We start from the raw sequence: 54,453 nt of genomic DNA on the forward strand, positions 1-54,453 counted from the left end.
CGTTCGGTTCCCTCGGAGGTAGGTGTTTAACCGTTTTCGCATTTATCGTGAAACGCTTTCGCGTTTTCGTGCGCCGCTTCACTCACGATCCAGCACATGCTGCTGATGATGGTCGTCCCGCCGCTGCTGGTCCTCGGCGGACCGGTACTTCCTGGCGCTGCGCGTCCTGCCCGTGCGGGGCGACGGTGGCAGAGGGCTGCGGGAAGTGGGTCCTCGCGCTGGTGCACTCCCGCTACCTGCCTGCGCGTCCTCTCCTCCGCCCCGGTCGCCGCTGTGCTGTTCGCGGGGAGCCTCGTGGCCTTCTGCTACACGGGCTGGTTCGAGTGGGCGATGTTCTTCCGCCGGGGCCAGCATGTGCTCGCTGACCGTGCACTTCCTGGCCACCGGCTACCTCTTCTTCTGGGTCCTGATCGGAGTCGACCCCGGGCCCGCGCGGCCGGGCCACGTCCTCCGGCTCCCTGGTGATGCTCGCGACACGCTCGCCTTCCGCGCCTTCTTCGGCCTGGCGATCATGTCCCAGACCACGGTCCTGGGCGAGGACTGGTGGACGGCGATGGACTACACTGGGCACCACCGCGCTCCTCCGCCGGCCAGGGCGTCGGCGGAGGCATCGCCTGGAGCGCCGGCGAGCTGCCGATGGTCCTCATCGCCCTCGTGGTCCTCACCCAGTGGATGCGCTCCGACGAGCGCGCAGCGCGCCGCTACGACCGCCGCGCCGACCGGGACGGCGAGGCCGAGCTTCTCGCAGTACAGCAGACCGAGCTCGGCGTCGCGGAGGCACGGAACACGGGCTCGCAGCGGCCGAGCGTGCCGGCAGCCTCCCGCCGGACCGCCCAGCGCACCGTCCCCGACGGACCCGGAGGTCCGCGCCATGAAGGCTGCGCGCTCCGTCCTCCCCCTCATCAGCACGCCCCACCAGCAGAGGCTCTCTCATGAGCACCCGTACGAAGATCGTCCTCGCCGCCTCGTCCGGCCCTTCTCGCCGTCGTCGCACTCGTCGTCGCACTCGCAGTCCTGCGCCCGTTCTCGCCGTCGAGCGAGGCACCGACGATCGCCCTCGCCCCGAACAGCCACGTCCTGGATGACGGCGACCGGGAGCAGGTCGGTCACCCTCGTCGAGTTCCTCGACTTCGAGGAAGTCACCGTCACCTGCGCGGCCCTGCACCCCGGCATCGCGGAGCTCCGGGAGGACTACGCGGGTCGCGTCACGTTCGCCGTGCGCTACTGCCCGCTCCCGTCGCACGCGAGCGGCGAGGCCTCCACGCGGTCGCCGTCGAGGCGGCCGCACGCCAGCACCGGTTCGAGGACTTCTACCGGCTGATGTTCGACACCCACCCCGAGTGGGCCGGCAGCAGCGAACCGCAGGCCGCGCTCTTCCGCGGGCTCGCCCGGGGATCGGCCTCGACTTGGATCAGTACGACGCCGACGTGGCCCGACCCGTCGACCCTCGAGCGGGTCCGCTACGACTTCGACGCCGAAGTCGCGAACTCGGCGTACGGGGCACGCCGTCGATCCTCGTCGACGGCGAGCTGCTCGACGTCCATCGTGTGGAGGACATCCGCGACGCACTCGATGCGGCATTGCGCCGCTGATACCGGGCGCATCGGGAGGAGCCTGCTACGCTGAGGAAGCCGGCCTCCCTCAGAAGGCGGACCGACGTCGCGCAGCCGCCCCGGTATCGACCGAGGGTGCAGGCCGAGCACCGAGGACGTTCTTCGACGATTCCCCAGCAGCGGGGCGACGACGCCGGCGTCGTGGTGGAGTCACGGGATGCCACCCCAGGTCCTGGCGCAGTGATGCCACCTGACACGGGTGAACGGGCCCTGCCTCACCGGACGTCGCGACGCCGCCCCGCAACGCCACGGCGTCCGTCACCGCATGATCAACTGCTCAGGCGTCGATGTCCTGCAGCCACTGCTCCACCGTGCGCGGCGAGAGTCCCAGCAGGACCTGCGCGCTGCGCGCCTCCTCGATCCAGTTCGTCCGTCTGCGTGGCGCGCCAGCGGTACGAGTCGATCACGGGAGCCATCCCCTGCTCACCGAACAAGGGGATCGTCATCGCGCCGAACTCATCGGGGGTCTGCGCGTGGAAGGTCACGTCCTTCCAGAAGTAGCGGGTGAAAGCCGGCGGCGAGATCCTCGCCGAGGAGTCCGGGCAGGGCGCCGACGGCGATCGACGCCGGCCACGTCGGTCCGCTCGAACAGGCGCACGGCAGCGTCGGCGACGTCGAGGTGCCGGGCTCCAGGACACGCGGAAGTCCTCCCGGATCGAGGTACGGGAGGACGGCCTGCTCACGGACAGGAGGCGATCACCGGCGGGGAGGAGGAGGTTCTCCAGGTAGAGGCGAGGCGCGAGGACCGCGGTCGGGATGCCCGTCGCGGCGAGCCCACGCGCGGGGACCCCGTGCGGGCTGTCGTCCGTCTCGCCAGAGCGGGTAGCCGCGCTGGTCGAGAAGACCACTCGCGCGGGGCGGGCCCGGTCGACGGCCGCGGCGATCACGACCGAGCGTGCTCGAGCTGCTGCACGTCGGAGGTCCAGAGCCAGATGGATGAAGACGCCCTCGGCACCGCTGTAGGCCGCGACGAGGCTGTCGACGTCCGGAGGCGTCGACAGCGACGGCAGGTCCAGCAGTGAAGGCACCGGGGGTGCGGACGGCTGCGGTGACGGTCTTGCCGGAGCGGAGGAGTGCGGCGGCGATCGGGAGCGCCCCTGCGCGCCGGTCGCTCCGTGAACGATGTAGGTCATGAGAGCATTACTGCGGACGTTGCACCGGTTACGTCAACTGCAGTAATGATGAGAGGGCCGATTCGATGTCGTTCTCCGCTGATCAGTGGCCCGAGTGCGGGATAGCGCGCTTCCTCACCCTCCTGGACGGCCCCTGGGCGACGCTCGTCGTCCGCGAGCTCCTGAACGGCCCGATGCGGTTCGGCGACCTGATGAAGGCGCTGCCGGGAGTGAGCGCGCACACCCTGACCAACCGGTTGCGGCGCTTCGAGACGTACGGGCTGGTCACGCGCACCGCCTACGCGGAGATCCCTCCGCGGGTCGAGTACGAGCTGACTCCGGTCGGTCACGGTCTGCGGCCCGTGCTCGACGCGATGAACGACTGGGCCGGAACCGTGCCCCGCATCGACAGCGACGACGCGGTCCCCGTGCCGGCATCGTGCAAGGGCGCCGGTCTCTCCGATCGACGACCGAGTGAGTCGGCACCGTTCCTGGACGTGAACCGGCGCCGTCGATGCTCGCCTCCAACGCGAGGGGTGCGGCGGGGAACAAGGCTCACTTCGCAGACGCGATCCGACTCGACCTGTTCAAGAAGGAGCAGGACCGCATCCGTGGCGAACGGGCGATCGACGAGCGGGACGAAGCGAGCCCGACGCAGGACGTTGCCGATGTCGATGATGCGATCCGGCTCGCCCTCGATGTGACCGCGGAATGCGCCAGCACTTCAGGCTGGGCGCCCGACCACGTGAAGGGCCGCGATGCAAGTCTTCCTCGCGCGTGTTCTCCGTTCCGCGGACGAGACGATCACGGCGAGTCGAACGGAGCCGTTGGCCGCGATCGCCTCGACCGCCGTCCAGCTCGCAGCACACGAAAAAAGCACCACTCGGAAGAGTGGTGCTCGAGACCTCACCAGCTTCCTGGAGACCGGGATCGGCGCCGACCCGGCGTTCTTCTCCGGCAAGGGTTGTCGTGACGACACTTCGGTGCCCCTGGAGGGACTCGAACCCCCAACCTGCTCCTTAGGACGGAGTCGCTCTTCCATTGAGCTACAGAGGGCTGGCCGAGCCAGTGTACCCGCCGCCCACCCTTCCCCCGAAGCCGCGGTTGACAGCGGAGCCGCGACCTGCTTGGTTGGTTACTGCGCCAACTAACCACGCAACCAACGACCAGCGATCAGCAGGAAGGGGCACCCATGGACGACTCACGGCCGATCTTCCTGCAGATCGCCGAGCAGATCGAGAACGACATCATCGCGGGGGCGCTCCCCGAAGAGACCCAGGTCCCCTCCACCAACGAGTTCGCCGCGTTCCACCGCATCAACCCGGCCACCGCCGGGAAGGGCGTGAACCTGCTCGTCGACGACGGGGTCCTCTACAAGAAGAGGGGGATCGGCATGTTCGTCGCCGAGGGCGCCCGCGACCGGCTGGTCGAGAAGCGCCGCACGCAGTTCCGCGACCAGTTCGTCGCTCCGCTGCTCGCCGAGGCCGCCAAGCTCGGCCTCACCCGCGAGGAGCTCGCCACCATGATCAGCGAAGGGGGATCGCGATGAGCGCGGTCATCGAGGTCTCCGGCCTCAACAAGCACTACGGCAGCACTCACGCGATCCGCGACATGGGCTTCGCGCTCGACGAGAACCGGATCCACGGCCTCCTCGGCCGCAACGGCGCCGGCAAGACGACGCTCATGTCCCTCCCTCACCGGTCAGGAGTTCGCGAGCACGGGCGACATCCGCGTCTTCGGGGCGGCGCCCGTCGAGAACGCCGCCGTCCTCTCCCGCACCTGCTTCATCAAGGAGAGCCAGAAGTACCCCGAGGACTTCCGGGTGAAGCACGTCCCTGCGCAGCGCCGAGTGGTTCTTCGAGGGCTGGGACGACGCCTTCGCGCACGAGCTCGCGAGCGACTTCCGACTGCCGCTGAACCGCCGGGTCAAGAAGCTCTCGCGAGGGCAGCTCTCGGCCGTCGGGGTGATCGTCGGCCTCGCCTCGCGCCCGCTCACCTTCTTCGACGAGCCGTACCTGGGTCTGGACGCCGTCGCCCGCCAGCTCTTCTACGACCGCCTGCTCGCCGACTTCGCCGAGCGCCCCCGCACCGTCGTGCTCTCGACGCACCTGATCGACGAGGTCGGCAGCCTCCTCGAGGCTGCGTGCCTCGTCCTCGACGAGGGTCGGCCTCGTCGTCGGCAGCGATGCGGAGGAGCTGCGCTGGCTCGGCCGCCACCGTGGTCGGCACGCGCAGCGCGGTCGGCGCGTTCGCATCCGGTCGCGAGGTGCTCTCGCGCAGCGGCGTCGGCGGACTCGCCTCCGCGACCCTCCCCCGCCTCGACCACGCGGACCGGGCCCAGGCCGCAGCCGCAGGGCTCGAGCTCGAGCCCGATCTCCCTCCAGCAGCTCGTCGTGCAGCTCACGGGCACCGCCTCCGGGAAGGACGCGCTCATGACCACCACCGCCCCCGCACGGAGCCTCGGCACCTGGGACCGAACTGCTCCGTATCGTCCGCCTGCTACTTCGCCAACCCCGCGACGCTGCTCTACACGCCGCTCGGGATCCTCGCCGCGATCTTCCTCGGCAGCCTCGCGATCTTCTGGGTCGTCCTGCGCACTGATCGGCGCCGACAGCGCCGGCGGCGAAGTCCGGCGTCCAGGTCTCCGGACCCGGCGCGTTCATCTTCATCTACATGCTCGTCGTCGCGATCCAGGCGGTGAACATCACCTTCGGTCTGGCGCTGGGCTACGGCTCCACGCGGCGCGGCTTCTACTGGGGCAGCGCTCTCACCTTCCTCCTCCTCTCCGCCCTCTGGACGGTGCTCTACACCGTCATGGCCGCGATCGAAGTCGGCGACGAGCGGCTGAGGGCATGGGTGGCATCCTGTTCCGGGTCGTCGGCTTCGGCGGCATCTCCTGGGTCGAGCAGGCCTTCGGCGTCTTCGTGCTGTTCCTGTTCTTCTTCTTCGTCCGGAGCCGCGACCGCCTCCGTCTACGTCCGCTGGCGGGCGGTCGGCATGACGGTCTTCTGGATCGGGCTGGCCGCGGTGGCCGTCGCCGTCGTCGCGCTGATCAGCCTCACGGGCGCGACAGGACTCCGTCTGGCTCACCCTCGAAGCGGTCGGCCCGACCGGCGGGTTCGCGCTGCTGCTCGTCCCCACCGCGATCGCCGCTCTCAGCGGCTGGCTGATCCTCCGCCGCGCCACTCCCCGCGGCTGAGCTCCCCGCAGGCGGCGCGCCGCATCCGACCGCCCCGAGCGCGAGCGCCGCAAGGCCCTGCCGCGCCGGGCGGTCCGGATGCGCGCGTGGCGTCGCCGGCCGCATCCATGATCACCGCGCTCCCCTCCGCCTCCGAGCACACCTGGGCCGCCCGCGACGCGGACGCCCCGCTGGCGCTGGGGACCCTCGAGACCGTCGACGCCTGGTGGCGCGCCGCCAACTACTTGGCGGTCGGCCAGATCTACCTGCTCGCGAATCCCCTGCTGACGGAGCCGCTCACCCGCGACCACATCAAGCCGCGCCTGCTCGGCCACTGGGGCACGACTCCCGGCCTGAACCTCATCTACGCGCACCTCAACCGCGCGATCCGCGAGCGCCGCCAGTCGACCCTCTACATCACCGGACCCGGCCACGGCGGCCCGGGCATGGTCGCCAACGCCTACCTCGACGGCACCTACAGCGAGATCTACTCGCACATCGACGAGACCGAGGACGGCCTGCGCCGCCTCTTCCGCCAGTTCAGCTTCCCCGGCGGCATCCCCAGCCACGCCGCTCCCGAGACCCCGGGCAGCATCCACGAGGGCGGCGAGCTCGGCTACGCGCTGAGCCACGCTTACGGAGCCGCCTTCGACAACCCCGATCTGCTCGTCGCCGCGGTCGTCGGCGACGGCGAGGCCGAGACCGGCCCGCTCGCACCGGCTGGCACTCCAGCAAGTTCGTGAACCCCGCGACCGACGGAGTGGTCCTGCCGATCCTGCACCTCAACGGCTACAAGATCGCGAACCCCGATCCTCGCCCGCATCCCGTACGAGGAGCTCGAGGCCTGCTCCGCGGCTACGGGCACGAGCCCTTCCTCGTCGAGGGCGGCTTCGACGGCGAGGACCCGATGCGCGTGCACGAGCGCTTCGCCGAGGTCCTCGACACGGTCCTCGACCGCATCGCCGCCATCAAGGAGCGCGCCGCGGCCGGAACCTGACGCGGCCGGCCTGGCCGATGATCGTCCTGAAGACCCCGAAGGGCTGGACGTGCCCGCCGAGATCGACGGAGTCCAGGTCGAGGGCACGTATCGCGCCCACCAGGTGCCGCTCGCCAACGCGCGGGACACCGAGGAGCACACCCGCCTCCTCGAGGACTGGCTCCGCTCCTACCGCCCCGAGGAGCTCTTCACCGAGAGCGGCGGCATCGCCGAGCGCGTGCGCTCGCTCGCTCCCGAGGGCGAGCTGCGGATGAGCGCCACGCCGCACGCGAACGGCGGCCTCCTGCGCCAGTCGCTCCACCTGCCCGACTTCCGCCGCTACGAGGTCGTCGTCGAGTCCCCGGCGGCACGGTCGCCGAGGCGACGAAGGTGCTCGGCGAGTGGCTCGCCGACGTCATCCGCGAAATCCGACCAACTTCCGGATCTTCGGACCCGACGAGGTCGCGAGCAACCGCCTGCAGAGCGTCTACGCCGCACCGACAAGCAGTGGGAGGGCGAGCTCAGCCCGCTCGACGACCACCTCGCCCGCGCGGGCCGGGTCATGGAGGTGCTCTCGGAGCACCAGTGCCAGGGCTGGCTGGAGGAGTACCCTGCTCACGGTCGGCACGGGCTCTTCACCTGCTACGAGGCCTTCATCCACATCATCGACTCGATGTTCAACCAGCACGCGAAGTGGCTGAACGGCACGCGCGAGATCGAGTGGCGCCGCCCCATCGCGAGCCTGAACTACCTGCTCTCGAGCCACGTCTGGCGCCAGGACCACAACGGCTTCCAGCCACGAGGACCCGGGCTTCATCGACGCACGTCGTCAACGAAGCCGGAGGAGTGGTGCGCGTTCTCCACTTCCCCTTCGACGCCAACACGCTGCTCTCGGTCTACGACCACTGCCTCCCGCAGCGTCGACTACGTCAACACGGTGACCGATCGTCGCGCAAGGGCGAGCAGCCCGCCCCCGCGTGGCCTCACGATGGACGAGGCCGTCGCGCACTGCTCGCGCGGCCTGGGCATCCTCGAGTGGGCCAGCGGCGGGCGGCAGGGCGAGTCCCCGGATGTCGTGCTCGCCTGCGCGGGCGACGTCCCGACCCTCCGAGACCCTCGCCGCTGTGAGCATCCTGCGCGAGAAGCTTGCCGGACCTCGCGATCCGCGCCGTCAGCGTCGTCGACCTCATGCGCCTGATGTCCGAGTCCGAGCACCCGCACGGCCTCTCGGACCGCGAGTTCGACGCGGTCTTCCTCCCGACCGCCCCGTCGTCTTCGCGTACCACGGCTACCCGTGGCTGATTCACCGCCTGACCTACAAGCGGACCGGCCACCAGAACCTGCACGTGCGCGGCTACAAGGAGAACGGCACCACCACGACTCCGTTCCGACATGGTGATGCTGAACGACCTCGACCGCTACTCACTCGTTATCGACGTCATCGACCGCACCCCCGGCCTCGGCTCCCGCGGCGCCGGCCTCCGCCAGGAGATGCAGGACGCCCGCCGCCGCGCCCGCGCCTACACCCGCGAGTTCGGCGAGGACCTCCCCGAGGTCGCGAACTGGACCTGGTCCGGCGAGCGCTCCGGCAAGCGCCAGCACCGCGACGGGAGGCGACAACGAATAGGAGGCCGTCCCCTCCTTCTTCTGACGGGGCGAGGGTGCTTCGATCGCAAGGCGGAGGAGGAAGGCGACCGCCGGCGGTATCGCGCCCGACGACAACGCCGCGAGCGGAGTGCCCTCGCCCCGTCGGGCTACCGGAGCCGGGTAGCCGTTCCACTCCGGGTTCCATGCGCTCCGCCGCCGCGCACGAGCCAGGATCCGGCCCGCGGCACGCGGGGCTGCCGTCCGCAGGTGCCAGCCCATCTCGGCCGGCGTGCGGTCGCTCTTGGTGTTGTTGCGGCGGTGGCAGCAGGGCGACCGAGGTTCTCCGTGTCGCGCCCGCCGCGCGACTCGGCTGGATGTGGTCGATCGTGTTCGCGTGCGTCCCGCAGTAGCCGCAGCGGTGGTTGTCCCGGCGCAGCACGCCACGGCGCGACACGGGCACCGTCCGCGAGCTCGGGATCCGCACGTAGCGCGTGAGCAGGATCACGGAGGGCCGCACGTAGTCGCCGGTCGCTCCGTGCACCGGATTGTCCTCGTCGGCCTCGATGACGGTGGCCTTCTCGGTCATCAGCAGGACCAGTGCCCGCTTGAACGAGACGACCGCGAGAGGCTCGTAGCCGGCGTTGAGAACCAGGGTGCGCATCAGTGACCTCCGACCGTGCCTCGGTCGTCGCCGCGCGGCATCGCCCAGAACGCGAAGAAGGGCGCCGTCGGTGATGACGGCGCCCTTCGGAAGCCCGCGGCAGATCGCCGCGTCGAGTCGTGGTGACGTATCCGCGTGTCGGAGGAGTGCACCGACGCGGAGAGGATCCCCGCCCGGATCGAGTCGGTCCGCCGCACGCGCGAACGCAGCCCCACAGCGTGGTGCCCGTTCCGCTCGGCCATCCCGGCACTCCGTCCCTCGACGACGACCGCTCCGCCGTTCGAGCGGAGTGGGGTTCAGAGTATTCCTTCCCCGCGAAACACCAGAGGTTCGCCGGAATTCGTCATCCGCATTTCACATCGATGACGCCGGGAACGCGGACGAGCCCGCCCCCGGGAGGAGGGCGGGCTCGTCCAGTGCGACCGGCGGTCAGCCGGCGATGCGCACGATGTAGTAGTCCGACGTCCAGATCGGCTTGCACCCGGACGCTCGCACCGGCGTAGGGCGCGTGCAGGATGTTGCCGTTCCCTGCGTAGAAGCCGTCGTGGCCGGGCATGATCACCAGGTCGCCGGGCTGCGCCTCGGACTCCGGGATGCGGGTGCCCATCGCGGCCTGGCCTGCGGCCGAGTGCGGCATCGAGATGCCGTACTGCGCGAACACGTACATGACCAGACCGGAGCAGTCGAAGCCGCTCGGGTCCGCGCCGCCGAAGACGTAGGGCACGCCCTGGTACTGCATCGCGGTGTTGAACACGGCCGACAGGCTGTACCCGGTGGTCGGAGCCGACGCGGCGAGCTCCGCGGCGGAAGGCGCCGTCGTAGGAGTTGAACTCCTCCGCCGTCTCGGCGCGGGCCTCCTCGACGTCGTCCGTCTCCACGACGGGCTCGACCACGGGCTCCGGCTCGGGGGGCGGCGAGGGCGGAGGAGCGGCCTCGGCCGAGAACGCGTCGCGTGCGATCGCGTTCTGCACGACGCTGCCGGCGACCGCGACGGTCTGCGCGTCGCCCTGTCGGAGGAGGTCGGCCTGCGAGGCGGCGAAGGGGCTGTCGGTCTCGGTGCCCGGCGAGAAGGCGTAGGCGAGCAGGGCCATGGTGGCGACCAGCGCGCCGGCGAAGCCGACGATCGCGACCTTGCCGAGCTTCCGGCCCGGTGCTTGCGCGGGGTGCCGGCCGGCGACGGCGCGAAGTCGGTCACGTCGCGCTGCCGCGCCGGAGCGTCGGGACGGCACGACGGGCGACCGGCGCCTCGGAGTGGATCGAGCGCGCACGACGGGCGGCTGGTTCTCGAAGGTGGCGGTGCTGCGGGGGCTGTTCGGGTGGGTGGAGCGGTACCGGTCGGGGTTCAGGGGTGTCGTTCTCGGCCGAGGGATTGGACCTCCGCGTCCCGTCAGCCCGAGCAGCTGTCCCGTCTCATGCACGAAGCATCGATGTTCACGGTGGTCCGAGACGGGCAGGGGGACGTCGGATTCCGCGCCCTGGAACCGAGGTTCGGATGCAGGGCTCCCAGAGCGTAAGCGACCGTTACCGGTTTGTCACCATTCGACGGCACCGGATCCTGGGGACAGCCGACAGCGGGACCCGGGATGCGCTAGAGTCCGTCCAGCGTCCGGTCAGGAACCCCGCGATCCGGAACCGGTCAGACGACGAGGAAGATGTGCGCCGCGACCTCGGTGGGGAGTTCGATGCCCGCCTCCGCGCCGTCGATGCGCACCAGGACGTAGCCGTTCAGCGCCGAGAACTCGCCCTCGGCGCCCGGCATCACGCCCGCCTGCTTGAGCTGCAGCAGCAGCTCCGGGTCGACCTGCGCCGGCTCGCCGAGGCGTCGGACGACTCGCGCCAGGCTCGGCGGGCCCGCGACGAAGCGCGGCAGGCTGATCACGCCGTCCGCGAAGCGCGAGGCGGGGCTGTCGCCCAGCTCGTCGAGGCCGGGGATCGGGTTGCCGTAGGAGCGACTCCGTCCGGGTGGTCGAGCATCTCGAGGAGACGGCGCTCGACCTGCTCGCTCATGACGTGCTCCCAGCGGCAGGCCTCCTCGTGCACGAACTCCCAGTCGAGCTTGATGACGTCGTGGAGGAGGCGCTCGGCGAGGCGGTGCTTGCGCATGACGTGGATCGCCTTGCGGCGGCCGTCGGTGGTGAGCTCGAGGTGGCGGTCGCCCGAGACGACGACGAGGCCGTCGCGCTCCATGCGCCCGACGGTCTGCGAGACGGTCGGTCCCGAGATGGCTCAGACGCTCCGAGATGCGAGCACGGAGGGGGATGATGTTCTCCTCCTCCAGCTCCAGAATAGTCCGCAGGTACATCTCGGTCGTGTCGATCAGATCCGTCATCTCAGCCTTCCCGTCTCGGCGCGCTCAACCTTACTGGGCACCGTGTCGCAACATCCGCGAGGCGTACGGCACCGGGCCTTCGTCACTCGAGAGGAGGGGCGAGCCGGGAACCCTAGTATTAACGCATGCCGGACGTCACCATTCCTCGCGAGCTCCTCCCCCACGACGGACGATTCGGCTGCGGCCCGTCCAAGGTGCGGCACGACCAGCTCGCGCATCTCGCGACCGAGGGCGCGCACCTCCTCGGCACGTCCCACCGGCAGGCCCCGGTCAAGAACCTCGTGGGCCGGGTGCGCGAGCACCTCTCGACGCTGTTCCGCGTGCCCGAGGGCTACGAGGTCCTCCTCGGCAACGGCGGCTCGACCGCCTTCTGGGACTCGGCCGCCTTCTCGCTCATCGAGCGCCGCGCCGAGAACCTCACCTTCGGCGAGTTCGGCCAGAAGTTCGCGAAGGCCGCCTCCGCGCCGTTCCTCGAAGCCCGCGCACGTGATCTCGGCGCCCGCCGGCTCGCGCAGCGAGGTCGAGGTGCTGGAGGGCGTCGACGTCTACGCCTGGCCCCACAACGAGACCTCGACCGGAGTCATGGCGCCCGTGACGCGGGTCCACGGCGACGAGGGCGCGCTGACCGTCATCGACGCGACGAGCGCCGCCGGAGGCATCGACTTCGACGCCTCGCAGGCCGACGTGTACTACTTCGCCCCGCAGAAGAACTTCGCGAGCGACGGGGGCCTCTGGTTCGGCCTCTTCTCTCCCGCCGCCATCGAGCGCGTCGAGCGCATCGCCGCGAGCGGCCGCTACATCCCCGAGTTCCTGAGCCTGAAGAACGCGGTCGACAACTCGCGCCTGAACCAGACGCTGAACACGCCGGCCCTCGCGACCCTCCTGCTGATGGAGTCGCAGCTCGACTGGATGAACGGCAACGGCGGCCTCGCCTGGGCCTCGGCGCGCACCGCCGAGTCCTCCTCCGCCATCTACGACTGGGCCGCGGCCTCGTCGGTCGCGACCCCGTTCGTCGAGGTCCCCGAGCACCGCTCGCAGGTCGTCGCCACCATCGACTTCGACGCCTCGATCGACGCGGCGCTCATCGCGAAGATCCTCCGGGCGAACGGCATCGTCGACACGGAGCCCTACCGCAAGCTCGGGCGCAACCAGCTCCGCATCGCGACCTTCACCGCCATCGAGCCGGACGACGTCCGGTCGCTGCTGAACTGCATCGACCACGTCATCGAGCGCCTGGCCGACTGAGCGGGTGCGGAGGATGAGGCTGTGGCTCCGCGAGGAGGAGCGCCGACCGAGTCCTCCGCCCTACCCGAGCGACGTCGCCCGGGCGCTGCTCGTCGGCTGCCTGATCTGGCTGGCGGCGCTGATCGGCGTGCTCGTGGCGTCCGCGATCGGAGGAGACGTCCCTCCCCTGGTGCTGTCGACCGTCGTCATCGGCTTCGTGCTCGGCACGATCGGCCTCTTCTACAGCCGCAACCGCCGCTGACGGGTCAGGCGGCGTCCGTCTCCATCGTGAGCGTCGCCTCGATCGGATCGATCGCGAGCTCCACGGTGACGCTCCCGAGTTCCGACAGCCGGGCCACGTGCGTCCGCCGCCGCACGGGATCGACGCCTCACCGGCGGGCAGATCGCACCGCCAGGTGCGCCGTGCGCTCAGGCTCGCGTCGTCCCTCTCGATCCGCACGTCCGCGTCGCTGCCGATCCACTCGGCGAGCAGCTCGTCGACCCGCTCCGTCAGCTCGGGCAGCGCCTCCTGGAGTCGGGCGGTGTCGAAGCCGCTGCGCCGCAGCGACTTGCCCAGCCGGTAGACGTCCGTCGATCCGGCCGGCCGGATGAGGGACGTCGTGATCGCCGCCTGATCGAAGTCGGGGCTGCCGAGCGAGTCGGTGCGGACCGGCTTGCTCCAGAAGCCGGCGAGGGCGGCGTTGAGCGCGAGAGACGCCAGGTGGCACGCGGTGTGACCCCGCGACAGCGAGCGCCGCTCGGCGGGGTCGATCTCGACGCGGACCCGCTGACCCTCGGCGAGCGCCGACGCGTCGGCGACGAGGTGCGCGACGACGAAGCTCCAGCCCTCGGTCCCGAGGCGCACGGGAAGGCGGTCGCCGAGGTGCAGCGCACTGCCGTCCCACGCCGCGATCCGGCAGTCGAGGAGCCGGTAGCGCAGGCCCTCCGCCACGAGGGCGCCGACATCGGCACCCTGGTCCGGCCAGGTGGGATCGACCGGATGCGCGGCCGTCTCGTCGAGGACGACGACCCAGCGGCCGTCCTCGCGCACCTCCAGGTGCAGGATCGCCCCCTCGGAGGCGGTGGCTCCGTCGGGGTAGGAGACGAGCGTGTCGGAGTTGATCACGCCGGCCCCTCCCTCGCGGCGCGCGGCCGAGACGCCGACTCAGCGGTCGTCGTCGTCCCGGTCGTCGTCATCGTCGTCTTCGGAGTCCTCGTCCTCGGACTCGTCGCCTTCGGAGTCGTCGTCGTCATCATCGTCCGAGTCGTCGTCTTCGGAGTCGTCATCGTCATCATCGTCCGAGTCGTCCTCGTCGTCGTCGAGCACGACCTGGTCGTCGAACTCGTCCTCGGAATCGGCGTCCTCCTCGTCCGAGTCCTCGTCGTCCGCGTCCTCGTCCTCCGCGTCCTCGAGCTCCTCGCCGGCGGTGTCCTGCGCAGCGCGGTAATCGGCGAGGCGGTCGGTCCACGGCACCCAGTCGGGAGCCAGGACGGCGCCCTCACCGGGCAGCAGCTCGACCTCGAGCACGTTGACGTCCTCGGTCTCGTCGATGCGCGAGAGCGTCGCGGTCCAAAGCCATCCGGGATAACCGCGCATGAGGTTGGCGAACTGGAGCGAGACGACGTGCTCGCCCTGAGCGAGCGTCGCCACCAGCGGCCCGATCGTGTCCGCGGGAGTGATGTCGGCGAGCGCCTCGCGGGCCCGGTCCTCCGACGCCGCGAGCACCGGATCGAGCTCGTACACGGGCTCGGGGGCGAGGTCGTCCGCGGCCTCGTCCGCCGAGGCGTCCGGCTCCGGCTCCTCGGAGGCGTCCTCCTCGCCGGCCGTCGCGGTCAGCTCGGTCTCCTCCGACTCCGGTGCCTCGGTCTGCTGAGACACCTCATCCGACTCCAGTGCCACGACCTCCTGGGGCGCCTCCGCGGGACCGTTCTCCGAGCCGGCGTCGTCCACCGGCACCTCGGTCCGCTCCGCAGCCGGAGCGGCAGTGTCGACGGAGCCCTCGAGACCCTCGCCTTCACCATCTTCCGACGCGGGCACCCCTGCCGGGTCCGAATCGGAGCCCACAGGAAGGAGGAGGGACTCCTGCCCCTCCTGCGGCGCGAGGTCGCCGGTCGTCTCGTCGGCGTCAGGCATCCAGCTCGTCCGCGACCTTGCGCAGCAGGGCCGCGATCTTGCGTCCGTGCGCCTTGTCGGGGTAGCGACCGCGCTTGAGGCCCGTGCCGATCCCGTCGAGCAGCTTGACGGTGTCCTCGACGATCACCGACATGTCGTCCGCCGACTTGCGGTTCATCTTGACCATGCTGACGGGGGCTTCGAGGATGCGGGCCGACAGGGCCTGCGCTCCGCGCTTGCCGTCGGCGATGCCGAACTCGAGTCGCGTGCCGGGCTTCACCGCGGTCCCCGAGGGCAGCGCGGACGCGTGCAGAAAGACCTCCTGGCCGTCATCAGTGCTGATGAAGCCGAAGCCCTTCTCCTCGTCGTAGAACTTGACCTTGCCGGTAGGCATGCAGAACCCCTCCTGGAATCGAAGCAGCCACCAGTTTAGAGGCTCCCCGGCTCGGCCTTCTATCCTTGACGCGTGAAGCCACAGCCGCCCGCGGGCATCGGACGCGCCGAGCGCACCCTCGCCTACATGTTCATCGCGATCATCGTCGTGACCGTGCTGGCGTTCCTCGCCATCCTGATCGCGCCCGCTACAGGGCTGCGCGAGTACGAGGGCCCGCTGTGGCAGTTCGTCTTCGCGATCCCCCTCGTGGGCCTGCCGATCGCGTTCCTCGTGATGATCGCGATGCTCGTCGTCGGAGTGCGGCGCCGCCGCGCCTCTGGAGCGCGCGGGCGCGAGGACGACGCCGAGCGATCCACCACTTCGCTCCCAGACTCCGTTCAGCCAACGCGCAGAAGATGTGTTCATGGACGGACCCCGAATTCTCATCGTCGACGACGAGCCCAACATCAGAGACCTGCTCACCACGAGCCTCCGCTTCGCCGGCTTCGCCGTGCGCGCGGTGGGGAACGGCGCTCAGGCCATCTCGGCCGTCCTCGAGGAGGAGCCCGATCTGATCATCCTCGACGTCATGCTCCCGGACATGAACGGGTTCGGCGTCACGAAGCGACTGCGCTCCGCCGGCTACACCTCACCCATCCTCTTCCTCACGGCGAAGGACGACACCGAGGACAAGATCACCGGCCTCACCGTCGGCGGCGACGACTACGTCACCAAGCCGTTCAGCCTCGACGAGATCGTCGCTCGCATCAAGGCGATCCTCCGCCGCACGATGCACGCGGAGGAGGACGCCGTCATCCGCGCCGGCGAGCTCACCATGGACCAGGACACCCACGAGGTCCTCGTCGGCGACGAGCCCGTCGAGCTCAGCCCGACCGAGTTCAAGCTCCTGCGCTACCTGATGCTCAACCCCAACCGGGTGCTCAGCAAGGCGCAGATCCTGGACCATGTCTGGGAGTACGACTTCAACGGCGATGCGGGCATCGTCGAGTCCTACATCTCGTACCTCCGACGTAAGCTCGACACGCATTCCGAGGAATCGCTCATCCAGACCAAGCGAGGATTCGGATACATGCTGAAGGTCGCGAAGGCCTAGCCTCCCGTCCGATCCACGTCGCGGAGCCCGAGGCTCCGCAGCCCGGCGGCCGTCCTTCGAGGGGCAGCCGCCGTTCCGCCATCGAGGAGTCCCACCGCCATGCACCAGACCCTGGCCGAGCGGTGGAACTCCATTCGCTGCGCACGAAGATCACCGCGGTGACCGTGCTGCTGCTGACCCTCGGACTCCTGGTCTCGGGCATCGGCACCATGACGATGCTCAAGCCGCAGCTCATCTCGCAGCTCGACCGCAATCTCGACTCTCAAGGCGCAGGCCGTCGCCGACTCGCTGAGCGCGATCGGCGAGGCGGGACCTCGACGACGACGACGCGGACTACGTCGGCGCCGTCTACGACGCGCTCGGCAACCGCGAGGGGCACGACGGCCGCCGGTCCGACCGACCCCGTCTTCCCCGAGACGTTCACCATCGAGCAGGGCGCTCAAGATGACGGACAAGGTCCAGCACGTCCTGAGCGAGAACGGCAAGATCGAGTACCACTTCGTCGCGACGACGTACTCGCAGGGCAACCAGATCGAGACGCTGCTCCTGGCGACGTCCACGCGGAACGTCGACTACATCATGACGCTGTACCTGACGATCTTCCTCGGCTTCGGAGTCGCGATCGTCGTCATCGGGGCGCTGCTCACGCGCCTGCTCGTGACCACCACCTTCGCCCCGCTGCGCGAGGTCGAGCGCACCGCCGCGGCGATCGCCGACGGCGACTTCAGCCAGCGCCTGGACGGCACCACCCCGAACACCGAGGTCGGGCGCTGGAACCGCTCCTCAACGCGATGCTCGGGCGCATCGACACCGCGTTCCGCGATCGGGCGCGCACCATCGACCAGATGCGGCGCTTCGTCGGCGACGCGAGCCATGAGCTGCGCCTCCCTCGTCTCGGTCCGCGGCTACGCCGAGCTGTACCGGATGGGCGCACTGCAGACGCCCGAGGCCGTCGGCCAGGCCATGGAGCGCATCGAGAAGGAGGCGATCCGCATGGGCGGACTCGTGGAGGACCTCCCGAGCTCGCCCGTCTGGACGAGACCAAGCCGCTCGCCCTGCGCGCCCGTCGACCTCATGCCGCTCGCCCGCGACGCCGCCATGGACGCCATGGCCTCGTGGCCCGATCGCGACTTCGGCGTCGAGACCCGGGACGACACTCCGATCGAGACCCCCGCCCTCGACGAGGACGAGCCCGCCGACGGGGCGACCCAGCCGATGCAGACCGCTGCAGCGGGCCTCACCGGTCCGATCGCGGCCGCGAGCGCACGGCTCGCTCGTCTGCGACGCCGCCCCCGCCGTGTCGTCAAGGCGGAGGAGATCGCAGCGGGCACCGCCGAGACCGCCCCGAGGAGGCGGGCGTCCCCGCGCTCGTGATGGCGGAGGAGAACAAGATCCGCCAGGTGCTCACCAACCTCATCGGCAACGCGGTGCGGTACACGCCCGACGACACTCCGATCGAGATCGGCGTCGCCGTCGACCGCTCCCGCCGCGTGGTGTTCCTCGAGGTCATCGACCACGGCGAGGGCATCCCGCCGCAGATCCGCGAGAAGATCTTCCAGCGCTTCTGGCGCGCCGACACGTCGCGCACCCGTGAGACCGGAGGCAGCGGGCTGGGCCTCGCGATCGTGTCCTCCATCGTCAGCGCCCACAAGGGCCGCGTCGACGTCGTCGAGACGCCGGGCGGCGGCGCGACGTTCGCGTCGCCCTGCCTCTCCTCACCGTCGGCCCGAACGGCGAATCCTCCCCAGCCTCGGTCTGACCGCCTCCGCGGTCCCCGCCCTCGGACCTACCGTTCTCGCACGCGCCGACCGGCGCCGACCGGAACGAGAGGACTCCCCCATGACCCGCTACCAGACCGACATCGACGCGCTGACCACCGCTGACCGGCACCGCACACGGCTACATGGACCGCATCCAGACGGAGGTCTCGGGACTGCTCGCCCAGCTGACCGGCCTGGAGGCCTCGTGGCAGGGCCGGGCGTCGAGCGCGTTCCAGGGGTGGTCGGCGTCTGGCAGGCGACGCAGGCCCAGGTCGACGAGGGGCTCTCGACCATCACCCTCGCCCTCGGCACCGCCGCGCAGCAGTACGAGGACACCGAGCAGGCGAACGCGCGGCTCTTCGGCTCGTGAGCGCGGCGCCGGAGGGTCGCACCGTTCTGCGTGAGCGGAGCGCCCCTCCGGCCGGTGGGCACCTGCGTTCGGCACCGGGCCGGAACGCGGAGAAGGCGGCTCCCCCGGAGAAGGGCCGCCTTCAGCGCGTGGTGCTGGTCGGACTAGAAGTCCATGCCGCCCGTGGGGTCGCCGGCCGGGACCGGGTTCTTCTCGGGCTTGTCGGCGACGACGACCTCGGTGGTGAGGAAGAGGCCGGCGATGGACGCCGCGTTCTGCAGAGCGGAGCGGGTGACCTTGACCGGGTCGATGATGCCGGCGGCGATCAGGTCGACGTACTCGCCGGTCGCGGCGTTGAGGCCGTGTCCGGTGGGCAGCTCGCGGACCTTGGCGGCGACGACACCGGGCTCGAGACCGGCGTTCAGCGCGATCTGCTTGAGCAGGGCCTCGATGGCGACCTTGACGATGTTCGCGCCGGTCGCCTCGTCTCCGGTGAGCTCGAGCTTGTCGAAGGCGAGCTTGCCGGCCTGGATGAGGGCGACGCCACCACCGGCGACGATGCCCTCCTCGACGGCGGCCTTCGCGTTGCGGACGGCGTCCTCGATGCGGTGCTTGCGCTCCTTGAGCTCGACCTCGGTCGCCGCTCCGGCCTTGATGACCGCGACACCGCCGGCGAGCTTCGCGAGGCGCTCCTGGGGCTTCTCGCGGTCGTAGTCGCTGTCGGTGTTCTCGATCTCGGCGCGGATCTGCGCGACACGACCGGCGATGGCCTCGGCGTCGCCGGAGCCCTCGACGATGGTGGTCTCGTCCTTGGTGATGACGACCTTGCGGGCCGAGCCGAGCAGGTCGAGGGTGACGTTCTCCGAGCTTGAGGCCGACCTCCTCGGAGATGACCTGGCCGCCCGTGAGGATCGCGATGTCCTGGAGCTGCGCCTTGCGACGGGTCTCCGAAGCCCGGGGCCTTGACGGCGACGGACTTGAAGATGCCGCGGATCTTGTTGACGACCAGGGTCGCCAGCGCCTCTCGTCGACGTCCTCGGCGATGATCAGGAGCTGCTTGCCGGCCTGGATCACCTTGTCGACGACGGGCAGGAGGTCCTTGATGTTCGAGACCTTGGAGTTGACGATGAGGATGTAGGGGTCCTCGAACACCGCCTCCTGGCGGTCGGGGTCCGTCACGAAGTACTGCGACAGGTAGCCCTTGTCGAAGCGCATGCCCTCGGTCAGCTCGGGCTCGGTGCCGAAGGTGTTCGACTCCTCGACGGTGACGACGCCCTCCTTGCCGACCTTGTCGATCGCCTCGGCGATGATCGCGCCGATCTCGGGGTCCGCAGCCGAGATGGACGCGGTCGCCGCGATCTCGTCCTTGGTCTCGATGGCCTTCGCGCCGGCGATGAGCTCGGCGGTGACGGCCTTGACGGCCTTCTCGATGCCCTTCTTCAGGGTGATCGGGTCGGCACCGGCCGCGACGTTGCGCAGGCCTTCGCGCACGAGCGCCTGAGCGAGCACGGTCGCGGTGGTGGTTCCGTCGCCGGCGACGTCGTCGGTCTTCTTGGCGACCTCCTTGACGAGCTCGGCGCCGATCTTCTCGTACGGCTCGTCGAGCTCGATCTCCTTGGCGATCGAGACGCCGTCGTTCGTGATGGTGGGGGCGCCCCACTTCTTCTCGAGCACGACGTTGCGGCCGCGCGGGCCGAGGGTCACCTTGACCGCGTCGGCCAGAGTGTTGAGTCCACGCTCGAGGCCGCGGCGGGCTTCTTCGTCAGCTAATGATCTTGGCCATGTGTGTTTTCGTCCCTCCCGGACGTCAAGAAAGTTCATTCCTGGCACTCGGATCAACCGAGTGCCAAGAGCGATTCTGGCACTCACGGGTGACGAGTGCAAGCGACGCTGATTGGGCGGAACGACAGGAGCCGCCGTCCGCTCGAGGCGGGCGACGGCTCCTGCGACAGGCGCGCGGATCAGACCACGCGCACCGATTCCGCCTGGGGTCCGCTCGATCCGCTGCCGACCTCGAAGGCGACGTGCTGGCCTCCTCGAGGACCTTGTAGCCCGACATGTCGATCGCGGAGTAGTGGACGAACACGTCCTGTCCGCCCTCGTCGACCGTGATGAAGCCGTAGCCCTTCTCAGCGTTGAACCACTTGACGGTTCCGTTCGCCATTTCCACTCCCAAAGTGCTGTGCTGCCCTCGACACCAGCGATGCGCTAGTGCCTCCGAGTCGAGATACTAATCCGCGAATGACGCCGGAAACGGCGGAACGGGCGTTCGGGAAAGAGTTGTCCGCGATTCAACACGGATTAAACGTGCCGGAAACAGAACACCCCCTCCAACGCGAGGATGAATCGGCTCCCGGGCTCCGGAGGCCTCAGTCGACCGGGTAGTCCGCACCGAGGACGACGACCAGATCGCCGGTCTCGACGAACTCGTCGCCCTGCACGATCTCACCGGCGCCGAGCGACTCGACGAGGCCCAGGTGCCGCACCCTCGAGGGCGGCGTCGCTGTAGTAGACGGTCGTCACGGCCTGATCCTCGGAGTTCGCGTTCGCGACCGTCGGCACCGTCCAGCCGGCCGTCGTCAGCTGATCGCCCGCACTCGCGGCGAGCCCCGCGGTCGCCGTCCGTTCAGCACGGCGATCTGCAGCGCCGGATCGAGGGTCGGCGTCGCGGAGGGCGACGCCGACGCGTCCGCGATGCCCGTGGGGGCGGTGAAGACGTCGTTGAACTGGACGCGGTTGTCGATCACGAGGAGGCCGATGAATCCCAGCAGCACGATGACGCCCGTGGCCAGCGCCGCCCAGGCGAAGGCCACGAGGCGCGCGTGCGGGGCAGGAGGCCGACGGTGGCTCCGACGCGCCCCTCCGTCGCCGGGATCTCGTCGAAGCGGTCCTTGGGGTGCGTGTTCGACATCGGGTCGGGCCGGCCTTCCGTTGCGGTGTGCTCGAGCAGCGGTCTACTCGGGGCGCCCGAGGCGTCGTGCCGCGCGGGCACCGGAGCGTCCGTCGCGGATGCGCAGGAGGCGGTTGACGAGCATCGGGTCGTGAGCGAGGGCCGCCGGAGAGGCGAGGACCGCGCCGAGGACCTGATAGTAGCGGGCGACCGAGAGGCCGAACCTGGACCGGATCGCGTCCTCCTTGTCGCCCGAGCGCGAGGTCCACTCGCGCTCGAAGGCGAGGACCTCGCGGTCCCGGTCCGAGAGGGTCGCGCCCGCGCCCCGCGTCGTTCCCGTCGTCCCGCTCATCGCTCCAGCGTAGGCACGCCGTCCGCCCGCGCCGGGGAGGCGCTCCGGTACATGCTCACGTGGGCGATGCCCGCCTCCCGGCACTCGTCGCCGAACGCCGCGAACCCCGAGCGCGCGTAGAGCCCCGCGACGTACGACTGCGCGTGCAGGAGCATCGCCTCCTGCCCGTAGCGCTCGATCACCGCCCGCACCAGGGCGTGGGCGAGTCCATGACCGCGCCGGTCCGCGCGCGTCACGACGCGTCCGATGATGCGGTGCGCATCGGCGTGCTCCGGCTCGTCGTCGCGGAGGGTGCGCAGGTACGCCGCGGCCCCGCGCTCGTCCGCGATCCACCAGTGGCGCGTGGTCGGCTCGAGATCACGCGCGTCGAGCTCCTCGTCGTCCACTTTCTGCTCCCGGAGGAACACGTCGGTCCGCACCCTCGCGAACGAGTGGACCTCCTCGATCGTGAGTTCGCTCCACGCCTTCGAGATCACGGAATTCGCCTGCACGGCTGGGAGTTTACGAGAGAGGAGGGGAGCACCCCTCCCCCGTAAACTGGCGAGGAATCCTAGGGAGACCCATGTCGTCGTATTCCGTGAACAAGACCGACGCCCAGTGGCGCGAGGAGCTCGACCGCGAGCAGTACGCGGTCCTGCGCGAAGCCGCCACCGAGCGTCCGTGGACGGGCGAGCTGCTCGACGAGCACCGCTCCGGCCTGTACACCTGTGCCGCCTGCCACGCGGAGCTCTTCCAGAGCGGCACCAAGTTCGACTCCGGCTGCGGCTGGCCCAGCTTCTACGAGTCCGTGAACCCGGACGCGGTCCAGCTGATCGAGGACAGCACCCTCGGCATGGTGCGCACCGAGGTGCGCTGCGCCAACTGCGGCTCGCACCTCGGCCACGTGTTCCCGGACGGCTTCGGCACTCCGACCGGCGACCGCTACTGCATGAACTCGATCGCACTCGAGTTCCAGGCCGAGAGCGAGTGACGGTGCCCGCTCCCGGTGCTCGACGCCGTCCTCGCGAGACGCTCGCGGTCGAAGGTGACGGCGGAGGCGCCGGGGCACGACGAGATCGCGACGTACGTCCAGGCGGCGTCGCGCCTCGCCGACCACAGCTCGCTGCGCCCCTGGCGGGTCATCGAGATCCGCGGAGCAGCGCGCGACCGCATCGGCCGCGCCTTCGCGGCGGCGTCCGGGTCGAAGAAGGACCCGCGCAAGTACATCGAGAAGACGCACCGCGCCTCGCTCCTGCTCGCCGTCGTGGTGAGCACGAAGAAGTCCAGCGTGCCGGACTGGGAGCAGGAGGCCGTCGCCTCGGGCGTCGCGCACCTCCTGAGCCTGCTGCTCGACGAGGCGGGCTGGGGCGTGTTCTGGCGCACCGGCTCGTACACGCGCGCCAAGGCGGTCCGCAAGGCGCACCGTCTCGGAGAAGGGCGAGGAGCTCCTGGGCTGGCTGTACGTCGGGCGCCCCGGCGGCAAGATCGGCGGGCCCAAGCGGCCGACGCCGGCCGAGAAGCACCTCAGCGTCCTCGCGCCCTGACGCCCGCGGGCGCCCCGCCACTCCGGCGCGGCGCCCGCGATAGTGTGTCCGGGTGCCTCCGGGCACCTGCCGACGTGGCGCAATTGGTAGCGCACCCGACTTGTAATCGGGCGGTTACGAGTTCAAGTCTCGTCGTCGGCTCAAAATATGCCGGTCAGGCCCCGTTTCGGCGGGGCCGACCGAGCGCTGAACTTGCTGCAGTCACGATCTGGTCATGATTGCCTCAAGGACAACGCCTTTCTGCGGGCTTGCTCGACTGCCTTAGTGACCTCGTCGAGCGATTCGGCCAGAGATGCGTGTAGGTCGCGAACGTCTCGCGAACGTCCTCGTGCCCGAGCATGCTGGCGATCAAGAGCGGGTCAGCGCCGGCCGCAATCGCCATGCTCGCAGCAGTGTGCCGCAGCTTGTGAGGCGTCAGCCCGGGGACGTCCAGACCTGATCCGAGCATCGCCTTCACCCAGACGCGATTGCGCCAGTTCGCATCGTGGATCGATGTGCCAGTCGGGGTCGCGAACAGCCAATCACCTGGCTTCCGCTCACCGATGAGAGCCGCAAGCTCGTCACAGAGGAACACCGGCACCGGCACCACCCGACGCTCGGAAGTCTTCGGCAGCCCTGAGTACCCGCTCCCCCTGCGCTCCCTTCGTCCAAGTGCGATCCACCCGGAGTCGTTTCTCCGAGCGGGAGAAGTCACCAACGCGCAGCGCGAGCGCCTCGTTGATCCGGAGCCCCACGTAGGCCAGCGTGAGAACCAAAACGCGATCAGTCGCTCGACCGGTCGCCCCCTCCGCCGCGACCGCGAGAGCCTCAACCTCCTCGAAGTCGAGAAACACGGAGTTCGTCAGCGTGCGACGAGGCGCGCGCGAGCTCGATTCCCCGGGCAGGATTCGCCTGAATCCAGAGCTTGATCGACAGCGAATCCGCACACAGCCGAGAAGATGGTGTGCAGGCGCCGAACAGAAGCGGCCGCAAGTACCGAGCGGTCGCGCTCATCGAGAAAGGCAGCGGGGGCTTCTCCGCGCTCGAGGCATGTGACCCAGTCCTCTACCTCGTGCCGCTTGATCGACGCGATCCGTCGACCACCCCACTGCGGCAGGACGTAGGTGCGGAGATCTCGTTCGTAGGCGTGACGACTGCTCGTCTTGATCTTCCGCTTAGAGTCGATCCACTTCTGTGAAACGGTCGCGAACAGCTGCTCCCCAGCGCCGCCGGCTTGTAGGAGCCCTCCCGTGTCTGATGGTCGACGCGGGTCGCGAACTCCTCGGCAGACGCCTTCTCCGCGAACGACTTCGACCGCTGCTTCTGGCGTCCGTCCGGTTGCGTCTCGTACCAGTCGACACGCCAGCGCATCCCACGGCCAAAGGTCGGAGTGCGGAACTCCTCGGGGAGCCGTTTGATGGCCTGCAACTGCCGGGACGTGGGAGCGCGTCGCTCGACGACCGTGCCAGCTTCGTCACGAACTTGATGATCGCGAACCCACCGATCGCTGACCCAGGCGCGAGCCATTAGAGCTGCGTAGTCATGCTCTGCCCATCGAGGTGGCGCGCAGCCGCGCCTCGGGGACCTCAACCCCATAGTTGTCTCGTAGTTCTCGAGCATCGCCTTCGATGATGCGCCGGTAGCTAGCGATGGCCTGCCGCGATTCGCCGGACAGGGGCTGAAGCGTCGCCGCTGAGTTTGCCGCATAGATCCAGCTTGAGGCCTCCTCGATATCGTTCAGAAGATCCAGCACCCGTCGCGCGCGGTTGTGCGAGTCCGGCAGGTGCGAGAGCTCGAACCGAAGTCGGAACCAACGTTCCGCCTCGAGGTTCGTGAGCGTCCTAGCCATCGTCGGCAGCTCCGCGACGGCGAGCGGGTCCTCGAGATCTAGGAGCAGTTCGAGCGGCGACCGGTTCAGCGTCTCCGCGATCGCCAGCAACTCTCCGACCGACGGATCACTCTTTCGGCCCAGCTCGATGTTGACGATCGTCGACCGCGTCACAGCCTCGCTCGGCACTGCGTCAGCGAGGGCCTGGGCATCCCGGAAGCCTGCCATCTTCCGGTACTTCGCGACCCGCAGGCCAAGCCCAGTCTTCTCGTACGCGCTTCGGTCGATCTGTCATGCGTCGAGTCTTCCAGATTCTCACCAGGAGGATCGAGCGTGCGTGATCGTAGCGCTAGTGCGCACAGCGGGAATGATGTGTTAGTTTCTCCTCAGGGCGAGAAGCAGCGCAATGGATCGGTCCTGATTCGCACAGTGGCAACTTTCGGCCCAGAACGTGAAGAAAATTTCATAGCCGCCGGTTATCCCTCTCTCCCGTGGGGTCGGCAAGCCGCGCGGTTGCACCGAGCCAACCGCACGGCGACCCTGCCGCTCAACCGGACCGGTGAATAGAGGACTTGCCCCGCCCGCTGGACCGTCGCGAAGACGGACGCCGGGATGCGACGCGGGAATGGTCAAACTGCGCTGCCGGGTCCGCTTCGATGCGGTCGACGCAGCACCCACAGTCGAGCGCGCCCGCGTTCGCTGAACGAATAGAGGAGCTCATGGATTCACTGACGGCGGATCTCAAGCCGCTGAACAACCCGCAGGAGACTGCCGCGTTTCTCGGCAGGACCGTCGGCGCTCTCGCGAACGATCGCCTACACCGGGACGGGTCTTCCGTTCGTGCGAGTCGGTCGATCGATTCGCTACGAGCGGTCTGCGATCGCCGAGTACATCGCCGCGAACCGATACATCCGGACGGACGAGCGCGCGGCCTCGTGACCGCAAAGAAGAAGGCCCCCGGCGTTTGCACCGCCGGAGGCCAGAGACCCCACCCGAACCGTTACCACACGAAACGAAGGAGCTATTCCCGTGACTCTAGCATTCACCACCGACATCGAGCCCGAACGGCACCGCCTGGTGCACCCGATCGCGCTCCCCGCTCTCGCAGCTGCGGGGCGGAGGTCTACGTCACCGCAGACGCGCATGGCTTGATCTGCTACGGCTCGCACCTCCCGGAAGGGCTGTTGTTCTCGACCCCCGCCGGCACGCCCTTCACAGACCAGTACGGCGCGCCCTGGACCTTCCTCGGCGCCTATGAGCTCGACGGCTACAAGCGCGGCATGGCGAATCTGCGACTGCTGTCGCCCGTCCCGTGCGTCGACTTCGACTGGTGCCGGGGCCACGAGCTCGACGACAACGCCGACCTGCTCGAGCCCGGGTGGCACGAGGCCTCGCGCGAGACGGTCGGCGTGATCAACGGTTGCGACGTCACCGCCTACCGCGTGGTCTACGAGGACGTCGACGACACGACCAAGGACCAGACAGCGATCTTCACTCCGCAGTCGATCGACTACTCGCTCGACCGGGCCGGTCTCTTGTTGTTGGCTGACGACCTCGAGCGCCTCAGCAAGCGCGTCCGCAACCTCGCCCGCAAGGCTCGGTCGTGAGTCCCGCGGAAGTGGTCGGCGCCCCGGATGGCCCCGGCCGCTCGCTCCGCAAGCTGCGCAAGCTCGCGGGAGTCGCGCTCTCCGACGCGGCCCACTCGGTCGGCGTGTGCGTCCCCTCGCTCCACAGGGCCGAGGACGGTGACTGCCGGATGCTCACCATCAGCGAAGTGTTCGCGCTCTCGACCCTCTACGCCCAGGCAATGAAGAACGGCGGCGCACGATGACCGCCGCATTCGTCGATGCGCGCTTCGCGGGCGGACCGATCAAGGTCGAGCCCGACGAGTTCCTCGAGCAGATGGTGGTTCGGGTCGACGTTCCCGGGCTCGACGGTGCCGCTCGCGCCGGATGAGGCCGTGCGTCTCTCGGTCGAGCTGATCGCCGCCGCGCACCGCGCCGAACACCCCAAGCCCGATGACTGGATAGGTGAATGACTAAGCGAGACACGCACTCCGGTCAATTGTTGCGGCGCAACTAAGCGCACCGGAGACAACAGAACATCTGAATCTGAGGGGCGCGGGCAGCAACGACGTGGAACTGCCCGCGCCCTTTCATCTTATCTCCCCTGAGACGAAAGGAGGACCAATTGGATGCACGTTTGAATTGCGCCTGGCACGGACGAATGGACATGGATGGACTGTCGGATGCTGCGTGGCGCGTCTTCACGAACGCTCTGATGTGGTCCAACGCTAACGGCACTGATGGATGGATTCCGGGTCGCTACCAAGTGCGGATGCACCCGAGCTACGACAGCGGCGTCATACGCGCTGCTGAGGCCGAGCTTGTCGCGGCGAGCCTCATCGTCCCAGGCAACGACTCGAGCGGCGCGATGGGGTACCAGATGCCCGGCTGGGCCGAGACGAACGGCCTTGGTCAGTCCACCGCGGAAGAGATGAAGCTCTACAAGGCCAACGCCGCCACGGAGATCCCGACGTTACCGCGAGAAGCAGCGGCAGGCACTCGCGAAGGCCGTCGGGTTCACCGAGGAGGAGAGCGTCACGCGTGACGTGACTGGTGACGTGACGAGTGACGTGCGGGCGCACGTAGGCAAAGGCAAAGGCGAAGGCAGAGGCAAAGACCGAGGAAGTGTTGCTGAAACGAAATCAGCAGCAGATTCCACACCTCGGCAGCCCGGAAGCCCCTCGGCTGAGCAGTCCGAGTACCGGCAGGTTCTCGACCCTCGGACGGGCGAGATGGTCGACGTCCTGCCTGGCGTTCCTCGGCAGATCGGGGCTCAGACGTTCTACCTCCCGAAGGAGGCGTCGTGACCGTCGACAACGTGACGTGGTGGCCGACCAAGAGCCAGGGCGTCGCGTGCCGGTGGCTGCTGGATCTCGACACTGAGCGGCCGGCCCCGACGTGCCCGACCCGCCGCGAAGGACCGATGGTCTGGGCGTCTGTCAGGGGGTGCGTGTACGCGTGGCGCGTGGCGCTCAATTTCGAGGGTGCCCCGTGGACAACTTGCACCGTCTGCGGCTTCCCTATCCACCCCGCAGCAGAAGTACCAGGCAATACCACTTGCCCAACATGCGATATCGAGTTTGTGAACTACAAGAAGGAGTCCGTATGAATCCCCTTACTGCACTCGTCCAGCATCTCGAGATTGAGAATGCGCGGCTCATTCAGGAGAACACGTTGTTGCGGCAACAGGCGAAGGATCGCCGCGGTGGCATGACGAGGAGAACAGGAGGTCGGCGTCGTGAGTGTCCCGGATCTCTTCAACGAGCACGTGCAACTCACTGCGGGTACCAGTTGCTCGCGGCCTCGGCTGATCGGCATTCGCGGGCTGAGATCGCGACGTCCGCGTTCGCCGCTGTCCCGGAGGTGGAGCGGGAGCGGTTCATGGGTGCGCTCCTCGGCGAGATCCGCTGAAGCGTTCGACATGGTCCTGGCCGTGCACCCTGCGCGCGCCAGGTTCCTGCAGCTCGTCCACTCCAAGGCCGACACGTCGTCGGCGTTCAAGAAGCCCCAGTCAGGAAGAAGCGAATGATGAGCAAGAACAACGACCAGTCCGTGAACGAGCTCGACACCCTGAACTGGTGGGCGCTCCGATGGATCAAGGCAGCAACGGCGAACGACGAGAAGCCGTACCAGGCGAACTACGCAGAGTTGGTGAAATCCGGCGTCGACCCCATCGATGTCCTCACGGCACTCGCAGCAATCGTCGTCCCCCTCGTGAAGCTCAACCCCGAGTGGGAGGCGATACTCGACCGTCAGATCGAAGAGCTCGACCTCATTCGGCGTCTGGGCATCGAGGAGGATCTCGAGCGGCGAGACGACCAGAGATGACCGGAAGCCAGCAGACGGGTAGCGCACCACGTCCACCCACCGCGTACGTCCATGGTGTCGCCGGCCCCGTCGTGATCGTCCCAGGGCGCGTCGCCGCGTGGCTCGAGCAGCGCACTGACCTGCAGCGCGCGCGAGTCGACCATCGAGGGATCGACGCGGAGATCGACAACGTCCTCCTCGCTCTGCGCCTCGCTGGTCTCGCGTGGATGACTGCCGCGACCGGAAGCCCGACCGCCCCTGCTCCGGAAGCCGGGACACGATCTCCCTGGGTGAGCACGACGCAAGCCGCAACGCTTCTCGGCATCACGCCGAGGGGTGTGCGGCTAGCGATCGCGGAACACCGCCTGCCGGCCGAGAACGTCAACGGACGGTGGCGTATCGCCCGGCACGACATCGAACACGCGAGAGCCGCACGAGCGGCCTGACGAAAGGACAACAGGATGAGCCTCACCACTGATCAGGCGGACTCGATCAAGGCGAGCTACCGCGCAAGCCTCCTCAGCATCCGCGACAACCCGAAGCTCAGCGAGGAGGGGAAGCGAGAACTGATCAACGACAGCTACAGACAGACACGCCTCGAGCTCGACCGGCTCCGGGACAGCGACCAGGCAGCTACCGCGGCGCGTCGCACCGACCTCACCAGTCGGCTTCTCGCGAGATCCGTTTTCGAAGGGCAGGACCCCAGCCTCAGCATCTCCTATCGAGATGCGCACGAGCGCGCTGCACGGCTGAAGGACCAGGAAGAGGCGGTCACGCTCCTCCTCCAAGCCGTCGACAGCAAGGACGTTCCCCTCGAGAAGGCTGTCCTCGGTCGTGCCTACAAGGAGCGGTGGGTCGACGTGGCGAACACGTACAGCGCCAACCATCCCTTCTACGAAGCGGAGGTCGATGAACTGTGGGAGCTCACCGCACCGACGGGAGGGCGTGCCTCAAGCGACATGCGTGCGGCGCTCGAAGAGTCGATGAACTACAGCCTCGACAAGCCTGCGGAGTGGACGCCGTAGCTCCTGCAGCGGGACGGGGGGAGGCAACCCCTCCCTCCCCCATGCGCGGCGCTCCGGCGGCATAGCGCTTTTTCACACACGGGAAATTTCACGTCGAGAGCGCCCACGACCTGTGCCCTGGGAGCGGTCGAATAGGGCAAGCGATACCGTTCATAACGGCAATCCGCTATCCTAAGAGTGCTGCTGCATAGGGCGCCCATATGACCATCCCGATTGGTCATATGGGCGCCTTTCTTGTGTCCCTGGCCTTTTCCCGTCGATTAAGATAGAAGTGCCGGAACGCTCCGGCTGCAATAGTCATGTTCTCCCGCGTGACCCGATTATCGGGAGAATCGTGGCGGGAACTTTCTACCAGGCGTTCGTGGACGTCGTGCCTTCGGCTAAGGGCTTCGGCTCCGCGCTCGACAAGCAGGTCAGCCCTGCAGGAATCAGCGCGGGCAAGTCTGCGAGCAGCGGAATCAATTCCGGCATCCTCGGCGGCTTCAAGTCTCTCGCCGGCCCTCTCGTCGCCGCGGTCGCTGGTCTCGGTATCGGCAAGGCGTTCTCCGACTCGATCAACAACGCTTCCGACTTCCAGGAGGCGGGCACCGCGATCACCGCGGTTTTCGGTGACGCGGATGTCACGATTCAGAAGTTCGCCGCGGGTGCCGCCCAGTCTCTCGGCCAGTCGACGAATCAGGCCCTCGACGCCGCCCGTACCTTCGGGGTATTCGGCAAGGCCGCTGGCCTCTCCGGTCAGGAGCCTCGCGGGCTTCTCCACCGACTTTGTGGGGCTCGCTGCCGACCTGGCCTCCTTCAACAACACTTCTCCCGAGCAGGCCATCGAAGCCCTCGGCGCTGGACTTCCGCGGCGAGTCGGAGCCACTGCGTCAGTACGGCGTCCTCCTCGACGACGCGGCGCTCAAGGCACGCGCTACCGAGCTCGGCATCTACTCCGGCACGGGAGCGCTGACGCAGCAGCAGAAGGTCCTCGCCGCGCAGGCGGAGATCCTCGCGCAGACGAACACCCAGCAAGGCGATTTCGCCCGTACGTCGGGTGGCCTGGCGAACCAGCAGCGCATCCTCTCCGCCGGTATCGAGAATCTGTCGACGTCGTTCGGCGCCCTGCTGCTCCCCGCAATGCTCGGCGTCGTCGGCTTCCTGAACACGGCCGTCGTACCCGGACTCGCCCGCGTCGTCGATGCCGTGGGGACCGTGCGCAACGCCTTCCAGGGGCAGCCGCCGACCGTCGCGATGGGCGCGTGGACGGAGCCCCTGACGACGTTCGGCGCGTACCTGCGAACCGTCGTGGACTCGATCGGCTCCGCGTTCGCCGCCCTCGACTTCGGAGCTCTCGTCTCGAGCCTCGCCCCGCTTGCATCCGCGGCGCTCGGACTGTGGCAGGCGTTCTCCCCGCTGAACATCATCTTTCAGGCCATCGCGCCGCTGCTCCCTCAGCTCGGGGCGACGTTCGTGCAGCTCGGCTCGACCATCGGCGCCGCTCTCCTGCCCGTACTCACCGGCATCGTTGCCGCAGTCCAGCCCGTCGCCGCAGCCCTCTCCACCGGCCTCGGAGCCGTCATCGCGACGCTGCTGCCCGTCATCGCCCAGCTCGTCACTCTTCTCGCGGAACGTCTCGGCTCGACGCTGACCCTCGTGCTGCCGATCATCACTCAGATCGCGACGACGCTCGGCACGGTACTCGGCACTGCCATCAACGCGCTGCTGCCGATCATCACGCAGCTCGCCACGTTCGTCGGCGATCTCCTCGTCGCCCTGGCGCCCCTGTTCGGCATCCTCGTGCCCCTCATCGGTGCCGTGCTGATGCTCGTCGCCCCGCTGCTGCAGCTCATCGGGGCGGCGCTGACGCCCCTCATCAACCTCCTCGGCGTGATCATCGCCCCGATCACGACGCTCGTGTCCGCGCTCGTCGGGCTGCTCGTACCTGCCGTGCAGTTCGTCGCCGACGTCCTGACCGTGCTCGTCACCGCACTGTCGGTCGCGATCAAGTGGATCGTGAACCTCGTCACCGGCTCCGGCCAGGCCGGCTCGCAGCTCGCCGCCATCTGGAACGGCGTCGGCCAGATGTTCTCGACGTTCTTCTCGAACACGGTCGGCATGTTCGTCGACTTCATCTCCAACACGGTCGGCATGGTCACCGACTTCGGCTCCCGCGTCGTCGCCGCGTTCAACCTTATGTGGAACCTCGCAAAGACCGCAGTCTCGACCGGCGTCAACAACGTCATCGAGTTCGTCTCCGAGCTCCCTGGCCGCGCCCTCGCCGTCCTCGGCAACCTCGGCGGACTCCTCGTCGACTCCGGCCAGGCGCTCATCCAGGGGTTCATCGACGGCATCTCCGGCATGATCGGCGCCGTGGGCGACGCGGTCGGCGGAGTCATGGACTTCGCTGCTGGGTTCTTCCCCCACAGCCCCGCAGAGCGCGGCATCTTCTCCGGCGTCGGCTGGAACGCCGTCGAGGGCGCAGGCGTCGCCATCGTCAACAAGTTCGCCTCCGGTCTCGCCGACTCTCAGGGCGTCGTAGGAGCCGCGACGAACGCGATGCTCCCGAACATCAGCGGACGCGTCGCTATCTCGCCTGCGCCCCGCGTGGACGTCGGCAGCAACGCGAGCGGCGACCCGTCCGGCTGGGCGATCGAAGTCGTCGACAAGACCGGCGGCAGCCTTACGGACCTCATCGACTTCCGGATCGTGCAGAAAGTCGAGCGCCCAGCTCGCGCCGCCCTGATGATGTCAGGACTCCGCTAGCTCTACACGCCGGGGTTCTCCGCTGCGGCCTCAGCTTTCATCTCTGCACGCATCTCGCTCGAGCTCCTCGGGGAGATAACTCTCGAGGAGCGAACGCATCTGGTCCGTTCCAGGGACCGCCGGCTCGAACAACACGCTCAGCTTGGTTGTCGGCGTCACGTGCACCGCGATTGTGACATCGTCCCCCTCGGACTTGCCCGGCATCGGAACCCACTCGAAGGCGCCCGCCGCGATGATTCGTCCGAGAAGCTTCCGAAGCACCACAGCGGACTCGTCGTCCTCGACGACGATCGTTTGATCGTCCACTCGAAATGTTGCCGTCATAACCGTCTCCTCAACCACTGAGCGCGGGAACATCCTCACGTCACACTGGCGAGACTACTGGTCACTTTTCACACACAGGACGCGCCAGCTCCGCTCAGCGCGGGGAGGGGTCGCAGCCATCACCAGCGGGCTTAGGCGCCGTCCTTGAGCTGGCTACTTCGCGGCGCTTGTTCCTCTGTCCATGTCCCGCAGGATCGCGTTGACCGCGAGTTGCGCTTCGATCGCGTGCGCCTGCCACTTCTCGGTGTCCTCCTCCGCCGCGAGAGCCCGCAGCCCGTCATCGTCCATCGACACACGGTCAGCCCAGAGATCCGGCACGCGGTCCTTGCCCAACATGCCGATCAGCGTGAGAGCTTCGGCGCCCATCCGGCTCGACTCTTGCCGATCCGTCGAACCTCCGCGGTTCATGTTCTCGAGCAAACGAGTAGCTGCCGATAGCTCGACCTCGGAGACGGGCTTGCCGTGCCGCCGCGGCCCGGTCCTGGGCGGCGATCTCGCGCGCGTTCTTCCGGTCAGCGGCTGAGATGTAGAGGGCGACGAGGGATGCGGCTACGGCCACGACGACGGCGATCACCTGGACGAGGTTCGAGACTTCGGTAGGGGTCATGACGTGACTGTAGAACTGTGTCGACGCCTTCGCCGACGACGACCATGGCTCTCGTCGACAACAGCAGGACCATCACGCTCGCCATCAACCCGAGCCACACCTCCTACAGCTACGACCCGACCCGCATGGCGAAGGACATCGTCCGCACGCAGTCGCAGGCGCTCGCGCTCTACGACAACTGACCCATCTGGGGCGGGTCCACCCTCGGGCACCCGCCCCAGACCTCCGGGTCAGGCTGTTGTCACACGCGGGGTGTTTAGCGCCCTTTCAGAAACGGGAACCGGTCAGCGGCATGGAGGCCGTCGCTCGGTTCAGTCCGCGGGACCGTTGCCGTGCAACGCGTTCGTCAATCTCAGCAACTTCATACGGCGGGTTCGCACACAACATGAACCGCTCACTGCACGTTCTTGCAGACGTCAACCCCAGGTTGACGATTTCGCGGCCCGATGTGACACTTGTGACACCTACAGATGAACCGCGGCGAGGAGTCGAGCGAATCACGCTCGCCCGTACGCGCCCAGTACTCGCGTCCAACGCGCCGAAACCCCTCATGAAGGCAGCTGACCAAATGGCTACCACTCTCCAACCGTCCGCCGTACCCGAAGGTGAACTTGCGATTCTCGAACGCGCACACGACGCCATGCCGGCCGATTCGGCACTCGCGTCGACGATCGGGATGATTTTGCACGACCTGCGCGCTGGCGACCCCGTCACGATTGCTGCAGCCCAGGATGAGCTGGACACCTTCGCAGGTGGCGAAAGCGTTGGGGGTCAGCCGGGGACTGGTCTATAAGATCCTCGACTCGGGAGCGCTGCCGTTCCGTACCGTCGGCGAGCGGGATCGACGGATCGCTGTTCGTGACTTCGACAGCTACCACGCTCAGACGATGGTGGCCAGGGCCGCGGACGCTCGCGCGGTTGCGTTCAGCGACGACCTCGAGGCGAGAGTCTTCAACGCGACGAAGTAGCGCCCACATATGCTGAGCGCATGAACGATGCCCGCCGAGTGACCCTGCGCTGCCTCACTGACGATCTCGCCGACGACTGGGAGGACGCAGAACACGCTCGACTGGTGGCGGATCTGGCGCAAGTTGTCGAGGCAAACGTCGCAGATTCGAGCGACGATGCGGCCATCATGCGGGCACTGCGTAAGTTGCCTGTGATCAATAGGCTCGGTCACCCGATTATTCGCTACTTCGATTCATCCTTCTCGACCGAGGGTGACGAGGCGCGAGAGAGCATAAGTGGGCTTGCTAACCCGCACTGGTGGAAGCAGAAGACGGGCCGCTGGCGGGGGGCTGCTACAAATCACGCGATGCTCGAAAGCAAAGGAGTAGCGTGGTTGTGCGCCGCTGGACTTCGCTATGAGGGAGAGAAGAAAGACTTTTACAAAGCTTTCATGGCCCGCGCAGGTACCAACCCGGCTTACTTTCTGCCCTCAAAGGCCGACTATCGGTTACAAAAGGTGGATGAGAAGTGTGCGAAATTCGATGCATGGCAGATCCAAGTTGGGCTCGCCGCTCGAGCGCTCTACTCAGAGGCTGCTCAGCATTCGGGTGAAGCTGGCCCGGTGAAAATCGAGCCGTGGGCTCTTGTTGACGGCGAGGTCTACGAATCAGATCCAGAGCTTCGGACGAGCGAAACTGTCGTTCTCGCTGAGTTATCTCTGTCCTTAGATGAAATTAAAGAGCAGGGCGAAACTATTCGCGAAGCGACTCTGACGGTCAGTTCTCTCCGATGGGATCTGCTTGACCAAACGCTTTTGCTTAGCCAAATCGCTCGAAGCGCGCTCGGTCGTCTTGCGGAGACATGGACGCTCACTGTCGGCGCTTCTTCTGCGATTACGTACTACTCCACGCTTGTTGAAGACGAGGCTCACGAGTCCCTCATCGGGGCCCCTACCGCTCTGGAGGCTAACGAACTTGGTTTGCGAGTGGGTACTTTCGCACATTATTCGCGCCGCGAGGCACTGACGGAGGCCACGGTTGACGGCCTGCCCGTTCCCGGGCTTTGCGGGTACTGGTTCATACCGACGCGCGACCATGAGGGCCTCGAAGTTTGCCCCAAGTGTGAGAGGCGAATTTCCGAGCTGCCGGCCTGACTGACCTGCAGCGAGAGTTGAAGCCAGACCTTGCGTTAGCCAGGCGGCTGACGTTTTGCTCACCCCGCTGCTCGAGCGACTCATTCCCCGAGCAGCACCGGGTCAACGTTATAGCCAGAAGCAATTCCGACGACAACGATCATCGTGTCAGATCCGTGTTCGCTCCTCAGCCAGTTCGTGATGCTAGTGACCGAAGAAGCCGTGTATTGCACGCCCTCTAAATTTTCCAGAATGTTGAAGTTTGGCACCAGGACTTCGGCACCCTCGAATATGTCGGGCCACGGCTCACTAAAGAAGGGCCTGAATCGGGGGATTATGTCGTCGCGCACCGTGCGCAATATCAGGTCAACTTCATGCTGTAGAGGAAGCCCGGGGCTACTACTTTCAGGCAGCGACACTACTGTCTCTAAGGTGCTGACCGGAACCGTCACGTTATCACCCAGTGCAAAAGGAAGGCTTGGCATCATCGCCGTGTCACCGGAGCGGAGGGAGCGCATGAGTGGCGCGACGAAGAACAGGGGCGGAACGCGATTTTTCGCACCAATGGCAAATTCGGCATGCAGTCCCGTGCCAGCGACCACAAGAGTGAGGTTGCGGTGCTTGTCGTCATTCGACAGATCGGCCAGCCGCTCGAGTATCGGAGCGGAAGGATCGCTGGCACCAGGCAACGGCTGAATGTCGATAATGGCCTGCATCGCCAGCGGGTCAACTCCTCCAATAATCATGCCGGGAATCTTCTGCGTCCTAATCGGGAAGGCAGTAGACCCTCCGCCCGCGTTGTCCTTCGGCGTACGTCCGTGACTAAGCACAAGCGCCCTCGCCAAGTAATCAAGGCATGCGCGGATATTCTGTACTGCGTCTCCCGCAATGGCGGCTAGGTAGGCCGGTACCGGGACAGTCAGTTCGCCTCTCGAGACCCCACACAACGAAGGGGTCACCGTCCGGGTCTGCTCCCTCTGTGCCTCGCTCCGGCATGAGCTTCATCGGCCGCCCCTCGGTGTAGCGGCGCGTCTCGTTGTCCAGTTCCCGAACCAGCATTTCGGCGCGCTCCATCTTCACGATGAGGTCCTGAGGCAGAGCAATCATGGAACGAGTGTCCTACGCGCACTCGCGACAATGAGATCTCGACGCGCGGGTCGTGGGGGCGAGGTCGATGATCGCCTGCGCTCTTTGGGCATGGAATCCCGCTTGGACCCGAACCACCCGGCCCGTCCTCGAGACGTCACCGTGTACGAGCAGGCGTACGGCGACCTCGGCGACGAGGCGCCGTGGCTGCTCGCGTGGAAGGATGGCGCGTTCATGATCAACCCGCAATCCAGGCGGTACATGTACGCGAGCGAGGTGCCGAACCTGTACGGAAGTGACCGGCGCGGGCGAGGTGGGCGGCGCCAGCCATCCGCGGGCAAGCCCCACCCGGTCTAAGGGCTCTTGATGGTTTGCGGGACGGTTTCCTCGAAAGCGACCCATGCAGCGGTGACCTCGGGGAGAACGGCAGGCGGGAATACCACTTCGCCACGCCACGTCTCGCCATCTACTGGAAGCATTGGGCATAGCGCGAAGCCACCGTCGGCGTAAACGCGACCCTGTAGCAGCTCGATGGACTTGTCGAGGAACTTCTGCGCTTGCTTTATGTCGCTGAAGACGATCTGTGAGCGGTGTGCCCCGCCGATCTCGGTATTCGGAATGAATTTGTCCGGGTCATCTTGGCACGAGAATTGCGTGTCCAGACCAAGGCGCCAAAGGGCAGTGAGTAGCGGTGCCATCAGCTCGTCCACCTCGATCCCGTGCGCATCAACTTGGGGATGCGGGTTGTGTCGGTAGGGGGCGACTCGGTCCGGGAGCTGAAGACTCTCATCCTCGCGGCCCGCGGCGTAACCATCCTCGAAGCCCTTGCGGTAGCGCTGCCTGCCAGCAAGCGACAGGCGATCGCGTAGGAAGTGCACTCGGATCTTCTGCATCTCAGCGCTGTTGCCCATCCACTCCCGAAAAGTCATGCGCACATGCTCGCACCCGCCACCGACATCGGAGCTAGCTCGAGTGGACCCGTGTGTCTTGTCGGTGGTCATGGCGACGATCACCGCATGTCGCATCACTGGACGCCGCTCTCGATGGTCACCCGCTCCGTCCGCCCCCACGAGGTGGCGAATGGGCGACAAGCGCGAGGAGCTTGGGTGGATTCGCCTCGTCGAGTACCAGGGCCGGCCGACCTTCGTGTGCGTCACGCGCGACGAGTGGGTCGTCGGGTGTGGAGATTCACTCCGAGACGCTGCAGAGGCGTTCCTCGCGTGGCGCCGCAGCTAGCGCTGACCTCGAGAGCTGTCAGCGTCCCTGCCCCTGGCTTGAGGTCCGAACTGCTCAAACCCTGCGTCGAGGATGTGCCTCAGACCGACCAGGAGGAGACCGAGCAGGAAGATGATGCCAGCGACGTAGCCGTTGCCCACATCCATCTGCACGATCGCGCGCACGAGGATCAGCCACGACAGGACGACTGCGAACGGTCCCAGGTACGGAAGCGCGGCATCGACCAGGGGCTCCCACTTCACCAGTCAAGGCTAGCTGCCGCCGTGTAAAGACACCCAGTGGCGGACATGCCCGAGCTTCACCACATCGGCAGGCATCGACCGACACGAGCCACACTGGCCGCATGAGCGACGAAGAAGAACCTGGCGAATACGAGGGCGAGCGCGCGATCGACGTGAAGGGGCTCGCGCAGATGCTCGGAGTCTCGACAGACAAGGCCTACCTGCTCGGCAACGACCCACTGTTTCCGTCGTTCAAGGTCGGGAACCGTCACCGGTTCTGGCCATCTGAGGTCAGGGAGTACCTGAGCCGGCCGAAGGACCCTTGAAGCAGTCAGCGCAGTCGCGCGGGCGAAAGCGCGTAGGACGCTAGACCCGTGAACCAACTTCCGCAGTCACGATCCAGTCATGATCCAGTCATGATCACACGGTGTTTTAGGCCGATCACAAGTGATGGCAGGTGAACCTGCGCCTCTGCGAAATCCGCTTCGTTGCAGGGTTCTTTGACGGCCAGTGATCGCCAGTGATTCCAATGCACGAGGGCAGATGGGAACGGGCGGTTACGGGTTCGAGTCCCGTCGTCGGCTCCGAAGTCCCCGCGCCTGAGCGGAGCCGTACTCCACACGGCCGCGGTCCGATCGTCCCGCCGCTCGGAAGGCCGGGCGGTCGGCGGGCCGCATCCTCACGGGTGCTCACCGTGCGACCGACGCGCCTCCTCGCGCCGCGCCCGCCGAACGACGACGAAGGGGCGCGCCCGGATCCTCCGGACGCGCCCCTTCGTCAGTGCTCGTCGAACGTCAGCTCGCGGGCGTCGGGGTGGGCGACGCCGAGGAGTACGTGTCGGCCGCCGAAGCGAGCACGAACGAGCTGAACGCCTCCGGGTCGGTGAGGGAGCCGGTGTAGGCCTCGCCGTTCACCGGGACGGTCGGGGTGCCGGAGACCTTCTCGACCTCGGTGCCCGGCAGCGGCCCCGCGGTCGCCCGCTCGGTCGCGGCCTGCACCCAGCTCGTGAAGGAGCCGTCGTCGATGCAGGAGTCGACGGCCGCCGTGTCCTCGACTCCGGCGTCGGCCGCGTAGCCCTTGAGCTGCTTGTCGGACAGGCCGTCGGTCCCCTCGGCGGGCTGGTTCTCGAAGAGCAGCGCGTTGAAGTCGAAGAAGGAGTCGGGAGAGCTGTCGGCGACGCAGGCGGCGGCGTTCGCGGCGCGCTCGGAGTACTTCGTGCCGTTGGAGCGCGTGGTCAGGATCGCGATCAGGTGGATCTCGACGGTCGCGGCCCCGCTCTCGACCCACTCCTGGATCTGCTCGCCGTTGGTCGTCTCGAACTGGCCGCAGTAGGGGCACAGGTAGTCGACGTAGACGCGGATGTCGACGGTGCCGGTCGAGGTGTCGAGCTCGCTCGGGCTGGGGGTGCCGCTCGCGGGGATCGGGGCGGAGGTCTTGCGCGACCAGGCCCTCGCCCACGACGAGGCCGTCGCTGGCCATGTTCGCCGGACCGGGGCCCACCTCGGCCGGGCGGAGGTTCGGCACGAGCACGAGGGCGACGATCGCCACGACGGCGATGACGGCGACGGCGAGCCCGCCCTGCAGGAGGAGACGGCCGGCGCGATCGCGGCGCTTCTGCTGCTCGCGGAGTCGTCGGGCCTTCTCCCTCGCTGCCTCTCGACGCTGGTTCTTCGAGAGACGGTCGTTGGCTCCGCCGTTGGTCATGACAAGGACACTCCGAGAAAGAGAGGGGGAAGACGTCGCCGGGTCGCGACGCCGGAATCCTACGCGCGAGCCCTGGGAATACCCCAAACGGCGGGTAGGCGCCGCGAGCGGGAGGAGAGACGAGCCGACGCGGTGGCGCGGCGATGGTGCGTGGCATACTGTGACGGTTGGCCGCCGTCGTCCACACGACGATGACCATCATCAATTCCATTCACTCGGATCGTCCGGCACGTACCTGCCGGTGAAGGAGCAAGAACAATGGCGTCCGTAACTCTATGACCACGCGTCCCGCGTCTACCCCGGGGCCACGCGTGCCTCCGTCGACAAGCTGAACCTCGAGGTCGGCGACGGCGAGTTCCTCGTCCTCGTCGGGCCCTCCGGCTGCGGCAAGTCCACCTCCCTGCGCATGCTCGCCGGCCTCGAAGAGGTCAACGAGGGACGCATCCTCATCGGCGACCGCAACGTCACGGACGTTCCGCCGAAGGACCGCGACATCGCGATGGTGTTCCAGAACTACGCGCTGTACCCGCACATGTCGGTCGCCGAGAACATGGGCTTCGCGCTCAAGATCGCAGGCATCAACAAGGACGAGCGCGCCGCGCGGGTCCTCGAGGCCGCGAAGATGCTCGACCTCGAGCCCTACCTCAACCGCAAGCCGAAGGCCCTCTCCGGTGGTCAGCGTCAGCGCGTCGCGATGGGCCGCGCCATCGTCCGCAAGCCGCAGGTGTTCCTCATGGACGAGCCGCTGTCGAACCTCGACGCCAAGCTCCGCGTCCAGACCCGCACTCAGATCGGCACCCTCCAGCGCCGCCTGGGCATCACCACGGTCTACGTCACCCACGACCAGACCGAGGCGCTCACCATGGGCGACCGCATCGCGGTCCTCAAGGACGGCCTCCTCCAGCAGGTCGGCAGCCCGCGCGACCTGTACGAGAACCCGAACAACGTCTTCGTGGCCGGCTTCATCGGCTCGCCCGCGATGAACCTGTTCCACGCCGACGTCACCGACGGCGGAGTCAAGTTCGGCGACACCGTCCTCCCGATCGCCCGCGAGGCGCTCGCGAAGACGAGCCAGAAGGTCGTCACGGCTCGGCGTCCGCCCCGAGGACGTCACCGTCTCGACGCAGCCCGGCGGCCTCCCCATCGAGGTCGACCTCATCGAGGAGCTCGGCTCGGACGGCTACCTCTACGGCCACACCGAGGTCGAGGGACGCCGCACCGACATCGTCGCGCGCGTCGACGGCCGCGTGCACCCCACCGCGGGCGACCGCGTCTACGTGACCGCGAACCACCGCGTGCACATCTTCGACGCGGAGTCGGGCGAGCGCCTCTCCTAAGGCTCCGCTCCCGCGCACACGCTGCCGCCGTCTCCTCCGGGACGGCGGCAGCGTTCGCTACCGCTCCTCCACCGCCCGACTTCCGACACGAACGGCGCTCCATGTCCGGATCCCTGAACATCACCTCCGCCACCGTCGACCCCGCCCTCCTGGACCTCCCGTGGAACCTGCGCCTCGACGACTGGCCCGACGCCTACATCGCCGCTCTGCCCAAGGGCATCTCGCGGCACACGGTGCGCTTCGCCCACCTCTCGGGGCACGTCGTCGCCGTGAAGGAGACGACCGCCGAGATGGCTCGTCGCGAGTACGAGATGCTGAAGACCCTCCAGCGCCTCGACGTGCCGTGCGTGGTGCCCGGCGCCGTCATCGCGAACCGCACCGACGACGAGGGCGGTGAGCTGCCCGCCGTGCTGGTGACGCGCCACCTCAAGTTCTCGCTCCCCTACCGGGCGCTCTTCTCCCAGACGCTGCGGCCGGACACGGCGACCCGCCTCGTCGACGCCCTCGCCCTCCTGCTCGTCCGCCTGCACGTGATCGGCTTCTTCTGGGGCGACGTGTCGCTCTCGAACACGCTGTTCCGCCGTGACGCCGGTGCGTTCGCCGCCTACCTGGTCGACGCCGAGACGGGACAGCTCTACTCGGGCGGGCTCTCGAACGGCCAGCGCGAGAACGACCTCGAGATCGCCCGCGTGAACATCGCGGGCGAGCTCCTCGACCTCGAGGCCGGCGGCCGCGTGGACGAGGACCTCGACCCCATCACCGTCTCGGACGGGATCGTCGCGGCGTACCGCAGCCTCTGGAAGGAGCTGACGGGCGTCGAGTCGTTCGCCACCTCCGAGCGCTGGCGCATCAACGACCGCGTGAACCGCCTGAACGACCTCGGCTTCGACATCGAGGAGCTGGCGATCAAGACGGACGACGCCGGATCGACGGTGCGGATCCAGCCGAAGGTCGTCGACGCCGGGCACCACCAGCGCCGTCTGCTCCGCCTGACCGGGCTCGACGCCCAGGAGAACCAGGCACGACGGCTCCTGAACGACCTCGACTCGTACACCGCGACCTACGGCAAGCAGGGTCTGGACGAGGAGATGGTCGCTCACGAGTGGCTGGCTCAGGTCTTCGAGCCGGTGATCCGCTCGATCCCGCGCGATCTGAAGGGGCGTCTGGAGCCGGCGGAGATGTTCCACCAGCTGCTCGAGCACCGCTGGTTCATGTCGCAGCAGCAGGCCCGCGATGTGCCGCTCGCCGAGGCGGTCACCGCCTACGTGAACGACATCCTGCGCCACCGCCGCGACGAGGCGACGATCATCGCACCGCCGACCGAAGCCCTGACGCTGCCCAACCTCGTGATCGACGAGGCGGGCGACGCCGAGCTGACCGACGAGGACGCCGAGGTCGACTGGACCAAGAACGTCTGACCCGGAACACCGAAGGGCCCGTGCGGAGCGATCCGCCCGGGCCCTTCGTCATTGGTGCCGACCCCGCGAGGGGTCCGGCGCGGTGAGCTGCAAGGCGGAGGAGGAAGCGATACCGAGGTATCGCGCCCGACGACAACGCCGCAGATCGCCGTGCCGGGCCCCTCGCGGTGAGCTGCAAGGCGGAGGAGGAAGCGATACCGAGGTATCGCGCCCGACGACAACGCCGCAGATCGCCGTGCCGGGCCCCTCGCGGTGAGCTGCAAGGCGGAGGAGGAAGCGATACCGGAGGTATCGCGCCCGACGACAACGCCGCAGATCGCCGTGCCGGGCCCCTCGCTACTCCTGAGAGGCGCGGAGCTTCGAGATCTCGTAGAGCGCGACGGACGCGGCGATGCCCGCGTTCAGCGACTCCGCCGCCGAGCTGATCGGGATCGAGACGATCGCGTCGCACTGCTCGGTGACGAGGCGGGACAGACCCTTGCCCTCGCTGCCGACGAGCACGAGCAGGGGCCGGTCGGCCAGCTCGGAGACCCGGAAGCATCGTGTCGCCACCGCCGTCGAGGCCGATGACGAAGACGCCGTCGCGCTTGAAGTCCTTGATCATGGCCGTCAGGTTCGACGCCATGGCGACGGGCACGCGGGCCGCGGCTCCGGCCGAGGTCTTCCACGCGGCAGAGTTCAGACCCACGGAACGGCGCTGGGGCACGATGACGCCCTGACCGCCGAACGCGGCGACCGAGCGGATGATCGCGCCGAGATTGCGGGGATCCGTGATGCCGTCGAGCGCGACGAACAGGGGGACCTGCGCGCGGGAGATGCTGCGCTGCAGCAGATCGCTCGGGTGGGCGTACTCGTAGGGCGGCACCTTGAGGACGAGGCCCTGGTGCACCGAGTCGGGGCCGGCGAGCCGGTCGAGCTCGGGGCGCATGACCTCGAGGACGGGCAGGCCGCGCGCGGTGGCGAGCTTGAGCGCCTCCTTGACCCGGTCGTCCATCTCGATGCGGGTCGCCACGTAGAGCGTCGTCGCGGGGATCTTCGCCCGCAGCGCCTCGAGGACGGAGTTGCGCCCCGTGACCATCTCGGACTCGTCCACGCTCTTGGGCCTGCGCGACGGAGCGGGCGGCCCGCTCCCCTCTCGCGGCCGCCGACAGCGTGCTGCCGGGACGCCCCTTGCCGCCGGCGGCGACGAAGCGCTCGCGCGCCGCCTTCGCCTTGCCCGCGGGGTGGTACGGGCGGTCCTCCGCCTTCGGCGTGGGCTTCTTGCCCTCGAGGGCCTGACGGCCCTGACCGCCGGAACCGACGGCCTTGCCCTTGCTCTTCTTTCGGACCGCTCCTGGGCGGCCGGGCTTATTCGCCATCGAGACTCCAATGCGCACCCGTCTGGGTGTCTTCGATCGTGATTCCCGCCGCAGCGAGATCGGTTCGGATGCGGTCGGCGGCCGCCCAGTCGCGCTGCTCCCGCGCGGACTGGCGCTCGAGGACCAGACGGTCGACGAGGACGCTCAGAGCCCGGTAGGAGGGCTCGTCGTCGGAGCGCGCCCACTCGGGCGCCTCCGGGTCGATGCCGAGCACCGACGCCATGGCGAGGACCTGCGTGCGCAGCGCCGCGACGGTGCCCAGATCCTCGGCGTCGAGGGCGGCGTTGCCGGCCCGGACGGTCTCGTGCAGGACGCCGACCGCCTGCGGGACCGACAGGTCGTCGTCCATCGCCTCGGCGAACTCCTCGGGCACGAGCGGCTCGCCGAGGGTGGCGAAGCGGGTGCCCTCCAGGCGTCGGCGCGACCTGTCGAGGAAGCCCTCGATCCGCTCGAGGGCGGCCTCGGCCTCGTCGAGCGCACCGTCGTGGAACTCGAGCGTCGAGCGGTAGTGCGCCGAGCCGAGGTAGTAGCGGACGACCAGCGGTCGCGCGGCGCCGAGGAGCTCGGAGGCGAACACGGAGTTGCCGAGCGACTTGCTCATCTTCTGCCCGGTCACCGAGACGAGCCCGTTGTGCAGCCAGTAGGACGCGAAGGCGTGCCCCGCCGCGCTGGACTGGGCCAGCTCGTTCTCGTGGTGCGGGAAGCGGAGATCGAGGCCGCCGCCGTGGATGTCGAACTGCGTGCCGAGGTACTTCGTCGACATCGCCGAGCACTCGATGTGCCAGCCCGGGCGGCCGCGGCCCCACGGAGAGGCCCAGGACGCCGACTCGGGCTCGTCGGGCTTCATGCCCTTCCAGAGGGCGAAGTCGTGCGGGTCGCGCTTGCCGCGGGGGTCCGCGTCGGTCGCGGCCTCCATGCTCTCGAGGCGCTGGTGGGTGAGGGCGCCGTAGTCGGGCCACGAGCGGGTGTCGAAGTAGACGTCGCCGGACTCGTCGGGCGCGGGGTACGCGTGGCCGAGCTCGATGAGGCGCTGCACGAGCCCGATCATCTCGGCGATGCTCGCCGTGGCGCGCGGTTCGTAGGTGGGAGGGAGGATGCCGAGGGCGTTGTAGGCCGCCGTGAACTCGAGCTCGACGCGGTAGGCCAGGGCCCACCACTGCTCGGACGGCACCTCCTCGGGGGCGGCGCGGCGCGACTCCTCGGCGATCGCGAGGATCTTGTCGTCGATGTCGGTGACGTTGCGCACGAGGGTGACGTGGAACCCGCGGTAGCGGAGCCAGCGCCGCAGCTGGTCGTAGACCAGCGCCGAGCGCAGGTGCCCGATGTGCGGGGAGGACTGCACGGTGGGTCCGCAGACGTACATCCCGACCTCGTTCGCACGGAGGGGGACGAAATCGACGAGGGCCTGGGCCTTCGAGTCGTGCAGTCGCAGAGTCACGGGGCGAGTTTGCCGGGCGCGCCTCCGGCCGGGCCGCGGATCAGCGCGCTGGCGGGGCGGGGAGCACGAGTGCGGTGGCGGTCGCCGCCACTCCCTCGCCCCGGCCGGTGAAGCCGAGGGCGTCCGACGTGGTGGCCGCCACGCTCACCGGCGCGCCGAGCAGCCCCGAGAGCAGCCGCTGCGCCTCGTCCCGGCGCGGCGAGAACTTGGGGCGGTTGCCGATGAGCTGCACCGCGACGTTGCCGATGACGAACCCCGCCGCCTCGACGAGGTCGCGCGTCGCGACGAGGAACACCTCGCCGTGCGCGTTCGCGAACCTCGGGTCGGAGGTGCCGAAGCGGGAGCCGATGTCGCCGAGGCCCGCGGCCGCCAGCAGCGCGTCGCAGATCGCGTGCGCGACCGGATCCCCGTCGCTGTGGCCGGAGAGCCCCGCTCGCCGGGCCAGTGCAGTCCCGCGAGCCAGAGAGGCGACTCGTCGTCGAAGGCGTGCACGTCGGTGCCGATGCCGACCCGCGGAGGGGCGACGGGAACCGGTGGGGCGAGGAGCTGCTCCGCCCTCGAGAGGTCCCACGGCGTGGTGATCTTGAAGGCGAGCGGATCGCCCGCGACGACGACGGATCCGTGCCCGTGCGCCGCGAGGAGCGCCGCGTCGTCCGTGTGCTCCGTGCCGGCCGCCGCGTACGCGGCGTCGAGCAGTGCGCGCGGGAAGCCCTGCGGGGTCTGCACGGCGGCCAGCAGCGAGCGGTCGACCGTCTCGAGGATCGCGCCGTCGGCCTCGATGCGCTTGATGGTGTCGGTGACCGGGAGCCCGGGGACGACCCCTCCCCGGTCGAGCGGACGGCCGCGACGACCCGCTCGAACTGAGCGACGGGAGTGAGTGCGCGTGCGGCGTCGTGCACGAGCACCGTGTCGATCGAGGGCGCGAGCAGCGCGAGGCCGCGGGACACCGACTCCTGGCGGGTCGCCCCTCCGGCCGTGACCGCGATGCCGTCGGAGCCCGAGGCGGTGCGGCAGAGCGCGACGGTCTCGTCGACGAGCTCCGCCGGAGCCACGACGACAATCTCGACGGGCTCGGAGAGCGTGAGGACCGTGCGGAGGCTGCGCTCGAGGATCGTGCGCCCCGCGCAGTCGACGTAGGCCTTGGGGCGCTCGCGCCCGAGCCGGGTGCCGCTGCCCGCCGCCACGATCACGACGGCGACGGTGGGAGCAGCCGCGGAGAGCGGGGTCATCGTGCACGTCCTTCCACCGGCGGTCGCCGGCGGTCAGAGTACCAGGGGGCCTGCGCGGGTGAGGACCCCCTCGGTCGGACCGGCGCGGAGGGGTCGCTACGCTGGTCTGGAATCGGCCCGTGCACCGTGAAGACGCCCTGTCCGGGGCGAGCAGGGCCGACGATCTGGAGGAACCTGTGAAGGCGCGTATCGCTGCATCCGTCGTTCTCGCGGTCGGCGTCGCCCTCGCAACCGCCGGCTGCAACCTCGTCGCCCCCCAGGCGACCCGCAACATCTACGACCCGAGCGACGGAGTCGGAGCGACCATCGGCGATCTCGCCCTCCGCAACGCCTTCATCGTCTCGAACGACGGCGAGGAGGGCACTCTCGTGGTCACGATCGTGAACGACTCCGCCGACACCGAGACGCTCGAGGTGCAGTACGAGTCGAGCGAGGGCCGGACGGACGGCGAGCTCGAGCTCGTCCCCGGCCGGAACGAGATCGGCCCGACCGCCGAGCAGGCGGTGACGATGTCGGGCCTCGACACCGTTCCCGGCAGCCTGTTCCCCGTCTACTTCCAGTACGGCGACGTGGAGGGCAAGGAGCTGCTGGTCCCCGTCCTGACCAACGCCCTGGAGTCGTACGCGACCCTCACCCCGGCCCCCTCGGCCACCCCGACCGAGACCGCCACTCCCGACCCCGGCCCTGACCGCGATCCCGACCCCGACCACGGAGCCCGGCAACTCGATCGAGCCCCCCGCCGGCGAGTAGCCCGCGTTCCGATCGAAGGACCGCCCACTCCGGTGGGCGGTCCTTCGTCGTTCCGCCCGGCCCCGCGCGCACGCGTCGGACCCCCAGGCCATAGGGCGCGCACTCCCTCAGGCAGAGGTGGGTCTCGATACGCCGCTCCGCGGCTACTCGACCAGCAGGCGGTGCGCCCCTCCAGAGCACCTCGTCGCACAGCGACGGCCCCTCGGCGGCAGCTCGTCGCGCAGCGACGGCCCCCTGAGCAGCTCGTCGCGAAGCGACAGCCCCACCCTCGGCTCGTCGCACAGCGACGGCCCTACTTCTGGAGTCCACCGCGGGGCCTGGTGGGGTCAGCTGCAAGGCGGAGGAGGGAGCGATACCGGCGGTATCGCGACCGACGACAACGCCGCAGATGGCCCCGGCAGGCCCCGCGTCCGGCGGTATCGCGACCGACGACAACGCCGCAGATGGCCCCGCCAGGCCCGCGTCACGAGTCGAAGCGGTAGCCGAGGCCGCGGACGGTGACGAGCAGCGTCGGCTCCTTCGGCGTCTTCTCGATCTTGGAGCGGATGCGCTTCACGTGGACGTCGAGGGTCTTGGTGTCGCCGAAGTAGTCGCTGCCCCAGACGCGGTCGATGAGCTGGCCGCGAGTGAGGACGCGTCCGGCGTTGCGGAGCAGCATCCGGAGGAGTTCGAACTCCTTGAGGGGCATGGGCGTCTCGACTCGTCGACCTCGACCGTGTGGCGCTCGATGTCCATGCGGACGGGGCCGGCGGTGACGATGCGGTCCTCTCCGGTTCCTCGGTGCGGCGGCGGAGGACGGCGCGGATGCGGGCGAGCAGTTCGCGGGTCGAGTAGGGCTTGGTGACGTAGTCGTCGGCGCCGAGTTCGAGACCGACGACGATGTCGACCTCGGAGTCCTTCGCGGTGACCATGATGATGGGGATCTGGGAGCGGGTGCGGATCTCGCGGCAGACCTCGGTGCCGGGCATGCCGGGCAGCATCAGGTCGAGCAGGATCAGGTCGTAGTCGCCCTCGTCGAAAGCGGTGACGGCGCGGAGTCCGTCCTCGGCGACGGTGACGTCGTAGCCCTCTCGTTCGAGCAGGTAGCTCAGCGGCTCGCTGAGGGCGCTCTCGTCTTCGACGAGCAGGATGCTGGTCACGCGGTGTCTCCTATCGGGGCGGAGGATGCGAAGGGCGTCCTCGCCGGGTCTGCTTCGGGGAGTCGGATGGTGAAGGTGGAGCCGCGTCCGGGCTTGGACCAGACGCGGACGTCGCCGCCGTGGTTCTGCACGGCGTGCTTGACGATGCTCAGGCCGAGTCCTGTTCCTCCGGTGTGACGCGAGCGGGCCTGGTCGACGCGGTAGAACCGCTCGAACACCCGGTCGAGGTCGTCCTCGGGGATCCCGATGCCCTGGTCGGTGACCGCGATCTCGACGACTCCGCCCGTGGAGCGCACCCCGATGCCGACGCGGGAGCCGGGCGGCGAGTACTGGATCGCGTTGGCGAGCAGGTTGTGCAGCGCCGAGACGAGCATCTTCTCCTGGCCGGCGACGTAGGCCTTCTTCATCCCGCCCTTGACCAGCGTCACGTCGTGCGACTCGGCGAGGACGTGGGTGGTCTCGAGGGCGGCGGTGACGATGTCATCGACGCGGACCAGCTCGGCCGAGGCCCCGACCGTCGGCGGACTGCAGACGCGAGAGCTCGATGATCTCGCGGGTGATCTTGGCGAGACGGTGCGACTCCTGGGTCAGCCGGCGCGCGAAGCGGCGGACCTGCACCGGGTCGTCGGCGGCGGAGTCGAGCGCTTCGGCGAGCAGGCCCACCGCTCCGATGGGCGTCTTCAGCTCGTGCGAGATGTTGGCGACGAAGTCGCGGCGCACGGCCTCGAGGGCGGCGCGCCTCGGTGTGGTCCTCGGCGAGGACGAGCACGAAGCGGGATCCGAGTCGCGTGGCGTGGACGACGAGGGTGACGGCCTGCTCCGAGAGGGGCTCGTCGCGAGCTCCAGGTCCTGCTCGATGTCGTCGCCGAACCGGCGGACGCGGTCGACGATCGCGACGAGATCCGGGTGCAGGAGCGTGTCCTGCGAGACCAGGCCCAGCGCGATCGCCCGGGTCGACGCCTTCAGCACGTTGTGCGAGGGATCGGTGACGAACGCGGAGCTCCGACGGCCTCGATGATCGCGTCGATCCCCTCGGGAAGCGTGGCCGAGACCACCTCGGCCGCGATGCGCCCCTGCCTCGCCGCGAGAGTGAAGACGGTCGTCAGCAGGACGCCGATCGCCACCCCGAGGACGAGCGCCAGAATCACGAACACACCCGAATCCACGCACCCAGGCTAGTCATCCACCGGGCGTCTCCCTACCGGATGCCCGCCGACGGACTGCAGGTCGAGTACTGTTCAAACCCGCGGCACCGTTCGTTAACCTGCCGTCGTCATCATTGCTCCGCCTGCGCCGCGAAGGAACAGGTGCTGTGTCGCGCGTGGTGCGCGACGCCAACCCGGCACCGTTCGCCGTGCGTGCCGCAGAGAGGGTCGATCACAAGATGCGCGAAGTATTCCAGCAGGAGCTGGCCGAGGTCCAGGATCGCCTCGTCGAGATCTCCGGACTCGTCGAGATCGCGATCGAGAAGGCGACTCAGGCGTTCAACCACTCCGATGTCACCCTCGCCGAAGAGGTGATCGCCAGCGACGCCCGGATCGACGAGCTCGCGATCAGCCTCGACGAGCTCGCGATCGACATCCTCGCCCGCCAGAACCCGGTCGCCCGCGACCTCCGGATCGTCGTGTCGGCCCTGCGCATCAGCGCCTCGCTCGAGCGGATGGGCGACATCGCGGAGCACATCGCGCAGCTGTCGCGGTACCGCTTCCCCGACAAGGTCGTCCCGAAGAGCCTGCGCCCCACGTTCGTCGAGATGGGCCGCCTCGACGTCGTCGTCGCGCACAAGCTCACCGAGCTGCTGCGCTCGCAGGACGGCCGCATCGCCGAGGAGATCCGCGACGAGGACGACAAGATCGACGAGCTGCACGTCAGCGTCTTCGACAAGGTGCTCAGCGAGGCCTGGAAGGGCCAGGCCGCGGACACCGTCGACGCCACCCTCGCCAGCCGCTACCACGAGCGCTTCGCCGACCACGCGGTCTCCATCGCCAAGAAGGTGCAGTATTTGATCTCGGGCGATTACGCCTGAGTGCTGAGATCGCGCTCTGCGCGATCACAGCCGCGGTCGGCCTGCGCCTGAATGCGAGGATCACGCTCCGCGCGATCCTCGCCGCGGTCGGCTTTCCGGGATGGTTTCGTTCCGAGGAGCGTCCGCGTTCGGCTAGGCCGAATCGCTCACACGCGATTCGGCCGTTCGCCTTTAAGGGGGTCGGCCGGCCTGCACGATCGAAGCTCGGATGCCGTCCGAGCCGATTCGGGGGACGGATTCTCGCCCGTCATCCGGTGATGGAGTAGCACGCGATCGTCCGCTCCCGTCGTTTCCGCTGATCGAGTGCGCGTGGAGCGCGCGTATAGAGATCCGCCGATGCAGGGGCGGGGCAGACCCTCTCCGTCGACCTTCGGCGCGTCTCGAGCGCGTCGGTTCGCGGAACGGCGCAGTTCGAGCGAGCCGAACCGGGTTCCGCGAGCCGGACGTACCGGCGGGAACGCGGAAGGCCCGCGCGGATCGGGGATCCGGCGGGCCTTCCGTGAGGGCGGGACCTACTTCTTGGCACCCTGGGCGGCGACGGCGGCGGCACCGGCGGCGGCGGCCTCCGGGTCGAGGTACTCGGCGGGGCCGATCGGCGCGAAGTTCTCGTCGAGCTTGTAGACCAGCGGGATGCCGGTCGGGATGTTGAGCTCGGCGATGTCGGAGTCGGAGATGCCGTCGAGGGTCTTCACGAGCGCGCGGAGCGAGTTGCCGTGGGCGGTGATCATGACGGTCTTGCCCGACGCGAGGTCCGGCTTGATGTCCGACTCCCAGTACGGCAGCATCCGCTCGATGACGAGCTTCAGCGACTCCGTGCGCGGAGGGCGTCGCCCAGGTCCGCGTAGCGCTCGTCGTGCGCCTGCGAGTACTGGTCGTCGTCGTCGAGCGGGGGCGGCGGGACGTCGAAGGAGCGGCGCCAGGTCTGGAACTGCTCGGGGCCGTACTCGGCGAGCGTCTGCGCCTTGTCCTTGCCCTGCAGCGCGCCGTAGTGGCGCTCGTTGAGGCGCCAGGACCGCTTGACGTCGATCCACAGGCGGTCGGCCACCTCCAGCGCGATGTTCGCGGTCTGGATCGCGCGGGTCTGCCGCGACGTGTAGACCACGTCGGGGTGGAGCCCGGCCTCGGTCAGCAGCTCGCCGGCGCGCGTGGCCTCCGCGACGCCCTGCTCGGTGAGCCGCACGTCGACCCAGCCGGTGAACAGGTTCTTCTGGTTCCACTCGCTGTTGCCGTGGCGCACGAGGATGAGAGTGTAGGTCTCGGACATGCGCCCAGTGTAGAGGCGGGGCCTCCGCCCGCGGATACGCTGGAGCCCATGCCGATCGGAGCCGTGACCCGCGGGACCACGGGCACGAACCGCCTCCGCCGGGTCGACCGGTGGATCGCCGAGCTCCCCGCACTGCGCTCCTCTCCGCAGCCCCTCGTGGTCGACCTGGGCTTCGGGGCGAGTGCGGTCACGACCCTCGAGCTGCATCGCCGGCTCGTGGCCACCGTCCCCGGCATCGAGGTCGTCGGCTTCGAGATCGAGCCCGCCCGGGTGACCACCGCGCGGGAGCAGCTCGCGGTCGTCCGGGGCGGCGGCACCGCCTTCCCCTCGGATGCGCGCGTCGGCTTCGAGCGCGGCGGCTTCGAGATCCCGCTCCCCGGGGACGGCGGGCCGACGTGATCCGCGCGTTCAACGTGCTCCGCCAGTACGACGAGGACGCGGTCGCCGGCGCCTGGCGGATCATGACCGAGCGGCTCCAGCCGGGCGGGGTCCTCGTGGAGGGCACCTGCGACGAGATCGGCCGCATCTGCACGTGGATCGAGATCGGCCGGGACGGCCCGCGGTCGTTGACGCTCTCGCTCCGACTCGGAGCGGTCCCGTCCCCGCTCATCGCGGCGGAGCGACTGCCCAAGGCCCTGATCCACCGCAACGTGCCGGGCGAGCGGGTCCACGACTTCCTGCACGCCCTCGAGCGGGCGTGGACGATCAACGCCCCCCTGGCCGTCCACGGCCCACGCAGCGCTGGATCGCCTCGGTGCGGTCGCTGCGGTCGGACTGGCCGATCCTCGGCGGTCCCCGGCGGTGGCGGCTCGGCGAGGTGACCGTCGCGTGGGACGCGGTCGCGCCCGCGGATCGGGCCCCGTCACTCCTGTGAGCATTCTCCAGATCCGCGGCCGGTACCGTCTGCTCCCATGGACGACCCTCCCTCAGACGCGCCCGCTCATGAACCGGCGCGCCACCCCGCCCCTCTGATCGGCGGTGATGCGCGTGCCTGAGTGGCTCGGCATCGTCATCGGCCTCCTCCTCACCCTCGGCACCGGCCTCTTCGTCGCCTCCGAGTTCGCGCTGGTCAATCTCGACCGCAACGAGCTCGAGGAGCGCCGCGCTCGCGGCGAGAAGCGCCTCGACCCCACGATCTCCGCCCTGCGGATCACCTCGACCCACCTCTCGGGCGCGCAGCTGGGCATCACGCTCACCACGCTCCTCACCGGCTACACGTTCGAGCCGGCCATCAGCTCGCTGCTCGCGGAGCCCTCCGCTCGGTGGGGGTCCCCGAGGGGATCGTCCCCGGCATCGGCGCCGTCATCGGCGTGCTGCTCGCCACGGTCTTCTCGATGATCATCGGCGAGCTCGTGCCCAAGAACTTCGCCCTGGCCCTCCCGCTCGCCACCGCGCGCGTGGTCGTGCCGTTCCAGGTCGCGTTCACGACGGTGTTCAAGCCGGTGATCCTCCTCTTCAACAACACGGCGAACGCCCTCATCCGCGCGATGGGGATCGAGCCCAAGGAGGAGCTGTCGGGCGCCCGCAGCGCCGACGAGCTCGGCTCGCTCGTGCGCCGCTCCGCTCTGGAGGGCACCCTCGACCGCGATCACGCCGACCTGCTGCACCGCACCCTGCTCTTCTCGAGTCGGAGCGTCGCCGACGTGATGACCCCGCGCGTGCGCATGTCGTCGGTCACCCTGCGCAGCACCGCGGAGGACGTCGTCGAGCTCGCGAACCGCACCGGCTTCTCGCGCTTCCCGGTGCTCGGCCGCGACTCCGACGACATCCGCGGCGTGCTGCACGTCAAGCACGCCTTCGCCCTCGAACCCGAGCGGCGGCGGCGGGTGAGCGCCGAGGAGCTGATGGTGGCTCCGATGCGCATCCCGAGACCGCTCGCGCCGACGCTCTGCTGGCTCCGCTGCGCGGCAGCGGTCTGGCGATCGCGGTGGTCGTCGACGAGTACGGAGGCACCGCCGGCGTCGTGACTCTCGAAGACCTCGTCGAGGAGATCGTCGGCGAGCTCGAGGACGAGCACGACCGCACCCGCGCCGGAGTCATCCGCTCCGGCCGCTCGGCCACGTTCGGCGGTGAGCTGCGCCCCGACGAGGTCGCCGCCCGGCTCGGCGTGATCGTCCCCGAGGGCGAGGACTACGACACCGTCGCCGGCTTCCTCTCGTCGAGCCTGGGCCGACTGCCCGAGCTCGGCGACGAGGTCGCCCTCGAGGCCGGCGTGCTGCGCGTCGACCGCGTCGCCGCGAACCGGGTGGACCGCGTCCGCTTCACCCCCGGCTCGGAGGGCGGTACCGCCACCGGAGTCGCAGCCCTGCGCGCGGAAGGAGCCGTTCATGAGTGAGTACCTGCCCGGGATCGCCTGGCTGGTGGTCCTCCTGCTCGTCAACGCCTTCTTCGTCGGCGCGGAGTTCGCGGTGATCTCGGCAAGGCGGTCCCAGATCGAGCCGAAGGCCGACGCCGGGAGCCGCGCCGCGAAGGCGACCCTCTACGCCATGGAGCACGCGACACTGATGCTGGCGACGAGCCAACTCGGCATCACCGTGTGCTCGCTCGTGATCCTCAACGTGTCGGAGCCGGCGATCCACCACCTGCTCGAGATCCCGCTCGGGCTCACCTCGCTGTCCGCCGAGGCGATCGGC

Annotated in this window: 54 protein-coding genes, 2 tRNA genes and 20 pseudogenes (1 of these 76 only partly in view); 41 read left to right on the top strand and 35 right to left on the bottom strand. The window is 68.6% G+C overall.

The genetic code is table 11. The features are described 5' to 3' along the window. Window positions 1-96: 96 nt before the first annotated feature. The 5 genes and pseudogenes from AC0CII_RS07885 to AC0CII_RS07905 form a co-directional block, all read left to right on the top strand. Window positions 97-324 (top strand): annotated as a pseudogene (locus AC0CII_RS07885) (cytochrome c oxidase assembly protein); the annotation flags it as partial. A 28-nt stretch (window positions 325-352) separates the two neighbouring features. Then, window positions 353-505, top strand: a pseudogene (locus tag AC0CII_RS07890) (cytochrome c oxidase assembly protein); the annotation flags it as partial. Window positions 506-543: 38 nt separating this feature from the next. Beyond that, window positions 544-936, top strand: a complete 393-nt coding sequence (locus AC0CII_RS07895; RefSeq protein WP_465229298.1) for a hypothetical protein — start codon at window positions 544-546, stop codon at window positions 934-936. A 145-nt stretch (window positions 937-1,081) separates the two neighbouring features. Then, the gene (locus AC0CII_RS07900) at window positions 1,082-1,321 is read left to right on the top strand and encodes a DsbA family protein (protein WP_465229299.1); all 240 of its coding nucleotides are present in this window, start codon (window positions 1,082-1,084) and stop codon (window positions 1,319-1,321) included. 106 nt (window positions 1,322-1,427) lie between these two features. Further along, a complete protein-coding gene (locus AC0CII_RS07905; protein WP_465229112.1) occupies window positions 1,428-1,592 on the top strand; it encodes a hypothetical protein in 165 nt (54 codons plus the stop codon). Window positions 1,593-1,882: 290 nt separating this feature from the next. Here AC0CII_RS07905 and AC0CII_RS07910 read toward each other — a convergent pair whose 3' ends face one another. After that, window positions 1,883-2,746, bottom strand: coding sequence for a hydroxylase (locus AC0CII_RS07910; protein ID WP_465229113.1), 864 nt, complete (start codon window positions 2,744-2,746; stop codon window positions 1,883-1,885). A 65-nt stretch (window positions 2,747-2,811) separates the two neighbouring features. On the opposite strand from AC0CII_RS07910, the gene AC0CII_RS07915 reads away from it, so the two are divergent. Beyond that, window positions 2,812-3,429 (top strand): winged helix-turn-helix transcriptional regulator, encoded by a 618-nt coding sequence (locus AC0CII_RS07915; protein ID WP_465229114.1) that lies wholly within the window; start codon window positions 2,812-2,814, stop codon window positions 3,427-3,429. A gap of 280 nt (window positions 3,430-3,709) precedes the next feature. On the opposite strand, the gene AC0CII_RS07920 is transcribed toward AC0CII_RS07915, so the two are convergent. Further along, a tRNA-Arg gene (locus tag AC0CII_RS07920) sits at window positions 3,710-3,782 on the bottom strand. A 135-nt stretch (window positions 3,783-3,917) separates the two neighbouring features. Here AC0CII_RS07920 and AC0CII_RS07925 point away from each other — a divergent pair. The 6 genes and pseudogenes from AC0CII_RS07925 to AC0CII_RS07950 all read left to right on the top strand — a co-directional run. Further along, entirely contained in the window at window positions 3,918-4,274 is a 357-nt protein-coding gene (locus AC0CII_RS07925; RefSeq protein WP_207405940.1) for a GntR family transcriptional regulator, read from the top strand. Beyond that, window positions 4,271-5,142, top strand: a pseudogene (locus AC0CII_RS07930) (ATP-binding cassette domain-containing protein); the annotation flags it as partial. The gene AC0CII_RS07925 and the pseudogene AC0CII_RS07930, both read left to right, overlap by 4 nt. 889 nt (window positions 5,143-6,031) lie before the next feature. Beyond that, a pseudogene (locus AC0CII_RS07935) lies at window positions 6,032-7,660 on the top strand (phosphoketolase family protein); the annotation flags it as partial. A gap of 207 nt (window positions 7,661-7,867) precedes the next feature. Continuing rightward, complete coding sequence (locus AC0CII_RS07940) at window positions 7,868-8,077, top strand: phosphoketolase family protein (protein WP_465229269.1); 210 nt, start codon at window positions 7,868-7,870, stop codon at window positions 8,075-8,077. Further along, window positions 8,077-8,207 (top strand): annotated as a pseudogene (locus AC0CII_RS07945) (phosphoketolase family protein); the annotation flags it as partial. The gene AC0CII_RS07940 and the pseudogene AC0CII_RS07945, both read left to right, overlap by 1 nt. Before the next feature lie 70 nt (window positions 8,208-8,277). Next, a pseudogene (locus tag AC0CII_RS07950) lies at window positions 8,278-8,391 on the top strand (phosphoketolase family protein); the annotation flags it as partial. Between the two features lie 290 nt (window positions 8,392-8,681). On the opposite strand, the pseudogene AC0CII_RS07955 reads toward AC0CII_RS07950, so the two are convergent. The 3 genes and pseudogenes from AC0CII_RS07955 to AC0CII_RS07965 all read right to left on the bottom strand — a co-directional run. After that, a pseudogene (locus tag AC0CII_RS07955) lies at window positions 8,682-9,127 on the bottom strand (HNH endonuclease); the annotation flags it as partial. Further along, window positions 9,127-9,369 carry a hypothetical protein gene (locus AC0CII_RS07960; protein ID WP_465229115.1) on the bottom strand — a complete coding sequence of 81 codons (243 nt, stop codon included), beginning with the start codon at window positions 9,367-9,369 and terminating at the stop codon, window positions 9,127-9,129. The pseudogene AC0CII_RS07955 and the gene AC0CII_RS07960, both read right to left, overlap by 1 nt. A gap of 101 nt (window positions 9,370-9,470) precedes the next feature. After that, window positions 9,471-9,866: a C40 family peptidase gene (locus AC0CII_RS07965; protein ID WP_465229270.1), complete on the bottom strand. Its 396-nt coding sequence runs from the start codon at window positions 9,864-9,866 to the stop codon at window positions 9,471-9,473. 86 nt (window positions 9,867-9,952) lie between these two features. Between AC0CII_RS07965 and AC0CII_RS07970 the strand changes: the two genes are divergently transcribed. After that, a complete protein-coding gene (locus AC0CII_RS07970) occupies window positions 9,953-10,204 on the top strand; it encodes a hypothetical protein (RefSeq protein ID WP_465229116.1) in 252 nt (83 codons plus the stop codon). Window positions 10,205-10,763: 559 nt separating this feature from the next. Here AC0CII_RS07970 and AC0CII_RS07975 read toward each other — a convergent pair. After that, a pseudogene (locus tag AC0CII_RS07975) lies at window positions 10,764-11,456 on the bottom strand (metal-dependent transcriptional regulator). Between the two features lie 125 nt (window positions 11,457-11,581). Here AC0CII_RS07975 and serC point away from each other — a divergent pair. Beyond that, window positions 11,582-12,701, top strand: a pseudogene (serC, locus tag AC0CII_RS07980) (phosphoserine transaminase). Here the strand turns inward: serC and AC0CII_RS07985 are convergent. The 3 genes from AC0CII_RS07985 to AC0CII_RS07995 are packed head-to-tail and all read right to left on the bottom strand — an operon-like array spanning window position 12,679 to window position 15,187. After that, window positions 12,679-13,806, bottom strand: a complete 1,128-nt coding sequence (locus AC0CII_RS07985; protein ID WP_465229117.1) for an alanyl-tRNA editing protein — start codon at window positions 13,804-13,806, stop codon at window positions 12,679-12,681. The pseudogene serC and the gene AC0CII_RS07985 sit on opposite strands and share 23 nt — an antisense overlap. Before the next feature lie 39 nt (window positions 13,807-13,845). Beyond that, window positions 13,846-14,814 (bottom strand): DUF3027 domain-containing protein, encoded by a 969-nt coding sequence (locus AC0CII_RS07990; protein WP_465228011.1) that lies wholly within the window; start codon window positions 14,812-14,814, stop codon window positions 13,846-13,848. Beyond that, window positions 14,807-15,187 (bottom strand): cold-shock protein, encoded by a 381-nt coding sequence (locus tag AC0CII_RS07995; protein ID WP_207405920.1) that lies wholly within the window; start codon window positions 15,185-15,187, stop codon window positions 14,807-14,809. Before AC0CII_RS07995 ends, AC0CII_RS07990 begins: the two co-directional genes overlap by 8 nt. 403 nt (window positions 15,188-15,590) lie before the next feature. Here AC0CII_RS07995 and AC0CII_RS08000 point away from each other — a divergent pair, with 403 nt between their 5' ends. The 3 genes from AC0CII_RS08000 to AC0CII_RS08010 all read left to right on the top strand — a co-directional run bounded on the left by AC0CII_RS08000 (window position 15,591) and on the right by AC0CII_RS08010 (window position 18,163). Next, the gene (locus AC0CII_RS08000; RefSeq protein WP_055787731.1) at window positions 15,591-16,280 is read left to right on the top strand and encodes a response regulator transcription factor; all 690 of its coding nucleotides are present in this window, start codon (window positions 15,591-15,593) and stop codon (window positions 16,278-16,280) included. A 444-nt stretch (window positions 16,281-16,724) separates the two neighbouring features. Continuing rightward, window positions 16,725-17,654 (top strand): HAMP domain-containing protein, encoded by a 930-nt coding sequence (locus tag AC0CII_RS08005; RefSeq protein ID WP_465229118.1) that lies wholly within the window; start codon window positions 16,725-16,727, stop codon window positions 17,652-17,654. Beyond that, window positions 17,654-18,163, top strand: a complete 510-nt coding sequence (locus AC0CII_RS08010) for a sensor histidine kinase (protein WP_465229271.1) — start codon at window positions 17,654-17,656, stop codon at window positions 18,161-18,163. The genes AC0CII_RS08005 and AC0CII_RS08010 overlap by 1 nt, the downstream gene beginning before the upstream one ends. 390 nt (window positions 18,164-18,553) lie before the next feature. Here AC0CII_RS08010 and AC0CII_RS08015 read toward each other — a convergent pair whose 3' ends face one another. The 7 genes and pseudogenes from AC0CII_RS08015 to AC0CII_RS08045 all read right to left on the bottom strand — a co-directional run bounded on the left by AC0CII_RS08015 (window position 18,554) and on the right by AC0CII_RS08045 (window position 22,107). Further along, complete coding sequence (locus tag AC0CII_RS08015; RefSeq protein WP_465229272.1) at window positions 18,554-19,234, bottom strand: TCP-1/cpn60 chaperonin family protein; 681 nt, start codon at window positions 19,232-19,234, stop codon at window positions 18,554-18,556. 73 nt (window positions 19,235-19,307) lie between these two features. Continuing rightward, window positions 19,308-20,210 (bottom strand): annotated as a pseudogene (groEL, locus tag AC0CII_RS08020) (chaperonin GroEL); the annotation flags it as partial. A 140-nt stretch (window positions 20,211-20,350) separates the two neighbouring features. Beyond that, window positions 20,351-20,553: pseudogene (locus tag AC0CII_RS08025) on the bottom strand (cold-shock protein). Window positions 20,554-20,834: 281 nt separating this feature from the next. After that, window positions 20,835-20,951, bottom strand: a complete 117-nt coding sequence (locus tag AC0CII_RS08030) for a hypothetical protein (RefSeq protein WP_465229119.1) — start codon at window positions 20,949-20,951, stop codon at window positions 20,835-20,837. A gap of 17 nt (window positions 20,952-20,968) precedes the next feature. Beyond that, window positions 20,969-21,202 carry a hypothetical protein gene (locus tag AC0CII_RS08035; protein ID WP_465229120.1) on the bottom strand — a complete coding sequence of 78 codons (234 nt, stop codon included), beginning with the start codon at window positions 21,200-21,202 and terminating at the stop codon, window positions 20,969-20,971. 141 nt (window positions 21,203-21,343) lie between these two features. Continuing rightward, window positions 21,344-21,631, bottom strand: coding sequence for a DUF3263 domain-containing protein (locus AC0CII_RS08040; protein WP_207405908.1), 288 nt, complete (start codon window positions 21,629-21,631; stop codon window positions 21,344-21,346). Beyond that, window positions 21,628-22,107 (bottom strand): GNAT family N-acetyltransferase, encoded by a 480-nt coding sequence (locus AC0CII_RS08045; protein ID WP_465229121.1) that lies wholly within the window; start codon window positions 22,105-22,107, stop codon window positions 21,628-21,630. Before AC0CII_RS08045 ends, AC0CII_RS08040 begins: the two co-directional genes overlap by 4 nt. An 86-nt stretch (window positions 22,108-22,193) precedes the next feature. Here AC0CII_RS08045 and msrB point away from each other — a divergent pair, with 86 nt between their 5' ends. The 3 genes and pseudogenes from msrB to AC0CII_RS08060 all read left to right on the top strand — a co-directional run bounded on the left by msrB (window position 22,194) and on the right by AC0CII_RS08060 (window position 23,295). After that, window positions 22,194-22,601 carry a peptide-methionine (R)-S-oxide reductase MsrB gene (msrB, locus tag AC0CII_RS08050; RefSeq protein ID WP_207405905.1) on the top strand — a complete coding sequence of 136 codons (408 nt, stop codon included), beginning with the start codon at window positions 22,194-22,196 and terminating at the stop codon, window positions 22,599-22,601. Window positions 22,602-22,655: 54 nt separating this feature from the next. Then, a pseudogene (locus tag AC0CII_RS08055) lies at window positions 22,656-22,979 on the top strand (nitroreductase family protein); the annotation flags it as partial. A 243-nt stretch (window positions 22,980-23,222) separates the two neighbouring features. Continuing rightward, window positions 23,223-23,295 (top strand) — tRNA-Thr (locus tag AC0CII_RS08060). 82 nt (window positions 23,296-23,377) lie between these two features. Here the strand turns inward: AC0CII_RS08060 and AC0CII_RS08065 are convergent. The 4 genes from AC0CII_RS08065 to AC0CII_RS08080 form a co-directional block, all read right to left on the bottom strand. Beyond that, window positions 23,378-23,734: a tyrosine-type recombinase/integrase gene (locus AC0CII_RS08065; RefSeq protein WP_465229122.1), complete on the bottom strand. Its 357-nt coding sequence runs from the start codon at window positions 23,732-23,734 to the stop codon at window positions 23,378-23,380. Continuing rightward, entirely contained in the window at window positions 23,715-23,987 is a 273-nt protein-coding gene (locus tag AC0CII_RS08070) for a tyrosine-type recombinase/integrase (protein ID WP_465229123.1), read from the bottom strand. Before AC0CII_RS08070 ends, AC0CII_RS08065 begins: the two co-directional genes overlap by 20 nt. A gap of 8 nt (window positions 23,988-23,995) precedes the next feature. After that, the gene (locus AC0CII_RS08075) at window positions 23,996-24,499 is read right to left on the bottom strand and encodes a tyrosine-type recombinase/integrase (protein ID WP_465229273.1); all 504 of its coding nucleotides are present in this window, start codon (window positions 24,497-24,499) and stop codon (window positions 23,996-23,998) included. A gap of 174 nt (window positions 24,500-24,673) precedes the next feature. Beyond that, window positions 24,674-25,189 (bottom strand): helix-turn-helix domain-containing protein, encoded by a 516-nt coding sequence (locus AC0CII_RS08080; RefSeq protein WP_465229124.1) that lies wholly within the window; start codon window positions 25,187-25,189, stop codon window positions 24,674-24,676. 801 nt (window positions 25,190-25,990) lie between these two features. Between AC0CII_RS08080 and AC0CII_RS08085 the strand changes: the two genes are divergently transcribed. The 8 genes from AC0CII_RS08085 to AC0CII_RS08120 all read left to right on the top strand — a co-directional run bounded on the left by AC0CII_RS08085 (window position 25,991) and on the right by AC0CII_RS08120 (window position 29,858). Then, the gene (locus tag AC0CII_RS08085; RefSeq protein WP_465229125.1) at window positions 25,991-26,113 is read left to right on the top strand and encodes a hypothetical protein; all 123 of its coding nucleotides are present in this window, start codon (window positions 25,991-25,993) and stop codon (window positions 26,111-26,113) included. Window positions 26,114-26,145: 32 nt separating this feature from the next. Further along, the gene (locus AC0CII_RS08090) at window positions 26,146-26,568 is read left to right on the top strand and encodes a DUF6907 domain-containing protein (RefSeq protein WP_465229126.1); all 423 of its coding nucleotides are present in this window, start codon (window positions 26,146-26,148) and stop codon (window positions 26,566-26,568) included. Beyond that, complete coding sequence (locus AC0CII_RS08095; protein ID WP_465228004.1) at window positions 26,565-26,792, top strand: hypothetical protein; 228 nt, start codon at window positions 26,565-26,567, stop codon at window positions 26,790-26,792. Before AC0CII_RS08090 ends, AC0CII_RS08095 begins: the two co-directional genes overlap by 4 nt. Then, the gene (locus tag AC0CII_RS08100; protein WP_465229127.1) at window positions 26,789-26,917 is read left to right on the top strand and encodes a hypothetical protein; all 129 of its coding nucleotides are present in this window, start codon (window positions 26,789-26,791) and stop codon (window positions 26,915-26,917) included. Before AC0CII_RS08095 ends, AC0CII_RS08100 begins: the two co-directional genes overlap by 4 nt. 276 nt (window positions 26,918-27,193) lie before the next feature. Continuing rightward, entirely contained in the window at window positions 27,194-27,571 is a 378-nt protein-coding gene (locus AC0CII_RS08105) for a hypothetical protein (RefSeq protein ID WP_465229128.1), read from the top strand. Between the two features lie 1,007 nt (window positions 27,572-28,578). Next, entirely contained in the window at window positions 28,579-28,854 is a 276-nt protein-coding gene (locus tag AC0CII_RS08110) for a hypothetical protein (protein ID WP_465229129.1), read from the top strand. A gap of 206 nt (window positions 28,855-29,060) precedes the next feature. After that, window positions 29,061-29,279, top strand: coding sequence for a helix-turn-helix domain-containing protein (locus AC0CII_RS08115; RefSeq protein WP_465229274.1), 219 nt, complete (start codon window positions 29,061-29,063; stop codon window positions 29,277-29,279). A gap of 15 nt (window positions 29,280-29,294) precedes the next feature. Beyond that, window positions 29,295-29,858 carry a hypothetical protein gene (locus AC0CII_RS08120; protein ID WP_465227997.1) on the top strand — a complete coding sequence of 188 codons (564 nt, stop codon included), beginning with the start codon at window positions 29,295-29,297 and terminating at the stop codon, window positions 29,856-29,858. A gap of 217 nt (window positions 29,859-30,075) precedes the next feature. Here the strand turns inward: AC0CII_RS08120 and AC0CII_RS08125 are convergent, their stop codons facing one another. After that, the gene (locus AC0CII_RS08125) at window positions 30,076-30,618 is read right to left on the bottom strand and encodes a hypothetical protein (RefSeq protein WP_465229130.1); all 543 of its coding nucleotides are present in this window, start codon (window positions 30,616-30,618) and stop codon (window positions 30,076-30,078) included. Between the two features lie 5 nt (window positions 30,619-30,623). Here AC0CII_RS08125 and AC0CII_RS08130 point away from each other — a divergent pair, with 5 nt between their 5' ends. Beyond that, on the top strand, window positions 30,624-32,603 hold the full coding sequence (locus AC0CII_RS08130; RefSeq protein ID WP_465229131.1) for a phage tail protein: 1,980 nt from the start codon (window positions 30,624-30,626) through the stop codon (window positions 32,601-32,603). Between the two features lie 30 nt (window positions 32,604-32,633). Here the strand turns inward: AC0CII_RS08130 and AC0CII_RS08135 are convergent, their stop codons facing one another. Continuing rightward, a complete protein-coding gene (locus AC0CII_RS08135; RefSeq protein WP_465229132.1) occupies window positions 32,634-32,945 on the bottom strand; it encodes a hypothetical protein in 312 nt (103 codons plus the stop codon). Window positions 32,946-33,080: 135 nt separating this feature from the next. Continuing rightward, window positions 33,081-33,293: a hypothetical protein gene (locus AC0CII_RS08140; RefSeq protein WP_465229133.1), complete on the bottom strand. Its 213-nt coding sequence runs from the start codon at window positions 33,291-33,293 to the stop codon at window positions 33,081-33,083. A gap of 285 nt (window positions 33,294-33,578) precedes the next feature. Here AC0CII_RS08140 and AC0CII_RS08145 point away from each other — a divergent pair, with 285 nt between their 5' ends. From AC0CII_RS08145 to AC0CII_RS08155, 3 genes are all read left to right on the top strand, one after another. Next, a complete protein-coding gene (locus AC0CII_RS08145; RefSeq protein WP_465227993.1) occupies window positions 33,579-33,716 on the top strand; it encodes a hypothetical protein in 138 nt (45 codons plus the stop codon). A gap of 549 nt (window positions 33,717-34,265) precedes the next feature. Further along, window positions 34,266-34,502, top strand: coding sequence for a helix-turn-helix domain-containing protein (locus AC0CII_RS08150; protein WP_465229134.1), 237 nt, complete (start codon window positions 34,266-34,268; stop codon window positions 34,500-34,502). 38 nt (window positions 34,503-34,540) lie between these two features. Beyond that, a complete protein-coding gene (locus AC0CII_RS08155) occupies window positions 34,541-35,635 on the top strand; it encodes a DUF3039 domain-containing protein (protein WP_465229135.1) in 1,095 nt (364 codons plus the stop codon). Between the two features lie 80 nt (window positions 35,636-35,715). Here the strand turns inward: AC0CII_RS08155 and AC0CII_RS08160 are convergent, their stop codons facing one another. After that, entirely contained in the window at window positions 35,716-36,360 is a 645-nt protein-coding gene (locus tag AC0CII_RS08160; protein ID WP_465229136.1) for a hypothetical protein, read from the bottom strand. A 463-nt stretch (window positions 36,361-36,823) separates the two neighbouring features. On the opposite strand from AC0CII_RS08160, the gene AC0CII_RS08165 reads away from it, so the two are divergent. Next, window positions 36,824-37,057 (top strand): hypothetical protein, encoded by a 234-nt coding sequence (locus tag AC0CII_RS08165; protein WP_465229137.1) that lies wholly within the window; start codon window positions 36,824-36,826, stop codon window positions 37,055-37,057. Here the strand turns inward: AC0CII_RS08165 and AC0CII_RS08170 are convergent. Then, a complete protein-coding gene (locus AC0CII_RS08170) occupies window positions 37,054-37,701 on the bottom strand; it encodes a hypothetical protein (protein WP_465227989.1) in 648 nt (215 codons plus the stop codon). The genes AC0CII_RS08165 and AC0CII_RS08170 overlap by 4 nt on opposite strands. Window positions 37,702-37,932: 231 nt before the next feature. Continuing rightward, window positions 37,933-38,178 carry a hypothetical protein gene (locus tag AC0CII_RS08175; RefSeq protein WP_465227987.1) on the bottom strand — a complete coding sequence of 82 codons (246 nt, stop codon included), beginning with the start codon at window positions 38,176-38,178 and terminating at the stop codon, window positions 37,933-37,935. Between the two features lie 101 nt (window positions 38,179-38,279). On the opposite strand from AC0CII_RS08175, the gene AC0CII_RS08180 reads away from it, so the two are divergent. Continuing rightward, complete coding sequence (locus AC0CII_RS08180) at window positions 38,280-38,483, top strand: helix-turn-helix transcriptional regulator (RefSeq protein WP_465229138.1); 204 nt, start codon at window positions 38,280-38,282, stop codon at window positions 38,481-38,483. 468 nt (window positions 38,484-38,951) lie between these two features. Here AC0CII_RS08180 and AC0CII_RS08185 read toward each other — a convergent pair whose 3' ends face one another. Beyond that, on the bottom strand, window positions 38,952-39,761 hold the full coding sequence (locus tag AC0CII_RS08185; protein ID WP_465229275.1) for a DsbA family protein: 810 nt from the start codon (window positions 39,759-39,761) through the stop codon (window positions 38,952-38,954). Between the two features lie 358 nt (window positions 39,762-40,119). Between AC0CII_RS08185 and AC0CII_RS08190 the strand changes: the two are divergent. Both AC0CII_RS08190 and AC0CII_RS08195 read left to right on the top strand, forming a co-directional pair. Beyond that, window positions 40,120-41,198: pseudogene (locus AC0CII_RS08190) on the top strand (ABC transporter ATP-binding protein). 101 nt (window positions 41,199-41,299) lie between these two features. Then, window positions 41,300-42,616 (top strand): DUF4032 domain-containing protein, encoded by a 1,317-nt coding sequence (locus AC0CII_RS08195; RefSeq protein WP_207405897.1) that lies wholly within the window; start codon window positions 41,300-41,302, stop codon window positions 42,614-42,616. 336 nt (window positions 42,617-42,952) lie between these two features. Here AC0CII_RS08195 and rlmB read toward each other — a convergent pair. The 3 genes and pseudogenes from rlmB to ispD form a co-directional block, all read right to left on the bottom strand. Continuing rightward, window positions 42,953-43,974 (bottom strand): annotated as a pseudogene (gene rlmB / locus AC0CII_RS08200) (23S rRNA (guanosine(2251)-2'-O)-methyltransferase RlmB). Beyond that, a complete protein-coding gene (cysS, locus tag AC0CII_RS08205) occupies window positions 43,964-45,412 on the bottom strand; it encodes a cysteine--tRNA ligase (protein WP_207405893.1) in 1,449 nt (482 codons plus the stop codon). The pseudogene rlmB and the gene cysS overlap by 11 nt, the downstream one beginning before the upstream one ends. 40 nt (window positions 45,413-45,452) lie before the next feature. Continuing rightward, window positions 45,453-46,641 (bottom strand): annotated as a pseudogene (gene ispD, locus AC0CII_RS08210) (2-C-methyl-D-erythritol 4-phosphate cytidylyltransferase). Between the two features lie 176 nt (window positions 46,642-46,817). On the opposite strand from ispD, the gene AC0CII_RS08215 reads away from it, so the two are divergent. Then, window positions 46,818-47,873: a hypothetical protein gene (locus AC0CII_RS08215; protein WP_465229139.1), complete on the top strand. Its 1,056-nt coding sequence runs from the start codon at window positions 46,818-46,820 to the stop codon at window positions 47,871-47,873. Here the strand turns inward: AC0CII_RS08215 and AC0CII_RS08220 are convergent. The 4 genes and pseudogenes from AC0CII_RS08220 to AC0CII_RS08235 form a co-directional block, all read right to left on the bottom strand. After that, a pseudogene (locus AC0CII_RS08220) lies at window positions 47,855-48,530 on the bottom strand (response regulator). The gene AC0CII_RS08215 and the pseudogene AC0CII_RS08220 sit on opposite strands and share 19 nt — an antisense overlap. Continuing rightward, window positions 48,527-48,958: a sensor histidine kinase gene (locus tag AC0CII_RS08225; protein ID WP_465229140.1), complete on the bottom strand. Its 432-nt coding sequence runs from the start codon at window positions 48,956-48,958 to the stop codon at window positions 48,527-48,529. The pseudogene AC0CII_RS08220 and the gene AC0CII_RS08225 overlap by 4 nt, the downstream one beginning before the upstream one ends. 52 nt (window positions 48,959-49,010) lie before the next feature. Beyond that, window positions 49,011-49,499 (bottom strand): sensor histidine kinase, encoded by a 489-nt coding sequence (locus tag AC0CII_RS08230; RefSeq protein ID WP_465229141.1) that lies wholly within the window; start codon window positions 49,497-49,499, stop codon window positions 49,011-49,013. Continuing rightward, a complete protein-coding gene (locus AC0CII_RS08235) occupies window positions 49,493-49,684 on the bottom strand; it encodes a hypothetical protein (protein ID WP_465229142.1) in 192 nt (63 codons plus the stop codon). The genes AC0CII_RS08230 and AC0CII_RS08235 overlap by 7 nt, the downstream gene beginning before the upstream one ends. A gap of 230 nt (window positions 49,685-49,914) precedes the next feature. Between AC0CII_RS08235 and phoU the strand changes: the two genes are divergently transcribed. Continuing rightward, on the top strand, window positions 49,915-50,556 hold the full coding sequence (phoU, locus tag AC0CII_RS08240; protein ID WP_207406622.1) for a phosphate signaling complex protein PhoU: 642 nt from the start codon (window positions 49,915-49,917) through the stop codon (window positions 50,554-50,556). A 512-nt stretch (window positions 50,557-51,068) separates the two neighbouring features. On the opposite strand, the pseudogene AC0CII_RS08245 reads toward phoU, so the two are convergent. Then, window positions 51,069-51,820 (bottom strand): annotated as a pseudogene (locus AC0CII_RS08245) (phosphoglyceromutase). A gap of 48 nt (window positions 51,821-51,868) precedes the next feature. On the opposite strand from AC0CII_RS08245, the pseudogene AC0CII_RS08250 reads away from it, so the two are divergent. From AC0CII_RS08250 to AC0CII_RS08260, 3 pseudogenes are all read left to right on the top strand, one after another. Then, window positions 51,869-52,694, top strand: a pseudogene (locus tag AC0CII_RS08250) (class I SAM-dependent methyltransferase). Window positions 52,695-52,807: 113 nt separating this feature from the next. Continuing rightward, window positions 52,808-54,155: pseudogene (locus AC0CII_RS08255) on the top strand (hemolysin family protein). Beyond that, window positions 54,148-54,453: pseudogene (locus tag AC0CII_RS08260) on the top strand (hemolysin family protein) (it continues 724 nt past the right edge of the window). The pseudogenes AC0CII_RS08255 and AC0CII_RS08260 overlap by 8 nt, the downstream one beginning before the upstream one ends.

The organism is Rathayibacter sp. AC182, assembly GCF_979253875.1.

Bases quoted from the DNA above. Each gene is read 5' to 3' on its own strand.
- AC0CII_RS07900 (WP_465229299.1), top strand. From the start codon at position 1,082: ATGACGGCGACCGGGAGCAGGTCGGTCACCCTCGTCGAGTTCCTCGAC.
- AC0CII_RS07910 (WP_465229113.1), bottom strand. From the start codon at position 2,746: ATGACCTACATCGTTCACGGAGCGACCGGCGCGCAGGGGCGCTCCCGA.
- AC0CII_RS07915 (WP_465229114.1), top strand. From the start codon at position 2,812: ATGTCGTTCTCCGCTGATCAGTGGCCCGAGTGCGGGATAGCGCGCTTC.
- AC0CII_RS07925 (WP_207405940.1), top strand. From the start codon at position 3,918: ATGGACGACTCACGGCCGATCTTCCTGCAGATCGCCGAGCAGATCGAG.
- AC0CII_RS07940 (WP_465229269.1), top strand. From the start codon at position 7,868: ATGGACGAGGCCGTCGCGCACTGCTCGCGCGGCCTGGGCATCCTCGAG.
- AC0CII_RS07960 (WP_465229115.1), bottom strand. From the start codon at position 9,369: ATGGCCGAGCGGAACGGGCACCACGCTGTGGGGCTGCGTTCGCGCGTG.
- AC0CII_RS07965 (WP_465229270.1), bottom strand. From the start codon at position 9,866: ATGCAGTACCAGGGCGTGCCCTACGTCTTCGGCGGCGCGGACCCGAGC.
- AC0CII_RS07990 (WP_465228011.1), bottom strand. From the start codon at position 14,814: ATGCCTGACGCCGACGAGACGACCGGCGACCTCGCGCCGCAGGAGGGG.
- AC0CII_RS07995 (WP_207405920.1), bottom strand. From the start codon at position 15,187: ATGCCTACCGGCAAGGTCAAGTTCTACGACGAGGAGAAGGGCTTCGGC.
- AC0CII_RS08000 (WP_055787731.1), top strand. From the start codon at position 15,591: ATGGACGGACCCCGAATTCTCATCGTCGACGACGAGCCCAACATCAGA.
- AC0CII_RS08005 (WP_465229118.1), top strand. From the start codon at position 16,725: ATGACGGACAAGGTCCAGCACGTCCTGAGCGAGAACGGCAAGATCGAG.
- AC0CII_RS08010 (WP_465229271.1), top strand. From the start codon at position 17,654: ATGGCGGAGGAGAACAAGATCCGCCAGGTGCTCACCAACCTCATCGGC.
- AC0CII_RS08040 (WP_207405908.1), bottom strand. From the start codon at position 21,631: ATGAGCGGGACGACGGGAACGACGCGGGGCGCGGGCGCGACCCTCTCG.
- msrB (WP_207405905.1), top strand. From the start codon at position 22,194: ATGTCGTCGTATTCCGTGAACAAGACCGACGCCCAGTGGCGCGAGGAG.
- AC0CII_RS08080 (WP_465229124.1), bottom strand. From the start codon at position 25,189: ATGGCAGGCTTCCGGGATGCCCAGGCCCTCGCTGACGCAGTGCCGAGC.
- AC0CII_RS08100 (WP_465229127.1), top strand. From the start codon at position 26,789: ATGACCGCCGCATTCGTCGATGCGCGCTTCGCGGGCGGACCGATCAAG.
- AC0CII_RS08105 (WP_465229128.1), top strand. From the start codon at position 27,194: ATGGATGGACTGTCGGATGCTGCGTGGCGCGTCTTCACGAACGCTCTG.
- AC0CII_RS08115 (WP_465229274.1), top strand. From the start codon at position 29,061: ATGACTGCCGCGACCGGAAGCCCGACCGCCCCTGCTCCGGAAGCCGGG.
- AC0CII_RS08120 (WP_465227997.1), top strand. From the start codon at position 29,295: ATGAGCCTCACCACTGATCAGGCGGACTCGATCAAGGCGAGCTACCGC.
- AC0CII_RS08140 (WP_465229133.1), bottom strand. From the start codon at position 33,293: ATGGGCGCCGAAGCTCTCACGCTGATCGGCATGTTGGGCAAGGACCGC.
- AC0CII_RS08145 (WP_465227993.1), top strand. From the start codon at position 33,579: ATGGCTCTCGTCGACAACAGCAGGACCATCACGCTCGCCATCAACCCG.
- AC0CII_RS08150 (WP_465229134.1), top strand. From the start codon at position 34,266: ATGAGCTGGACACCTTCGCAGGTGGCGAAAGCGTTGGGGGTCAGCCGG.
- AC0CII_RS08160 (WP_465229136.1), bottom strand. From the start codon at position 36,360: ATGATTATTGGAGGAGTTGACCCGCTGGCGATGCAGGCCATTATCGAC.
- AC0CII_RS08170 (WP_465227989.1), bottom strand. From the start codon at position 37,701: ATGACCACCGACAAGACACACGGGTCCACTCGAGCTAGCTCCGATGTC.
- AC0CII_RS08180 (WP_465229138.1), top strand. From the start codon at position 38,280: ATGAGCGACGAAGAAGAACCTGGCGAATACGAGGGCGAGCGCGCGATC.
- AC0CII_RS08195 (WP_207405897.1), top strand. From the start codon at position 41,300: ATGTCCGGATCCCTGAACATCACCTCCGCCACCGTCGACCCCGCCCTC.
- phoU (WP_207406622.1), top strand. From the start codon at position 49,915: ATGCGCGAAGTATTCCAGCAGGAGCTGGCCGAGGTCCAGGATCGCCTC.